Annotated in this window: 50 protein-coding genes and 1 tRNA gene (2 of these 51 cut by a window edge); 14 read left to right on the top strand and 37 right to left on the bottom strand. The window is 57.6% G+C overall.

Annotated features, from left to right (window positions below):
* The 3 genes in view from HDF15_RS15750 to HDF15_RS15740 are tightly spaced (each overlapping or abutting the next) and all read left to right on the top strand, a layout consistent with a single transcriptional unit that may run on beyond the window.
* Window positions 1-590, top strand: partial view of an ABC-three component system protein gene (locus HDF15_RS15750; protein ID WP_184257196.1) — the 3' portion only. The gene continues 610 nt to the left of window position 1, outside the view; the window shows 590 of its 1,200 coding nt (coding positions 611-1,200); its start codon lies off the left edge, out of view; the stop codon is at window positions 588-590.
* Window positions 590-1,090 carry a three component ABC system middle component gene (locus tag HDF15_RS15745; RefSeq protein WP_184257194.1) on the top strand — a complete coding sequence of 167 codons (501 nt, stop codon included), beginning with the start codon at window positions 590-592 and terminating at the stop codon, window positions 1,088-1,090. The genes HDF15_RS15750 and HDF15_RS15745 overlap by 1 nt, the downstream gene beginning before the upstream one ends.
* Entirely contained in the window at window positions 1,087-3,021 is a 1,935-nt protein-coding gene (locus tag HDF15_RS15740; protein WP_184257192.1) for a DUF3732 domain-containing protein, read from the top strand. Before HDF15_RS15745 ends, HDF15_RS15740 begins: the two co-directional genes overlap by 4 nt.
* 91 nt (window positions 3,022-3,112) lie before the next feature.
* Here HDF15_RS15740 and mobF read toward each other — a convergent pair whose 3' ends face one another.
* The 19 genes from mobF to HDF15_RS15645 all read right to left on the bottom strand — a co-directional run bounded on the left by mobF (window position 3,113) and on the right by HDF15_RS15645 (window position 21,326).
* Window positions 3,113-5,884 carry a MobF family relaxase gene (gene mobF / locus HDF15_RS15735; protein ID WP_184257190.1) on the bottom strand — a complete coding sequence of 924 codons (2,772 nt, stop codon included), beginning with the start codon at window positions 5,882-5,884 and terminating at the stop codon, window positions 3,113-3,115.
* Window positions 5,885-5,893: 9 nt separating this feature from the next.
* Entirely contained in the window at window positions 5,894-7,888 is a 1,995-nt protein-coding gene (locus tag HDF15_RS15730; RefSeq protein WP_184257188.1) for a type IV secretion system DNA-binding domain-containing protein, read from the bottom strand.
* A gap of 2 nt (window positions 7,889-7,890) precedes the next feature.
* Window positions 7,891-8,268 (bottom strand): hypothetical protein, encoded by a 378-nt coding sequence (locus HDF15_RS15725; protein WP_184257186.1) that lies wholly within the window; start codon window positions 8,266-8,268, stop codon window positions 7,891-7,893.
* Window positions 8,269-8,455: 187 nt separating this feature from the next.
* A complete protein-coding gene (locus tag HDF15_RS15720; RefSeq protein WP_184257185.1) occupies window positions 8,456-8,782 on the bottom strand; it encodes a hypothetical protein in 327 nt (108 codons plus the stop codon).
* A gap of 26 nt (window positions 8,783-8,808) precedes the next feature.
* Window positions 8,809-9,756: a DNA-primase RepB domain-containing protein gene (locus HDF15_RS15715; RefSeq protein WP_184257183.1), complete on the bottom strand. Its 948-nt coding sequence runs from the start codon at window positions 9,754-9,756 to the stop codon at window positions 8,809-8,811.
* Between the two features lie 101 nt (window positions 9,757-9,857).
* On the bottom strand, window positions 9,858-10,271 hold the full coding sequence (locus HDF15_RS15710; protein WP_184257181.1) for a single-stranded DNA-binding protein: 414 nt from the start codon (window positions 10,269-10,271) through the stop codon (window positions 9,858-9,860).
* 84 nt (window positions 10,272-10,355) lie between these two features.
* On the bottom strand, window positions 10,356-10,646 hold the full coding sequence (locus HDF15_RS15705; RefSeq protein ID WP_184257179.1) for a hypothetical protein: 291 nt from the start codon (window positions 10,644-10,646) through the stop codon (window positions 10,356-10,358).
* A gap of 102 nt (window positions 10,647-10,748) precedes the next feature.
* Window positions 10,749-11,033 carry a hypothetical protein gene (locus HDF15_RS15700; RefSeq protein WP_184257177.1) on the bottom strand — a complete coding sequence of 95 codons (285 nt, stop codon included), beginning with the start codon at window positions 11,031-11,033 and terminating at the stop codon, window positions 10,749-10,751.
* Between the two features lie 32 nt (window positions 11,034-11,065).
* Window positions 11,066-12,040 (bottom strand): CpaF family protein, encoded by a 975-nt coding sequence (locus tag HDF15_RS15695; protein WP_184257175.1) that lies wholly within the window; start codon window positions 12,038-12,040, stop codon window positions 11,066-11,068.
* Complete coding sequence (locus HDF15_RS15690) at window positions 12,037-12,846, bottom strand: VirB8/TrbF family protein (RefSeq protein ID WP_311733122.1); 810 nt, start codon at window positions 12,844-12,846, stop codon at window positions 12,037-12,039. The genes HDF15_RS15695 and HDF15_RS15690 overlap by 4 nt, the downstream gene beginning before the upstream one ends.
* Window positions 12,847-12,908: 62 nt before the next feature.
* Window positions 12,909-13,844, bottom strand: a complete 936-nt coding sequence (locus HDF15_RS15685) for a type IV secretion system protein (RefSeq protein ID WP_184257171.1) — start codon at window positions 13,842-13,844, stop codon at window positions 12,909-12,911.
* 34 nt (window positions 13,845-13,878) lie between these two features.
* Window positions 13,879-14,109 carry a hypothetical protein gene (locus HDF15_RS15680; protein WP_184257169.1) on the bottom strand — a complete coding sequence of 77 codons (231 nt, stop codon included), beginning with the start codon at window positions 14,107-14,109 and terminating at the stop codon, window positions 13,879-13,881.
* Window positions 14,110-14,121: 12 nt separating this feature from the next.
* Window positions 14,122-14,988, bottom strand: coding sequence for a hypothetical protein (locus HDF15_RS15675; protein ID WP_184257167.1), 867 nt, complete (start codon window positions 14,986-14,988; stop codon window positions 14,122-14,124).
* Window positions 14,989-15,003: 15 nt separating this feature from the next.
* On the bottom strand, window positions 15,004-16,293 hold the full coding sequence (locus HDF15_RS15670) for a TrbI/VirB10 family protein (RefSeq protein ID WP_184257165.1): 1,290 nt from the start codon (window positions 16,291-16,293) through the stop codon (window positions 15,004-15,006).
* 2 nt (window positions 16,294-16,295) lie between these two features.
* On the bottom strand, window positions 16,296-17,132 hold the full coding sequence (locus HDF15_RS15665) for a TrbG/VirB9 family P-type conjugative transfer protein (protein ID WP_184257163.1): 837 nt from the start codon (window positions 17,130-17,132) through the stop codon (window positions 16,296-16,298).
* A gap of 37 nt (window positions 17,133-17,169) precedes the next feature.
* Window positions 17,170-19,524, bottom strand: coding sequence for a VirB4 family type IV secretion system protein (locus tag HDF15_RS15660; RefSeq protein WP_184257161.1), 2,355 nt, complete (start codon window positions 19,522-19,524; stop codon window positions 17,170-17,172).
* On the bottom strand, window positions 19,508-19,774 hold the full coding sequence (locus tag HDF15_RS15655; RefSeq protein WP_184257159.1) for a VirB3 family type IV secretion system protein: 267 nt from the start codon (window positions 19,772-19,774) through the stop codon (window positions 19,508-19,510). The genes HDF15_RS15660 and HDF15_RS15655 overlap by 17 nt, the downstream gene beginning before the upstream one ends.
* Before the next feature lie 7 nt (window positions 19,775-19,781).
* Window positions 19,782-20,165: a hypothetical protein gene (locus HDF15_RS15650; RefSeq protein WP_184257157.1), complete on the bottom strand. Its 384-nt coding sequence runs from the start codon at window positions 20,163-20,165 to the stop codon at window positions 19,782-19,784.
* Window positions 20,166-20,243: 78 nt separating this feature from the next.
* Complete coding sequence (locus HDF15_RS15645) at window positions 20,244-21,326, bottom strand: LysR family transcriptional regulator (RefSeq protein ID WP_083836777.1); 1,083 nt, start codon at window positions 21,324-21,326, stop codon at window positions 20,244-20,246.
* A 428-nt stretch (window positions 21,327-21,754) separates the two neighbouring features.
* Here HDF15_RS15645 and HDF15_RS15640 point away from each other — a divergent pair, with 428 nt between their 5' ends.
* Both HDF15_RS15640 and xerC read left to right on the top strand, forming a co-directional pair.
* Window positions 21,755-21,967: a hypothetical protein gene (locus tag HDF15_RS15640; protein WP_184257155.1), complete on the top strand. Its 213-nt coding sequence runs from the start codon at window positions 21,755-21,757 to the stop codon at window positions 21,965-21,967.
* 26 nt (window positions 21,968-21,993) lie between these two features.
* Window positions 21,994-23,253 (top strand): tyrosine recombinase XerC, encoded by a 1,260-nt coding sequence (gene xerC, locus HDF15_RS15635; RefSeq protein ID WP_184257153.1) that lies wholly within the window; start codon window positions 21,994-21,996, stop codon window positions 23,251-23,253.
* Window positions 23,254-23,273: 20 nt separating this feature from the next.
* Here the strand turns inward: xerC and HDF15_RS15630 are convergent.
* From HDF15_RS15630 to alaS, 5 genes are all read right to left on the bottom strand, one after another.
* Window positions 23,274-23,349 (bottom strand) — tRNA-Thr (locus tag HDF15_RS15630).
* 154 nt (window positions 23,350-23,503) lie between these two features.
* Window positions 23,504-24,994 (bottom strand): glycoside hydrolase family 28 protein, encoded by a 1,491-nt coding sequence (locus HDF15_RS15625; protein WP_184257151.1) that lies wholly within the window; start codon window positions 24,992-24,994, stop codon window positions 23,504-23,506.
* Window positions 24,995-25,496: 502 nt separating this feature from the next.
* Complete coding sequence (locus tag HDF15_RS15620; RefSeq protein WP_184257149.1) at window positions 25,497-26,639, bottom strand: DUF6599 family protein; 1,143 nt, start codon at window positions 26,637-26,639, stop codon at window positions 25,497-25,499.
* Between the two features lie 147 nt (window positions 26,640-26,786).
* Entirely contained in the window at window positions 26,787-28,976 is a 2,190-nt protein-coding gene (locus tag HDF15_RS15615; protein ID WP_184257338.1) for an N-acetylmuramoyl-L-alanine amidase, read from the bottom strand.
* 373 nt (window positions 28,977-29,349) lie between these two features.
* A complete protein-coding gene (gene alaS, locus HDF15_RS15610) occupies window positions 29,350-32,037 on the bottom strand; it encodes an alanine--tRNA ligase (RefSeq protein WP_221314451.1) in 2,688 nt (895 codons plus the stop codon).
* 41 nt (window positions 32,038-32,078) lie between these two features.
* Between alaS and HDF15_RS15605 the strand changes: the two genes are divergently transcribed.
* Together HDF15_RS15605 and HDF15_RS15600 are read left to right on the top strand one after the other, a co-directional pair.
* Window positions 32,079-32,363: a type II toxin-antitoxin system Phd/YefM family antitoxin gene (locus HDF15_RS15605; protein WP_184257147.1), complete on the top strand. Its 285-nt coding sequence runs from the start codon at window positions 32,079-32,081 to the stop codon at window positions 32,361-32,363.
* A complete protein-coding gene (locus HDF15_RS15600; protein WP_184257145.1) occupies window positions 32,350-32,802 on the top strand; it encodes a PIN domain-containing protein in 453 nt (150 codons plus the stop codon). Before HDF15_RS15605 ends, HDF15_RS15600 begins: the two co-directional genes overlap by 14 nt.
* A 13-nt stretch (window positions 32,803-32,815) precedes the next feature.
* Here HDF15_RS15600 and HDF15_RS15595 read toward each other — a convergent pair whose 3' ends face one another.
* The 5 genes from HDF15_RS15595 to HDF15_RS15575 form a co-directional block, all read right to left on the bottom strand.
* The gene (locus tag HDF15_RS15595) at window positions 32,816-33,187 is read right to left on the bottom strand and encodes a hypothetical protein (RefSeq protein WP_184257143.1); all 372 of its coding nucleotides are present in this window, start codon (window positions 33,185-33,187) and stop codon (window positions 32,816-32,818) included.
* A complete protein-coding gene (locus HDF15_RS15590; protein ID WP_184257141.1) occupies window positions 33,151-33,396 on the bottom strand; it encodes a CDP-alcohol phosphatidyltransferase family protein in 246 nt (81 codons plus the stop codon). The genes HDF15_RS15595 and HDF15_RS15590 overlap by 37 nt, the downstream gene beginning before the upstream one ends.
* The gene (locus tag HDF15_RS15585) at window positions 33,393-34,313 is read right to left on the bottom strand and encodes a hypothetical protein (RefSeq protein ID WP_184257139.1); all 921 of its coding nucleotides are present in this window, start codon (window positions 34,311-34,313) and stop codon (window positions 33,393-33,395) included. Before HDF15_RS15585 ends, HDF15_RS15590 begins: the two co-directional genes overlap by 4 nt.
* A complete protein-coding gene (locus HDF15_RS15580) occupies window positions 34,306-34,845 on the bottom strand; it encodes a regulatory protein RecX (RefSeq protein WP_184257137.1) in 540 nt (179 codons plus the stop codon). Before HDF15_RS15580 ends, HDF15_RS15585 begins: the two co-directional genes overlap by 8 nt.
* Window positions 34,846-35,104: 259 nt before the next feature.
* Window positions 35,105-37,399 carry a S9 family peptidase gene (locus tag HDF15_RS15575; RefSeq protein ID WP_184257135.1) on the bottom strand — a complete coding sequence of 765 codons (2,295 nt, stop codon included), beginning with the start codon at window positions 37,397-37,399 and terminating at the stop codon, window positions 35,105-35,107.
* Between the two features lie 311 nt (window positions 37,400-37,710).
* Between HDF15_RS15575 and HDF15_RS15570 the strand changes: the two genes are divergently transcribed.
* The gene (locus tag HDF15_RS15570; RefSeq protein ID WP_184257134.1) at window positions 37,711-38,559 is read left to right on the top strand and encodes a hypothetical protein; all 849 of its coding nucleotides are present in this window, start codon (window positions 37,711-37,713) and stop codon (window positions 38,557-38,559) included.
* 271 nt (window positions 38,560-38,830) lie between these two features.
* Here the strand turns inward: HDF15_RS15570 and HDF15_RS15565 are convergent, their stop codons facing one another.
* Both HDF15_RS15565 and HDF15_RS15560 read right to left on the bottom strand, forming a co-directional pair.
* Window positions 38,831-39,493 (bottom strand): HNH endonuclease, encoded by a 663-nt coding sequence (locus HDF15_RS15565; protein WP_221314449.1) that lies wholly within the window; start codon window positions 39,491-39,493, stop codon window positions 38,831-38,833.
* 48 nt (window positions 39,494-39,541) lie between these two features.
* Window positions 39,542-40,498: a ComF family protein gene (locus HDF15_RS15560; RefSeq protein WP_184257132.1), complete on the bottom strand. Its 957-nt coding sequence runs from the start codon at window positions 40,496-40,498 to the stop codon at window positions 39,542-39,544.
* A gap of 361 nt (window positions 40,499-40,859) precedes the next feature.
* On the opposite strand from HDF15_RS15560, the gene HDF15_RS15555 reads away from it, so the two are divergent.
* From HDF15_RS15555 to HDF15_RS15530, 6 genes are all read left to right on the top strand, one after another.
* Complete coding sequence (locus HDF15_RS15555) at window positions 40,860-42,011, top strand: acyl-CoA dehydrogenase family protein (protein WP_184257130.1); 1,152 nt, start codon at window positions 40,860-40,862, stop codon at window positions 42,009-42,011.
* 100 nt (window positions 42,012-42,111) lie between these two features.
* Window positions 42,112-42,720: a hypothetical protein gene (locus tag HDF15_RS15550; RefSeq protein ID WP_184257128.1), complete on the top strand. Its 609-nt coding sequence runs from the start codon at window positions 42,112-42,114 to the stop codon at window positions 42,718-42,720.
* Window positions 42,721-42,791: 71 nt separating this feature from the next.
* Complete coding sequence (gene cyoE / locus HDF15_RS15545; RefSeq protein WP_311733121.1) at window positions 42,792-43,748, top strand: heme o synthase; 957 nt, start codon at window positions 42,792-42,794, stop codon at window positions 43,746-43,748.
* A 27-nt stretch (window positions 43,749-43,775) separates the two neighbouring features.
* Entirely contained in the window at window positions 43,776-44,330 is a 555-nt protein-coding gene (locus HDF15_RS15540; protein WP_184257124.1) for a DUF420 domain-containing protein, read from the top strand.
* A gap of 80 nt (window positions 44,331-44,410) precedes the next feature.
* Entirely contained in the window at window positions 44,411-44,638 is a 228-nt protein-coding gene (locus HDF15_RS15535) for a hypothetical protein (RefSeq protein WP_014266964.1), read from the top strand.
* A 106-nt stretch (window positions 44,639-44,744) separates the two neighbouring features.
* A complete protein-coding gene (locus HDF15_RS15530; RefSeq protein ID WP_184257122.1) occupies window positions 44,745-45,230 on the top strand; it encodes a single-stranded DNA-binding protein in 486 nt (161 codons plus the stop codon).
* 79 nt (window positions 45,231-45,309) lie between these two features.
* Here HDF15_RS15530 and HDF15_RS15525 read toward each other — a convergent pair whose 3' ends face one another.
* The 6 genes from HDF15_RS15525 to HDF15_RS15500 all read right to left on the bottom strand — a co-directional run.
* A complete protein-coding gene (locus HDF15_RS15525) occupies window positions 45,310-46,926 on the bottom strand; it encodes a GDSL-type esterase/lipase family protein (protein WP_184257120.1) in 1,617 nt (538 codons plus the stop codon).
* A 197-nt stretch (window positions 46,927-47,123) separates the two neighbouring features.
* Window positions 47,124-49,814: a TIGR03790 family protein gene (locus HDF15_RS15520; RefSeq protein ID WP_184257118.1), complete on the bottom strand. Its 2,691-nt coding sequence runs from the start codon at window positions 49,812-49,814 to the stop codon at window positions 47,124-47,126.
* A 490-nt stretch (window positions 49,815-50,304) separates the two neighbouring features.
* Entirely contained in the window at window positions 50,305-53,625 is a 3,321-nt protein-coding gene (locus HDF15_RS15515; RefSeq protein WP_184257116.1) for a carboxypeptidase-like regulatory domain-containing protein, read from the bottom strand.
* Between the two features lie 75 nt (window positions 53,626-53,700).
* Window positions 53,701-56,049: a glycoside hydrolase family 2 protein gene (locus HDF15_RS15510; RefSeq protein WP_184257114.1), complete on the bottom strand. Its 2,349-nt coding sequence runs from the start codon at window positions 56,047-56,049 to the stop codon at window positions 53,701-53,703.
* A gap of 26 nt (window positions 56,050-56,075) precedes the next feature.
* Window positions 56,076-57,227 (bottom strand): acyltransferase family protein, encoded by a 1,152-nt coding sequence (locus HDF15_RS15505; protein WP_184257112.1) that lies wholly within the window; start codon window positions 57,225-57,227, stop codon window positions 56,076-56,078.
* A 32-nt stretch (window positions 57,228-57,259) separates the two neighbouring features.
* A protein-coding gene (locus HDF15_RS15500; RefSeq protein ID WP_184257110.1) for an alpha-N-acetylglucosaminidase crosses the window boundary here: on the bottom strand, window positions 57,260-57,671 show its end. The gene runs 1,853 nt beyond the window's last position; the window shows 412 of its 2,265 coding nt (coding positions 1,854-2,265); its start codon lies beyond the right edge, outside the window; it ends in the stop codon at window positions 57,260-57,262.

The raw sequence follows: 57,671 nt of genomic DNA, 5'->3' as shown, positions 1-57,671 counted from the left end.
GTTTAGAGGGTTGGTGGTTTGGCACGGTTATTACCGCGATGGTGAAAAAGCAATCAATACCGGTGCTCGCGATCGATCAAAGAATTGACGAACTTAGGGAAGAATTTAAGCGAAAGGCTCTCCCCGTCGATTTCAAGTCGACTGTACCGTCTGCGGATGTGATTGCTGCTCTTGACGATCGTCCGTTCGTACAGCAGCTACGAAAAATCGAGATTGGCGGTCCGCGAATCGAATATGCTATTCGCGACTACTACCGTGCATCTGAGCAGCGCTCACGCTGGCTGCGTCAGGAATTATTGCCCAGTCAGGAGCTTGATCTATATGAACAAGAGCTCAAAGAGGCTTGGGAGCCTCGCTTCTCCAGCGTCGTAGACAGTCTCCCCAATCCGTGTTCTACAGAAGACAAAATAGCCGGTGGCCAGAAGATCTTCAAATGGGCAGAACAGGACGCTGACTTTCCTCTCCGAACAGTGAAGGAACGATTTTTGACGCACGGAAGCTTCCACATCCTTGCAAACCGGAACACTATCGGTTGGCATCCGGACTACGACAACGCTGCACAGGCAGCTGGTGACAAGGAGAAGAAATAGTGCGCGCGTGGAACGATCGGGTAGTTGAGGTCGCATACCTATTCAATCCGGCTTTCGGGGTGACGCTGATTGCTGAAGCGGTCCACCATTACAACGAGAAGACTAAGTCCGCTTTGCCATTCGCAGCGACGTTCTTGCTTCTGCCGATTGTGTTGCACGAGAACACTCGTAAATCTCTGCCGAAAACCACCCTCACAGCGCTCTTGCCTTGGGTGCAAGATCATCGGGAAAGTCTCGTTGGCTTTTCAGAGCGCGTACAGCAACTACGCGAAATGACGCGCGAATCAATCCTCTTTGGTCTTCAAAGCGAGATTCTTCAGATCTCGGATAACGGAAGTATTGCTGTCGGAAAGAAGCGAAAGTCTGTGACCGTCAAACGGACTCCTCTCTTTACCGATGAAGCGAATGAGTGTGTAGAACGCTCTGGATTCCTGGGCAGATGGTTCGCGACATCCGGAGCCCCAGCCAACATTTTCTCCGCATGGGGTATCGCACCATGAGTCTGCAGATCGTCAAGATTGTTCTCTACAACAAACAGGGCCTAACCCGAGAACTCGATTTCGTCATCGGTCGCCTGAACATCATCACAGGTGCTTCTAAGACGGGCAAATCTGCCATTGTCGATATAGTCGACTACTGCACCGGGCGGAGCGAATGCCTTGTAGCAGATGGCAAAATCCGAGAGTACGTAGCCTGGTACGCCGTTCTCTTCCAACTAGGGGAGGGGCAGATCCTCGTGGCGCGGCGAAATCCAGTGGTAGGAGAGCGAACCCACGCAGACGTCTACCTCGAACGTGGGACGTCCATTGGGATACCCAGCATGGACAGGCTCGTGAAAAACACAACCGTCAGCGCGCTAGAGAAGTTCTTGGGCGCTGCGATAGGGATATGCGAGAACGAGAACCGTCCAGAGGGCTTTACACGACCGCCGCTAGAAGCGAACTTCCGTCATGCCCTTTTGTTCTGCATTCAAGACCAGAACGATATTGACAGCAAACAACGGCTTTTTCATCGCCAGGGCGAAGACTTTATGGGCACTGCGATCAAAGACACGCTGCCGTATTTTCTTGGGGCATATGACGAAGATCATCTCCTGAAGCAGGCGCGGCTTGAGCAAGCGCGACGCGAGCTGCGGATTCTGGAGCGTCAACTCAGGGATGTGGAGGTGGTCGATATCAACAGCTTTCCACGTGCCCGTGCTTTGGTTGACGAGGCCAAAGGGATTGGGCTCATTGACGATAGGGTCACGGCGACCACCTACGAAGCCACTTTGGAACTCCTCAAGCGTGCCGCGACTGAGTCCGTCCTCCGCGACGAGATGGTAATTGCCGATGAGAACGAGATTCTCGCTGGCTTGCGCGCGGAGCGGCAGGGTCTTCGCAATGAGCTTGAGCAAGTCAACTCAGAAATTCGCTCAACTCGCAATTTCACGACTGAGTCAAACGGCTACGAGCGCGAGGCTAAGGAGCAACGGGCAAGGTTGAGTTCAGTCGGTCTCATCGACGGAGACGGAGCCCACACAGAATGTCCTGTGTGCAAGAGCCATCTCGCTGAACCGGTGCCGACAGCGAACCAAATCAGTGATGCCTTGCGTACCTTGAGCCTTCAACTTGAGACAGTAGAAGCTGAAAATCCACGCCTCCTTCAGCGTCTAGCATCGCTGGAGGGCGAGTCAAACCTCATTCAGGAGCGATTGCAAGAGAATCAACAACGCATCGCTGCGAGGGTTCGGGAGAACGAAATCCTCAGGACGCAGCAGGACGCATATGTTCTGCAAGCGAGAACCGTAGGAAAGATCTTGCAGTATGTGGAATCCATCAGCACTTCAGACACTAGCGTCCCTTTGCGAGGACAACTCGACCTTGCACGCAGCCGAGTGTCTGTCCTCGAAAGTGAGCTCGATCCCGAAGCCGCACGCGAGAGGTTGGACACTTTCCTGAATTTTGTGGGACGTTATATGACGGATTATTCTGGCCGTCTCGATCTTGAACATCGCGGAAGCCAGCTCAGGCTCGACATTCGTAACCTAACGGTTATCGCGGACACTCTTAGTGGCCCTGTACCTTTGTTCCGCATGGGCAGCGGAGAGAACTGGGTCGGTTACCACGTGCTCGCGCATCTAGCGCTTCACCGGTGGTTTCGGCAGAAAGGCAGGCCTGTCCCAGGCTTTCTTTTCTTGGATCAGCCATCGCAAGCACACTACCCTCCGGAGAAGGATGTTGAGGGATCGATCGAGGCCTTGGCAAACGAGGACCAAACAGCAGTCACCGAGCTCTTCAAGCTGATCTACGATGTGGCGCAGGAGATTGCTCCTGAACTGCAGGTGATCGTTATGGATCATGCAGACCTGAAGTCAGACTGGTTCTCGCAATCAGTAATCGCCAGGTGGCGGGGGAATGAAAAGCTTGTTCCAGAGGCTTGGTTCGTGTGAATGCGTCCGTTGCGAATCCAAGAAAACCTCCGCAGAGACATTCATGAGGTCAACCAGTTCGTTGTAAGTCCCAAGCAGGTTGCACTGCAAGTTACAGCGCGAGTCCGAGGCCAACACTCGCCACCAACTTTTGTTTTGTGTCGAGCGTGGGAGTTTGCGCAGGTTTGATGGCGTTTCCAACTTCAACTGCGGACGCTTTGCTGACATCCTTGCTGAGCGATTCGGCAAGTGTGGCAGCATTGTTCGTGTAGATTTGCGCGTCAAACGAAGCGCGAGAAACCGAGACATAGGCGAAGCGGCTGTTGATGAGCTCTGGGTGAACTTGTGTATCCATATTCACAAGAACACGCTCAGACGTAACCCCCTGGGAGCTGTGGGAGGTAACAGCATACCCGTGATCAAAATGTCTCATTTCGTGTGGGTCAAAGGTGATCATTTTCTTTCCGCCGTCCATGCTCACCGTAATTCTTCCGTCATCGCCAAACCGTTGGATGGTGCCGAGGTCGCGATTTGCGACGCCAAGCTCCCGGTTCGGTGCGGTCACTTGTATCCGGTCCCCAATGGCAAAATCACGGTCGATCTCACGGTATGCCGAGATGCCTCGCAGCCTCACCGGATCGTAGGTGGTGAGTTCGCCGTTGGGCTTTCGAACGATGACGAGATTGTCTTTGGGAGCGGTGGCTACAACCTGCGCGTAACTACCGGCCTCAATCCCGTTGTCTTTGCTTCCTCGGGTGTAGTGAAGGACATCTCCGGGTTCGTATCGTGCTGCCCAGGCCCGATCTGCACCGGTCATATCAGAACGGGGAGTGAGGACGCGAATCGAGCGGTCCTCTTTATCCAACAATCCGGCGTCCTGCAGCTCGCGGCGGACTTCTTGGTTCAAGGCGCGCCGCGACGCGTTGTCTGGCGAGACGATAATGGTGTTCTCTGGGCGAGCGGCATAGGACTTCGCAATGGCTGAGATACGTTGTTCCGTGTCAGCGATTTCCGTGACGCGCCCCTGCTGTTGCAACATGACAACACCCGCCTCGGTTTCGTTTTTCGAGAGATGTTCGACTGCCTTCAGAAGCTCGGGGTCTTGTTGACGAACGATGCGGTCTAGTAGAGCACTCCGCATTCCTGATTCCTGCAGTTGCTCGAACGGTTTTCCGGCGTCCACGCCTTGATGCTGCCGGATGTCGCCGATCAGAAGAACCTTGTCGTCTGTGCTGATTTTTCGTAGGAAATCGCGCATCTGCTCCGTTGAAGCGAGCGACGATTCATCGACCATATACAGATGCTTTTGCGAAGGGTCATTCGTGTTCCGAGACCGCGCAATGAAGCCCTGTAAAGTGTGGGCGCTTATGCCTGCTTCTCTAAGCTGGTGCGCCGCGCGGGAGGTAGGCGCAAAACCCTCCACAGAGTACCCATTCTGTTCTGCGCCCTGACGTATAACAGCCAGGGTGCTCGTCTTCCCGCTGCCCGCGCTGCCTTGCAAACCCTGTATCTGATCGCGGGAGGTGAGTATCTGTTCGATCGCTTTCCGCTGGGTGTCATTCAATCGCTGGTGAGCATCCGTGAGAGGAATCGCATCTTGAATCGACATGAGCTGGGGCCCTTGTCCTTGCCCCTTCTGAACAGAGCGGAGGATCTCTTTCTCAGCCTGAATGGTTCCTTCTGTTGTAAAGTGCCGGCCTGTCGAATGCTTACTCCCATTCACTTCGCGAAACTCGCCAGAGGCAATGCGCGTCTCGAAATTGGCGCGGACTTCCGGGTAGGTTATTTCACCCATGCCGCGACGCATGGCGTCTACGAAGATGGCTCGCTCATCTAGCACGGCCTCACGCTCGAAGCCTTTGTCACGGGCGAAGGTCAGCGCTGAGCTAGCCTGCTGGGTTCGTTCTTCAAGTGAACTTTGATGGGCTTTGCTTTTGCGTCTTGATTGCGCTTCCGCGACGACGCTTTCCGCTTGGTTCCCATACTCGGCGGCGATCTGGCGATGCGCCGCAACGACCTCAGCAGGCGACAGGATTTGCTTTCCATCGCGTGTGTTGTGTGCCGCAATCTGAGCGGCTTCCGGGCCTGAATAGCCGCTGCGTGCGACGGCCTCCACGATCTGCTGCCGACGCGGGCTGGAGGCATCAAGATACTCCTGTGAATAGCCTTTGATGTCGGGCGCACCGCTCCGCCCTGGCTCGATCTCATACCCCAGCGAACGGAGCTGATAGGTCAGGTGAGATTGGTAGACGGCAGTTGCGAACTGCTGGGTCTCGAACAGACTGCGCGGTTGCAGAGCGCGCATGGTTCCATCCTCGCGCTCTGTCATATTGAAGATCACCGAATGGGTGTGGAGCTGCGGCGCGGCATATCCGTCGACCGGGCGAGCGGTGTCATGCTCAAAAGTAGCAGCAACGAATCGCCCGGTGGTTTCGGGGGCATGGTTGCCGCCGATGCGGGCCTGCGTATAGTGCTCCAGCTCGTTAAGAGCGAAGGCAACGGCCCTACGATGTGCCTCGCGAACCTCGTCATCGCCGCCCACGAGAGCCGTCAGAGAAACAGATTTCGGCGCAGAGAAGGTAGCGTCCCAACCGGCACGATGCTCGACGGGTGTAACGGTCCGCCCGTCGTCCGTCTTGTATTCATGGGCGACACGATGCTGCACAAGCTGTTCGCCGGTCGCAGGATGCTGGCCTTCGGCCAAGCGGGAAAACTCCAAGGCACCCACGCCGTCAGAGAGGCCAAACTCCTCGGCTAGCTTGCCACGCCATTCTCCTTGGATGGTGTCTCCCTGCTTCCAATAATTCTGCTCTGCAGCGGTGAACTCTTTGGCGTGATAAGTCTGAGCCTGAGTCGAAGAAAGCGGTTTGGATATCGTCAGCATGGAGTCCTCTTATCCGCGCGTGATGAGGTTCTGAACATCGTCATCAGGAGTCAACGTAAACTCCGGCTCGATCTCATCGACCTCGGAGATTCCGTCAGAGGTTGAGGGCGAGGACGGCTCCGGCTCCTGCTTCAATTCGGCCGGAACAGGATCGACACGGCCTGTCCGTTTGGGCTGGTACGGCAACTTGTCGTCGGGGCGCTCGCGAGCCTCGAATCCATTCGCCACGACAGGCATGTCGAAGTACGGGAAGGAGAAGCGCGTGACATAGTTCTGGTACTTCATGAAGGCGTGCAGGTCGGCGAGGCCGGAGATTTCAGACTCCAAGACAAGTGGTTCCACCTGACGGTCAAGCTGGAAGTTCCGTCCTGCGCGGGTGCCATCGAAGTGGGTCTCGCGCAGCCGTTCCACTTCCACTTTGCCGATGAATTCGCTCACCCACTGGCCGGCCTTCGGCTCTTTCGTCGTGAGCCACACGCTGGTCGCTGGCTGGGACAGCATGACCTCCGCTATATGGCCGTACAGGTATTCGAGCTGCGCCTTTCCCTGGAATCCCAACACCACAGGATTCCGGCTTTTTCGGGCTTCCGTGATGGCTGTGTGGAGCTGCGGCAACTTCTGCAGGCTTGCCAGTTCGTCAATGACGAACCACACACGGCGCTGTGCCTCCTTGGGTTCGTTCAGAAGGCGCAATACCAGCCAATCAATCCAGAGACTTTGGAGCGGACGGAGGGCTTCGCGCTCCGCTGGAAGCGAAGTGAGGAATATCCAACCCTGACGTTTTTCCGCCCACTCGGTGGCCGTCCACGATCCGTTGCCTTCGCTTGATTTAGGCAACAGACGAAGACTGTCCGCAACCAGGCCGAGGGATGCGAGGACGCCTGCGCGTTGTTGGTGGGCGCGGGAATCGATCAGGTGGGCGTGCTCGGTTCCTTTGAGCCTGCGGTCGATCTCTTCGGGATTTGACATCCAATCGATCAGCTCCTCTGGCGTTGGCCCGTAAGCCATGAGGAAGGCGAAAATCTTCTGCGGCGATTCGATAAAAAATTCGCCTTTCTTATCCTGCGGGGGCTGAAATAATGAAGCCGCGAGAGCCTTGGCTTCAGACCTGCTACGCAGCTCATCGGCTGGACCCCAATAGGGGCAACGCTTGTCGAGAGGGTTCAGGATGACATCACCGCGTGAAGGGTTATAGAAGCGCTTCACGAACTCGCGGGCTGGGTCGTAGACGATAGCCGCATCGCCACGGCTCTGCACCTGGCGGAGTACCTGAAACATGAGCGCGGACTTGCCAGCGCCAGTGTCCCCGATGATCTGCATGTGCTGTGCCTCGGCGCGCATCGGAATACGGAGCATAGGCGCCATATCGTTCGTCTTGAAGCCGACCCCGTCTCCCTTCACAGTCTTGTTGAACTGCTGCGGCGTTAGCATCTCCGGCCCCTTAAGGCGGCGCCCATACTTCAACTGTTTCTGCCGCTGAACATCCTTGAAACATGCGATCGGCAAAAGGACCAGGAACAGAACCCCGCCGCCAAGAACGGGAGGCTGGAAGAATGCGAAGAGCGTCATCCCTTCGAAGACAACACCCTTCAGATAGAGGCTAAACCGAGCGTCCACATAGCTCCTCGCGGGTGCCCGAAACAGCTGCGAGTAGCCACGGTCGCGAGCGTCTTGAGACAGCGCAAGCGGGATGATCTGGCTGCCCACGTCTTCTGTTTTGCCGAGAACAACGTCATCGTTCATGACGAGGCGCGGAGTGCTTCGCGAGCCACCGACGAAGAGCAGCCGATAAGTGCTTTTGTGGCTCTCCATGACAGAGCCGAAAGCTGAGGACCGCTCGTAGGCGGATAGGCAATACCGTTGCAAGGGCGTCGCCAGATGGATGCGAACACGGACAGCGATGAAGGTAAGAAATGCGACGCCAAAGGCCACTGCATATGTATATATCGGCATGTGGCGCGGCCAGATGACAGTCTCTTTTCGACCCCAAACAGTCTTTGCCATGACTACCTCCGCCTTTCTGCGATGAGCTTGGCAGCGAGGTCGTACTTGGTCGCACCAATCTCATTCACCAATTTGTCGAACGCCTCGGCCGTCATGCGCTGTCCTGTCCCGAGTGAACGAAGGACGTTGACCAAGAGGAGGCGAACGCCGACGATCTCAGACAGGGCGATGAGTTCGGTGTCGTTGACTCCGCTGCGGAGGCAGCGGAGAGTCAGGTCACGAAGCCACTCCCCGGTCGTCTTGCCATCGGCAGACGAAGCCATCTCGACGGCTCGATATTCCGTCTCCGTGAGCTTGGTGCTGAGGGTCAGGTTGCGGCTCTCGCGACCTCTCAATGAACCTCGTTTCGCTGGCCGTTCTGTATCTGAAGTAGGCATCATTTGGTGCTCTCCGTTTCCGAAAACTCAGGGAGCTAATCGGCTCCCGACAGTTTGGTAAGTGCTTATGTGTCAGTGGGAACCCATTAGCTCCCGCAGGGAGCTAAACAGCTCCCTATCAGGGGTGGAGTGTCAACATTCTTCCGGTGCGAAGCACCGTTGTGGCCTTGCCACAGATTTGTATGGAGGATCATGCTCTCGATCCCGCCACAACTGCCGTAGGTTGGGTGCCATTGGCCGCTGCGGCTGCAGGCTTCATTGCAGGCGTCTCCGCTGCCTCAACTGCTGGCGCCTTGCGGACGCGAAGTGTGGAAGCTACCTGCTTCGCCTGCGGCGTTTTCAGGAACTCCTGGAAGTCGCGATCCTTAGCGAATACATAGGTAAGTGCTTGTTCGACGACATCGTCGGCACCTGCCCGAATGAATGCGGCGTACTGATCGACCAATGTCGCGGTCGTATCAGACAACCGAATAGAAGCGCTGATTTGTTTGGTCTGGATGACTTCAAGTAATGGCATAGTGATTCTCCTTTGAGGTGCTGAATTCAAGCGAACTTCTTGCGGGCGATTCCCTGCTGTGCTGTTTGGGCAATCTCCCTGGCGCGAGCGGAGCAAGGCGCCATCGGTAGTTCGAACCTGCGGCGGACTTCCAGCATGGTGATTACGTCGTCGATGGGCGCACCTTCGAGCAGCCAGAGGCGTGCCGAAGCCATGTCAACCGTGCGCTGGGCGTAGTAGACAGGATTGGGTTTATCGAAGCGGTGCGAAGCAAGCGTATGCGTTAGCTTCGACGCCTCCTCGCCGCGGGAAAGCTGTTCCAAAACCCACACCCAATCCTGTTCCGAACGGGTCTGCTTTCCGGGGTGCATTCTCCGCGTGATTCCGCGCAGCGGAAGCAGGGGATTGGCGGCTGCATCGTCGAACCGGAAGTAAGCGGGATCGTAAGTTGAATCACAGGGGTATTCGACTGTGACCCGATTCGCCGGCGAATACTTGCGATTGAGGAATCCTGGCAACCGGAGAACCCGGTTGCAGTCGGTGCAAGCGCAATCGCCACCAAAGGTGAGGGCGAGCCGCTTGAGTGTCGTTTCCTGGCGCTCGAAGTCGAAGCCTTCGACGCGCCACAGCACCTGGTACTTATTCGGAGATGTGGAAAGGACAGCAGTGGGAATAGGCACGGCGTCGGAGGCGCGGAGCGCAGCGACAGACGCCTCCCCATCGAAGTCGATATCTATATAAAGATGGCGAACGGATGCGATGTTCTGTTTGGTGCGACGCCGACTGCCAGCGCGCAATGGATTGGCTGCGACATAGACGTTCGCGCCGGTCGCGTTCTGATGAGCGAGCCAGCCGAGATAACGACTCGTGAGTGCCTGTTCGAGATGGACGATTCGTTGCGTGGGACGCTCGCCATTGTCGCGGCGTAGCAGAAGAGCAATCGTCTCACCCGGAGCGAAGCAACGGGTAAGAAAGTCTTTGGCTGTTTCATTCATATCTACACCTTGAGGACTGCCAATGGGATGGGACCAACGCGGCACTCATAAGGCTCGGAAGCCCGGAGTAGACCGGGCTCCCGAGAGTGAAGAGGAATTCCCTAGAAGGGAATATCCTCGGAGACTGTTTCATCGCGCTCCTGTTCTTCGGGCGCGGCCTTCTCTGCTCGGTCGAGCTTCAGGATCGAAGCCACCCGGATCTCCCAGATGCGCTGCTTCGTCTCAGCCTTCTTGCTCTTGCTGCCCGCCGCCTTCTTGGGCGTGTACTCCCGGCTCCGCAGCTCGCCCTCCACCTGGACGTGTGCGCGCTTGGTGAGCGTGCTGGCGAACTTCGAGAGTCCGCCGAAGACAACGCAACGGTGCCACTCGGTGCGCGAGACATACTCGCCGGTCTTCTTGTCCTTGTAGGAGGACTTGGTTGCCACCTGAAAGGTGGTGAAGCTGCGGTCGTTGGCGGTGTGAACTTCTGCGTCGTTGCCGAGGAAGCCGATGAGGGTTACTTTGTTCTGGTACATGATTGTGTCTCCGTTTTGAATTCCCGATCTTGATCGGGTCACCATTAAGCGAGGGGCCATGCTCCCAAGGCCGAAGCTCTGCATTTACGGAGGGTCACGAGAAATCTTTTCGATGTACTTTTCGAATAAGATTTGGCGGGAAACCGTAACCCGCAGGGCGGCGTAGCCGAAGCAGAAGAGCGAGCTGCCGCCGGGCGCATGAAAAGACCTGAAGCGGTGACCGAGCATGAGCCGGGAATGATGTGGGGAGACACCCACTAGAACATAGTTCTCATCTGCATCCTGGCTGTAGAAGATCCCCGCCATTGCTGCTTCATTCGTGCGGCCTAGAACTCCATCCGAAAAGCGGCGTCTGTAATCGCCGTTGCGTTTCATTGGGCTCGTGTTCGCGCGCTCCACCCCGCACTCAGATCGGAGGGGCAAAGCAGCCGGGTTGGAAGCAGGAATGGGCATAGCGAAGTCTCTGGAAGAGTTGGGTCAATCCGTCAGCTCAGGCCGCCAGCCGCGCACGATGGACTGGAACTGCTCGTTGTAACCGAGAGTGTCGGGATAGGAGTGCTCGCGGGCGACGTAACCGAAGATCATTGCCATGTCTTCTGCAATTGAAGTGTCGACGCCCCAAAGGCTGGTAAGGTCGAATCCTCCGCACTCACCCGCGTTCCACCACGCCAGCAAAAAGTCGGCCACCCTTCGGCTCTGTCCGGTATCGCCCTGAGCAATTGCGACCAAACGATTGAAGGCGGCTTCTTCACACGATTTCATGGTGGTTGCTCCCCTCTGAAGTTCCGCGAACATCAGACTGTGGCAGACGAAGCACGATAAATGTCCTCTGTTTCGAAGGACTGTTCGGAATGCGCGTAGCCGGTCACTGCAATTAGTTCCCTCACCCGGCGACGTCCCGTGTGATCGCGTTCGCAGTAGAGGACGAAGTCGATTGCCTCTGCTGTCTCCGAACGCACGAAGGCATGGTTGAGATTTGGTCTGGCACTCAGGGCCAAGTCCGACAGGCGATTGAGAGCATCCCACGCGGACTTCGCGTGGATGGTCGAAAGCGTTCCCCCATGACCTGTGTTCATCGCCTGGAGCAAGTCATAACCACACTCATCCCGGATCTCGCCCATGATGATCCGGTCAGGGCGATGCCGCAGAGCGGCTGCCAAGAGTTGGCTGGGTGTGATGGCAACCTGGCCGGGAATCGCTTCTACAGCTTCCCAGCGGACGGCGTTGGAATGTGCCACTTTCAACTCGGCAGGCTGCTCAATCACGATCAGGCGCTCTTGCTGGGGAATGTGGTCCAGAAGTGCCTTCATCAGTGTGGTCTTCCCAGAGCCCGTCCCGCCGCTGATGATCCCATTCTTCTTTTCGAGCATCATCTGGATAACGAAGTCCCGCACGCTGACGGGGAGACTGCCGGAGGCAATCAATTGATCCGACGTATACCAATGGTTAAATTTGCGGATCGTCATGGTGATGCCATTGATCGATGCCGGCGGTCCTACGACGGCAACACGGGAACCATCTGGTAGCCGAGTGTTGAGAACTGGATTCTGATCGGAGAGGTTCTGTCCGAGCTTCCGAGCGATCTGTAAGGTCGCCGCAAGCAGAGTGTCGGTCGTCAAGGCACAGGAGATTGGAATCTGTTCCAGCACACCATTGCGATCCGCAAAGACCCCGGTTGTTCCGTTGATCATGAGATCGGAGATCGTAGTGTCAAGAATGAGTCTCTGCACCTCCTCCGGAAAGAAACCGAGCACGAGATCCCAGCTCATCGGCTCACCTCTACCGTCCGGGCATTGGCGGCTGGGACGGTCACTCCCGAAACCGCTCCGGTCTGCGGAGAAGCTGTGGGATCGATCGGCTCAACCGACAACCTGTTTTCATGGAATTCAGTGATCGTGAGACCAAGCGGATTGACGGTCTCGAACTGAGGAAAGGTCTGAGCGGCGAGGCTGACTTGTGCCGGGTTGAGGTAGTACGTCACGGAGAGCACCCAATGCTCTTTGCGCGGCTGACGGGAGTTGCGCGGAGAGTAGATCCTCGTGATGCTCACAAGCGCCGTTCCACGCGCAATCACCGCGCCCTTGACCGTCTCTTGCGACATGGACGTGATCGTCACGCCATCGATCTCGACATCACTTTGCTCGATCTGGTTGGCAAGCACTTGCGACACCAAATGGACGGCATTGTCATCGGCCATGTATTGGTTCGAGAGTTGCGTGGACAAGAAGTAGTAGTTCATCGGGTACTTCTTGGAGATGGTTTCCCTATTGATCGTGTAGCGATAATTGGCCCAGTCCGTTAGGTAGGTGCGTACCTCGCCCTCGCGGGGACTGTAGTTCAAATCGCTATACTGAATCGCCTGGGCTCGGCTCATTTCGTCTATACGGACGTAGCGGTTCACGACGGGCCGCTGGGCCAGCGAGACGATCACTGCAAAACAGCCGAGAAGAAGCGCGCTCTCCGTTGCGATCACCAGGCGACTCAGTTTGCGTTCTGCATACAAACCGACATACTTCTCGTTGGCAATCTCGTCGGTGAGCAGGACCTGCTCAGGAGTAAGGCTGTCAATCTTCACATTACCTCCTTGGGGTGATTCTTCGGTGGGGGTCGCACCTACGAAAGTCTGGCGACATGCGATCATTTGGCCGGTCGCTTCCTGGTCATCTGTCTGAGGAGCAGGGTCTCTGCTATTTGCGCGATCTTCCCGCTGGCCCCCGAGCCACCGCCGAACAGCGTTTGAGTGATGGTTGGGACCATGACCATATTGAGAATGAACGCGATGAAGACGGCGATGACTCCATAGAGATTCGCAATCCACATCGGAAGCGAGTAATCGCCATTGAAGGTCTGCTGAAGGAACGTGATGAGGAATCCAGCCCAGACAAAGATAAAAGCGGACGCTACAGCGCGGATCATCGCGAAGCTGAGCAGGACATCTACGAAGTTGTAGAACTTGCCTCGAAACGTTTCGGTCATCAGGAGCGGTACGAAGATGGGGCCAAAGAGCGCCGCCACGCCATAGAAAATGAACGACGAGCAATTGATAAGAAACAGAATCCCGCCGGCAAGACCGATGAAGATGTAGACGACCAGGTACGTCAGTATCTCCAGGGGCGCAAGGTAGCTAGGTTGGGGCGTGCTATTGAGGGCCGTACTGAACGCCTGCTGCAATTGGGTCAGGGAGTTCTGATCGAGGGCGGCAACGATGACTTGTGCAAAGTAAGAAAAGAGATGATTGAACCCGAAGCTGGCACCCGGTAGCGGTGTTGTCCAGTAGTTGATGATGAGCAGGCAGACAATCAACTGAAACAGAAACTCCACCAGGTCGCCCACCCGCACCGGTTGCGCGCTCCAGCTAATGGTCATGGTCGAGATGTTCCAATGCGCAACCATGCGGACAAGTTTCATCATGCTTACGAACGCCAGCAGCGACATTCCGACAGACGAAAGTGCATCCCCGTTCTGGGTCGTCAAATTCGTGAGATTGTTGGTGAACTGGTAGAGCCAGTCGACACCGGGAGCGGCTGTGGTCTGCAAGAAAAAAGCAGAGGAGGCCAGACTGTGAAGGATCATTTGCGGTTACTCCTCTGTTCTGAAGGCGGGCTGATTACTGGTTCGCGGCCGGTGAAGCTTTCTGTGCGTTACGTTCGCGGATCTTCTGGATAGCGGCCTTGTCGCCCCGGTCGATCTGCTCGGCTTTTTCTCGTTCCGCTGCGAGCTTGCTAGCCGCTGCGGCTGTTTGCTGGTTCACGCGAAGCTCGTGAACGAGAACGATCCCAAGGCCACTTAGGGCAACGAGTATCCCGATCAAGACCTTCATCCTGAGTGTTTGTTGCATGACGGCTCCTTGTTATGGCAGGTAGGTTTCCCAGGTGTGGGAGCTGTTTGCAGGCGCGGATGAATAGGCCGCCCGTTGCTGTTGAACGAACGCCGCATTGTTGATCTCATCTGCAGCCGCTGTCCGCTGTGCCATGTTCTGCACAGCAGCTTGAGCTGCCTGGCAGGCATGAAGCGCGCCCTGTGCCTGAGTCTCATTCAGATGGTGAGCGTTTCCCATATTCACGAGATTGAGCTGTTCGAGTTCGGTGCTGGTAAAGGACGAAGTATCGAACTGGGACTGCGTGAGTGAGGTCTGGGGCTGCGTATTCGCTGTTCGCATTCCGTTGTACGCGCCCACAGAGTTGAGGCATTGGCTGGAGACTCCGTCCATCGCTTCCATCCGTGTGAGCGTTGCCAGCGCGTGACTCGATCCAAGGATCTGCCCACTGAGAAAAGAGGACGAGGTTGAATTCAACCCCAGATTCATCAGCTTCCACACCAAACTGCCGGTTCCCGGAGCTTGACCGTTCATCGCCGACTGGAGACCGGTCGTCTCGCCGTATTGATTGGCGAAGCTCGCCATGGTGAGTTGGGACTGAATCGTTCTCCAGATGGATTTACTGCTGAAGTTCTTCAGATTGCCGGAGATCGTGTTGTAGGTCGTCATCGCCTGTTGGTAGTCCTTGTCAGCGGTGGCGAGCAGCTTGATCGTATTTGCGAGTTGCTGCTGCCAGGTGGCGCTGTTCTGCACGTTCTGGGCGAGCTGTTGCAGGGCGTGACCTGACTGCACTGGGTCGACGAAGACACCGCCGAACTGCGCATGCCCCGGTAAGGCGGTGAGAAGGAAGAAGAAGGCCGCGAGTGCCCCATTCCGGTATTTGTTGAGAAGTAACTTCATGATTGCTCCTTTACGTCACATTGCGGGTTCGACGCGGTGTTCTGCGTAGGAGGGGATGAGGAGATCACGGCCGATGTAGACCCGTGCGCGGGAACCTTCCTTGAGCGTGATGATCGGAAGGCGGTTGAGAAAGTGGTTGAGGATTTGTTCGGCCTCCTCACTGGACTGTGAGGAGATGCCGTTCCGTATCTGGGCCGACGGATCGAGGACGTTGTTGTTTCCAATCTGGGCGAGCCCTCCCAGGCCGCCGATCGCAGCAGCTACGGCAAACGTTTGAAGATAGCGGTTGTCTACTTTGGTCGCGAGGCCGGTGGTGCCAAGCGGGTCGAGACCTGCGAATTTATCGAGATCAACCGAAAACCCGTCCGGGCAAATAGCGCGGTGGAAGGAGACCACCATCTTGCGGGCCTGGCTGGTATTGACAGCCTGAACGCTGCCGATCAGCCGCGTTCCCTGTGGCAGCAAGAGTTGCTGATGGTCATGGGAGTAGTAGTCGGTTGTGAGCATGAGCAAGATCGGCCCGGAGAGGCCGCCGTCGATGTGGTTCGTGACGACCCCTTCGAAAACGCTGCCTTCGAAGACTCGGTACAGTTTCCCGTCGTAGTTATCGAAGTCGTACTTGTTGATCGCAGCATCTTTCGCTTCTGCCTTATGATTGCCCGGCTCCTCCGAGTCAGCCTTTGCTGTTGGCTCGGACTTGACCACAGTGTCGACCTTCGCAACCGCGCCATCCGGGGTAACTGCCGTGACGGGAGCGGTGACCTGGGGGCCGCCTTCCGTCGTGGGTCGGGCGAAGTCGACTGCGACCGTGTCGCTGTTGAGTGCATCCTGATGCTGCTTCTCACGCGCTAGCTCGGCCTGCTTGGCTTCTGCCTGCCGTTCGGACATCTGCGACGTTGCCTTCGGTGCGTCCGGGTTGCTCGGCCCATAAATGGCAGTGCGTTGGGCAGATGTCATCGGCGGGGCGCTCGAAGCTTCGGCGCCAGGCACCTCGGCCGCTTGAATCTGAGCGAGCAAAGCGGCGGCCGTCGCGCGTTGCTGCTGCTCCTCCTGGTCCTTCTTCGCGACTTGCTCTTGCTGGGCTTCGAAGGCGGTCACTTGCTGGGGATTGGCGGCGGCTGGCTTTGATGCCATCGGGCTCTTGAGTGGGGTGGCCTTCTTCCCTGCATTCACGACGCTCGATATCACAAAGACCGACAAGATGATGAACAGCAGGATGAGTAGAGGCTGCTTCTTATTGAGCGGCGCGGACGCCTCCGGCTGCTCCGGAACGGTTGAGGGGGGAGTAACAGGAGTTTCGGCCATGGCTAGCTCCCTGCCTTGGTCTGGCGGAAGTCCACACGCTGTTTGCCGATGGAGAGATACCCTTGGGCTACCGTCTTCGGAATGGTGTAAAGACCATTTGCAAAGTCATAGTTGATTAGTGAGCCCTTACCATCCTTCAATTCGTAGAGCGCGGGAGTCTCCTGAAATTTGCCGCGCAGAAAGGTGAACTTGTCATCTCGCCATATCTGCTCGATACCAAGCGCAGCACCCTTTTTCTGGTCCCAGGTGTAGTCGAAATGTAAAGTGCCGGGATAACTGGCTTTTAAGGTCTCCGCTGCGGTGGTAACAGCCTTATGGTCGGCCTCAGCAGCCTTTCGAGCGTCATCAACTTCTTTCTTCAGTTGCGCTTCCTTCGCGTCCACTTCGGCTGCGGGAACAAAGACTGGAGGTTTCGCAATGTTGTCTGCGGCTTTCGCATCGCTCGATGTGACATACACCTTCGAATCGAAATAGAGATTGTCCTTCTCACTCGAAATCTCTTTCAGTTCGATCGTGTATTCATTGCCGTGGTCGGACACGATGTGAAGGTTGGTTGTACTGTCCGCAATTTTGGGTTTGATGGAGATGTAACGGCTGGCCACATGCCCCGCGTCGAATACCCAACTGACCGTGTCACCGCCGAATACAGTGGCAACCTTCTCCTCGGACGGCAGTTCGATCAGAGTCGACTGGAGAAGGCCGGCACGGACCACGGGCGGAGCTGACGCATCAGCGGTCACGACGGTACGTGGCGCACTCGGCTGAAGGTGAGCGACCTGAGCATGGCCCGCAGTGCCGATGGCGGCAGCGGTGACGAAGATAAAGATTCTTGAAATCATAAGTTGTCCTCTGGGCTGGTTTGTGCTGGTGAGCCTGCTATACCGTTTCGCCCTGCGCGAAACGCTCGATGCCTTCGTGGAGTCCATACATTTCGACCAGCTTCGAACGTCTGACCCTGTCCTTCGGCTTGGTCGAAAATTTTGCATAGCTGCGTGCGTCAAGATTCAGAGTGATGACCTTGGTGATCCCATCACGGCGCACATAGAGTGCTTCACGCGGACGCAGACTCTCGAACATATCCAGCTGCTGCTCGCTGAGCTTGAACAGTTCGCCATATACCCTGCGGTTAAAGGTGGCGTCCGGCAGGAATAGAAATGAGGTACACGAGTTCACAATGGTGTCTGCGTTTTCACCGAGGTCATCCGCAGATTGCCCGATCATGGTCATGCCGCCGAGATTCTTGCGAACCATCTTGATGGAAGCCAGCGCGCTCTCGAGCAGTTCCTTGTTCTTCATGTTCGCGAAGATCTCTTCGATCAATACATGCTTCGGAACGCCCAGATTCTTGGGGTCGTAAACGATCTCATCGATACGACGAAGAATCCAAAACATCAGCGGCTCAATGAGGTCGGCATACTGCTTGTTGTTGACTCCCTGAAAATCGAAGCACTGGAGGCGTGACATCTGCAGGCTGTCCTCGGTGTTGTCGAAGACGGCGTGGTAGACACCCTGATCCTTCCACTTAGCCAGGTAGCGATCGAGATGCTTGGGTAGGGTTAGATTGCCAAGTCTGCGCATCGCTCGAGGCAAGTTGTAAATCCCCTTGACCGACTTGAAGACATCGTCATCATCTTCGGGACCAAGCGTTGCCCCCGAATTTGTAAGCAGCAGTTTGATAAACGAATGAAGGAACGCGATGTTGGCCTCAGTAGGCTCAAGCGCGAACGGATTGATGCGAGGGCCGTCCTTGCCCACCCGGTCGATGCGGCCTCCGTAGAGTTCGACAACACTCTCGTAGCTGCCCCCGATGTCAAAGATGAACGTGAACCCGCCGTACTTCTGTTCCAAACTCAACATCTGATTGGCGTGTACGCTTTTGCCGGTGCCCGTAGGGCCAATGATGAGTTGCACCCGTACTCCGTTCACATACGCATCCTGAAAATACGGTGTCCGTGTTCGAGTCTCGAAGATATTGAGATACTCGGCATCGAGATCGTCCGCATGAGGGTGCCCCAGATGCGGAGCGAAGATGCTGGACAGGCGCGCATGATGGTCTTCCCGCAGCCACAACGGATACACGTTGAACTGCCGGTTGCCCGGAAACATCGCATAGAAAGCAGAGAGATTGCCATAGGTCTCCTCGATGATCGGCGCGCGTGCGTCAACAAACAGACGATGAACAACTGGCGTTGCCGCTCGCAGCTCTGCTGCGGTCCTCGCAGACAACAGCAACCGCAGTGCGTAGTCGCCCTGGCCCAGCTTGTCGAGCGAGGCGACGACCTCGGTGAGGTTGTCTACATTCCCAGCAACAGCTTTCGCACTCGCCGTGTCTTCGAGTGGTTCCGTGTCTCGCCCGCTCATGAGACGCTGGAAGGGTGAGAGCTTGAAGAACTCCAGGAACTTCTCCTGACTCGTGACCTCTTTTCGGGTTGCGTTGTCCGGCTGGGGTCGCCATACCGAACAGAGAACGCTGTCGCAATCGAGTTCCGTCAAGTTCGTAAACAGGCACGGGCGCGAGATCTCCGGCGTGTTCGTCAGCGGAAACATCTGAACATATCGACGCCCGATACGCAGGTATTCGCTATGCCATTCCACCGGGGCGTGGACGAGCTGCCGGTCAACGCCAGTATCGGAACGGAGACGGACATCCGAGGCCCACTCCTCGAGATTGAACAAATAGCTGAAGAATTGAAATACCCGATCTTTGTGGAGCAACTTCAGGCCGATGGAATCGTTCATGTGCGATTCGAGGATCGTCGCGGCCTTCTCAAGGTCGTATAGCTGCCGATCCGTAATATTCCGCTGTTCTTTTGGCTTACGTCCCAGCGGGTTGCTAACATCCGGCTCGATCGTAAGGCACCAATGCAAGTCAATACGCCGAAAACGGGCTGTCTCATTGAGAAACTCGATCCGGTCGCCCGCGAAGGTTTCGGTAACCGCGTCTAGGTATTTGTTCCTCCGGGGAAGATCGAAACCGGCGATAACGCGTGTGTACTGGTAAAGGCAGGCGCCTTGAGGAAGTCCACGCAAAGCGGCTTCGACGCCGCGCACTCGAACATCCAGATCCTCGTCCGTACGACTCTCCGGGTCGATACCGTCAAGTGAGAACAGGCACCCGTATCCGCCTCCCTTGAGCGCGAAGATGCTAGCGCCGACAAAGTGCGAGAGTGGCACAATACTGGTTGCCGCTCCTGCTTTGGCAAACCATGGTGCGTCATTTGCGTGGGTCATAGTAACTCCTCTGCTTCAGGCTCAACGACCAGAGTTGAAACATCTTGGGGTGCTTGCGGACGACAAGCCAAGCGCTGACCAGCAGTGCAGGAAAGCTAACTATCGCAAGCCATTTGAAACCAGCGAGGAAAACCGTCACCACAACAAACACAATGGACATCCACGCTGACAGTTCGAGACCTAATTTGGTCCTGGGTCGATTCAGTGCGCCATTGATCGGTAACGGCTCTCCCCGCTTCGTCGTGTGCATAGCGTCCTCACATCGACTGCCCGGTAAGTGAGCCAATCCAGCCTGCCCCCCATCCGAGGACGCCTGCACCGAACAGTGCACCGAATAAGCCTGGAATCGCTTCTTGAAAACGACCGCTCATCATCCGGATTCCGGCGAAGATCATGCCGCCGAAACAGATGACAGCGCCAGCATAGATGGCGAACGTTTTGAAGGTTCCCATAAGGGTCTGCGCCCCGGAGAAATCCATCGTTCCTTGCGCATGGGCGACGCCTGAGAGCGCAAGCACAAACAGAGCGGGCGTTACCGCGCGCGCTGCACAACGGAGGTTTTGTTTGGAAAAGAGTTGTGCCAATCGCTTGGCAAGATAGGCTGAATTGCTTGGGATAACGACGCGGTATCTACGGGACATCGGCTCCTCCATCGACTGGTCTCAGTCGGGAATATGCCGTGATGATTAGGCTCGCGTATCACTCGCGTCCAATACATATTATTTATCGGGCGATAGCTCTGAAGTATCACCTCGTTCTATCTCACGCTGATGCTTCAACTTCTGACCCAGGAGTGTCATCTGAATCGGACCATCTGTCGCACGTCGCGAAGGACGCTTTCCCTTTGCGACGTACGCTTGTACCGGTGTCGATTGATCGTTCGTTACCATCTTTACCATCTCTTTGCCATTCTGAGAGAGGTGCTTCATGAGTCGCTTTACCAGGATTGGAACAGTCTTCGGATGACGTACTTTGTGATAGATCAAGGCCGTATCCACAGTCCAATCCACTCCGGCAATGGGGCGGGTCGTCAACTCTTCATCAAGAGTTGTTCCCTCCCGAATCAGCGCCAAGCCATGTCCCCCTTTTACCAGTGTCTGAATTTCGGAAGGATGCGACGCGCACGAGTAATCCTCGAGCTGCACACCAGCGTCTCTAAGGAGCTCCTGCAGCCGTTCGTGGGCATCGGGGTGCCGTTGCGGGTGATACAGAACTGCAAGATTGCCCTGCAACTCAGTCGCCTGTAAAGAAGCTTTCGCGGCGAGCGGATCGTCTCGCCGCAGGCAGACGACGAGACGATCTCGCCGCAATTCTTCGATGTGTAGATCCGGATGACATAAGGGCAACGTCACAAAGGCGGCATCGACAGTTCCCGAAATAATTTCTTCCGCCAGGTGTGCCGTGTCTCCGTGCGTTGGCCGCACTGGACATATGGGGAGAATCTCTTTGTGGAGATCGCAGAAGGTGCGAAACAATCCCTGTTCAACCAGGGGAGTACATCCGAATCGAACGGAACGTATCTCACCACGCTCGATCGCTATGAGTGCATCGATCACTTCATCGCGTGTTTCGAGCAAGAGCCGGGCTAAGACCTTGAAGGCAACTCCAGTGTCCGTGGGCCGAATACGTCCGCCCTTCATCTTGCGAAAGAGACGAACCGAAGCGTTTTCCTGGAACTGTCGGGCCTGAACGCTGAGATTGGGTTGCGCGGTACGCAACTCCTCCGCAGCAGCTCGGAACCCCTGTTTCTCGAGGATCGTCAGCAAATATCTGAAATGGCGAAGCTCGGCCCATTCATACATAGCGCACTGCTCGACAAGAAGGAGCGCGCTCGGCCCGACTTCAAACGAGCAAATGACCGCATTCCCCACCTGTGGAAAGTCTGTCAATCTCGGTCCTGGTTATCAACAGAAAAGTCTATTTTGGCCATAATTACGCCTCGCGGCCAGATGCTTACTTTCGACTAAGCCATTTCGAGGTGATAGGCGAAACGTATCACCCGATAAATGGAAAGTATTGGACAGTCCTTTTCTATCGAGAGAAGCTAGGCATATTTCCCGGTATCGGAAGATGCCGCTAATTCGTGCCCGGAGATGGCGAATGGAATGTGCTGAGTTCAGAGCCGGGCAATTGTTTTATCACCCCGTGTCCGAATGGCACGGACGCAACGAGGAGGAGATTGATGTTTGCGTCACATGCAATCAGCTCTCAAGGCTCTAGCCTGCTGGAAATGGAAATATTAGACTCAAATGAGCTGGCGTTGCGGCTCAAGGTCAAAGAATCCTGGGTCATCGAACAGAGCAAGCGGTCGCGAACATCCGACCCAATTCCGGTCTTCCGGCTTGGGAAACATCGACGCTACCGTTGGGGCTCTCCCGAGATGAATGACTGGCTGGCCCGTCGCGTCGGCGGCACAACAACATCACGCAAGACCTGGTCCTAACGAATTCCCCCAAAAGGAGAGTTTTGATGGCCCAGCAAGGAAGTTTGTACCAAGACCACGGCAGCTGGTTCGTTCGCTATTGGGAGACCGTCGAGAACGAGGACGGTACCCCTTCGCGAAAGAATCCTGCTCATCGTTTAGCGAGCGTGAAGGATTTTCCGAAGAAGTCGGACGTTATTCCGCTCAAGAATCAATTCATGGATCGCCTGAACAGAATCGGGTTCGATCCCGGATCGGGAGTTACACTCGTGGATTTCGTGGTCAACACGTTTCTGCCGGCATGCGAGAGACGGCTCACTGGGGCCGGGCTCAAGTGCTATCGAGATACGTGGAATTGCCATCTGAAATCGCGAGCTGGAGGCTTACGGCTTCGGGATGTTCGTCCAATGCATATCCAAAACATCCTCAACTCAATTGAAGATGAACATGGGACGAAGCTCGCACACGGAACGTACAAGACGATGAAGGTGACGCTCAGCGCCATCTTCACGGAAGCTCGAAACCTGGGCGTGTACGACGGTGCGAACCCGACGACAGGGGTCAGGATCCCCAAGGGGAAGAAGCATGGCCGCAAGCGCCTTGCTTACAGCCTGGACGAGATCCTGAGGCATCTGGGGCTCTTTACGAGCGATCCCATCATCGTTCCCCAACCGCTACCGCGCAAACGCAAGACAACCCGTATCACTCGCAGGAGAACGGGGATCAAGGCGGAGGTTTATGTCGCCGGAATCAGCGCAAGTCAAATGCGCGCGATTATCGGGGTCACCGCCTTTGCTGCACTTCGCAAGGGAGAAATTAGGGGATTGTGGTGGGACGACGATCGCGGCGAGGTGCTAGCCATCTGCCGGAGCGTGTGGAACTCGACACTAAAGAGCACCAAAACAGAGGAGGATGTGGATGAACCTGGGTTGGTACCGGTCATTCGACCTCTTCGCCTGCTGCTCGATGCGATTCGACCGGAGATGGCGGCGGGATTCATGTTCCCCAACCGTTGCGGCGGAGCGCTCGATCTGGATAACATTGCCGACCGCATACTCAAACCAGTATTTGAAGCGAACGGCATGCAGTGGAAGGGTTGGCAGGCGTATCGTCGCGGGCTCGCAACCAACCTCAAGGAGCTGGGTGTGGAAGACACCACGATCCAATGCATCCTGAGGCACGAGGACGTGAGTACGACACAGCGCTTCTACATCAAAACTGTGCCACGAGTGGCGCAGGAGGCGATGCGTGTATTGGAAGAAAAAATAGCCTGTACAGCAGTTGTACAGCAGACAGCGGTTAACTGAAGGCTAAGTCTTTGAAATGATGGAGCCGACGAGCGGACTTGAACCGCTGACCTGCTGATTACGAATCAGCTGCTCTACCAACTGAGCTACGTCGGCCTGCTCCAGATGCAGGGTATGTCACAGACGCTCGTAATGCGCTTTGCGTCTGGCCTGCTCCTCAGTCATTCTATCGGCAAACTACGCAGACGCAAAATCGCTCTCGCTTTTCGTCGTCATCCTGAGTCTGCGGCTCAGGATGACGACGAAAAAACTACTGCATCGGAACAAACTTCCCAGCACACGGATCAGGCTGATCCCCAACCGGCTCCGTAGCCTTTCCCCCGTCCTCCGCCAGCTTCACCGTCTGGTTCGCGCTCTCCCGCAAGGGAATGTTCGTCCCAGGCGACCGAACCGTCAGGTCGTCATAAAACAGATGTACCTGGCTGGGCTTGATGCCCTTGATCGTGACGTTCTGCAGCATCACCTGCGTCCGATGCTCGTCGTTCAACCCCGCAATCAGCACATCCCCCGGCGTCTCCGAGTAGATGTCCTGAAGCGTAATCCCCTTGTAATCCGGAATCTTATCGCCGGTATACTTCGGGTCTTCAAACGGCTCGACGGTCTGGTTGGTGTAATAGGGCGAGATCGCAATTGGAATCGGCACGTCCTTCATGCAAACACCCTTGTAGATCAGATCGTGCGCCGGGCCGCCGCGTTTCACATTGCTTTTGATACGAATCCCGCTCGAGGTATGGTCTTCCACCAGGTCATGCACCACCAGATAGCTCTGCCCCAGCATCGTCTCCGAACCGATCGACATGCCATGCCCGCTATAGAAGTGATCGTGAATAACGCTCATATGCGAAACGCCCTGCTTGATCGCAATGTTGTCGTCCCCGTTGTCGATCCAGCTATACGCGACCGTAATGTTCTGCGACGTCCCCGGATCGATGCCGTCCGTGTTGCGTGCGTCCAGAGACTTGTCGGTAGGCGTCTGCAGATGCACCCCCCAGGCCGTGAACCCGTTCGTATTGTTCACCCCGACATGGAAGTTCGGCGAGTTGTTCAGATGCACGCGATACAACACCAGGCCGTCGGCATGATTCGCCTGGATGAGCCGTGGGTTGAAGTAGAGATCGTCCGTGGGCTGCGCCTTGCGTGCCATCTGCCACCACGAATAGTCCTTGCCGAGGATCTTTGCATAGCCCCGGCCATCGATCGTGCCATCCCCCATGATGCCGACATTTTTGGCGTCGTTGATCGTGATCAGAGGCCGGCATCCGCCGCGCCGCGCCGCCGCAGTCGCAGCCAGTTGCACAGGAAAGGCCGCGGGACGAGGCATGGAGGTCCCACACTTGATCGGATCGCCAGGCTTCGCATCCGGATTGGGCGTCTCGTAGACCTTCGGGTCGCGCGAACCGTAGAGAGTCACATCCTTGTCGATCAGCAGGGTTACGCCTTCGCGCATCTCCAGCGGACCCGTGAGGAAGTATCCTGAGGCTGCTGTCCCACGAAGCAGCTCGACCGCCATTCCCGGCTTGCAACCGTCGATGGCCTTCTGGATGCGCTCAGTATCCAGCTTCTCCTCATCCTGCTCTCGCAGAGCACCCTTCAGATGAGGCTCAAGCTTCACACAGGCTGACGGAATCTTCGGCTCGTCCACCTGCCGGGTATCCTGTGCCCTCGCTATCGCCCCCATTGTCAGCATCAGGCCGCAAGCCACGGTCCATGGACGCAGAACTGCTCTATCCCTCTGAAACATCAAAACCCTCCATAAAGATTGCCCACAAACACTAGCACAAACCTGTCTGACAAGTGAACAACCTGAATGGCAATTGAGCCAGCCCTGCAGCTACAAGCTCCTAAATCTTTAACGCAGAGGGCGCTGAGGTTTCGCAGAGGGCGCCACGGATACCGCTGCGTCCTCTGCGAAACCTCAGCGCCCTCTGCGTTAGAAAGCTTTTGTCTTTGCCTGTTTTCCCAGCAATTCCGTCCCAACTTTTCCACAAAGGCAAAGGGCCGCCCGGCAACAGGGCGACCCTTTTCTATGGGAGGCAGTTCCAACAGAGGCAAAGCTATCGGAACTCTCTGGTGCAAGAGTATGGTTGGCCTCGAACGCTGTCAAGAAAGTTTTGGGATAAATATCAATCCCAATTTTTTCAACAACTTAGCGGAAACATCACCCGGAAGCTCCGGTTTTTGCACGGTTTTCCTCGGGTACCCACCCATAGCCTCTGCAGCCGGTAGGAGCCAATTTTAATCTCTCAGGACTGTGGCGGCCCGAATTTTGGGGCCTTGTTTTGAGGATCGAGGTGCAGGCTCAGGAACTCCGGCTCGCTGGCCGCTGGCTTGCCTCGCATGACGCGGAAAGCGGCCCGTCCGCCGCCCAGAAACAGCCCCAGAAGGACCGCCGCCAGCATCATCAAGCCCGAGAGGACCGCGATGCCCTGGAGCAGGCTGAAGGTCTTCTGAACCTCCGTATGGAAGACCGGTTGCACGTCCTTATCGAAGCTCAGCTGCTGGTGCATGTGGATGTTCTCGATCATCCTCTGCGCTTCGTCAGGCGAGAAGGTACCCGACGCTAGCATGACCAGTTCCCCTTCGCGACGCACCTTGGCGTTCGCAAATTCTGGGCCCATCGAACCGATGGCTCCCTGGATCGCCTTGGCATAGCCACCCGCAATCGTTGGGGTCGGGTAGATCAGGATCGTCAGGGTCTCTTTGCCGCGCTTGTCGGCGAACTGCGCGGTCACGGCCTCGGCGCTCTTCTCCCAGCCCAGCGACTGCGCCGGAAGCACGCCACCCTCCGCCGCATAGCTCGAAGGACCTACCGCATAGCGCACAGTGCCCTCGACCAGGCCCTTCGATGGGATAAACGTCGGCAGCAGCGGCGCGACACCCTTGCCCCCGCTGACCTTCGGCAGCACCTGAACCAGCGGCTTGAGCGACGCGACATCCGCACTCGTAGCCGGGGAGATCAGCACCAACGACGAGCCTACGGTAAACAACACCGCTCCGTCGCCAACCGCATCCACTGAACCAAGCTCTTTGCCGATACGCATCTCCGGCCGCTGCACCAGCGTAAAAGCGCTGTAAGCACCCGTGCGGTCGTTGAACTGGATGGCTTCAATATGAACGCTGTGTCCGTTGCGCACATAATCCGCGACCTGCGAACGCTGCGGCGCACCCTCTTCGAGCGCCGCTTTATTCGCCGTCGCCAGCGAAACAGACGAGGTTCCGGAAGAAGGAGCGGCTGCTCCCACCTTCCACTCACCAAAACTTTGCGGCAGCAACGGCGTCGGAGGCTCGGTAATCGCAACAGCGGACTGCGCCAACGCGCCCGCCGCAAACCCCGCCAGCACTAAGCTCGCACACACACCACGCCGAAGAACGAAAGCCAGTCCCATACAGGGCCCAGACTACACCAACGGCAAAACGTAAGCACGCCGAAAGGCAATCGCCGCCCGGCTTTGTCGTTGCCTTTGTCGTTGCTTTTCTGGTTGTCATTCCCGAAGGGAATCTGCTTCCCGCCTGCGCAGACAATAACCTCTGCCCTACCGCTGCGCCCGTTCGGTCGATCTGGCCGCCCCCGCCTTGCCGCCATTAATACCCGACGCGTACCGCGCAACCCCGTTGTACAGGCTTTCAGCCACGCGCTGCCGATACTGCGGCTGCTGCAACTGCTCCGCATCCGTCGGATTGGTAACAAAGCTAATCTCCGCCAGGATCGACGGCATATTCGCGCCAATCAGCACCACGAACGGAGCCTTCTTTACCCCACGGTTCTTCAACCCGTCGTTGCCCTTCGCCAAACCGGCATACAGCCCCGCATCCACATCGGTGGCCAGTTCGCGCGACTCGTCAATCTTGTCCTTGAGCGCGATCTTCTTCACCAGGTCGCTCAATTCATGCACGCTCTGGTTCGAGACAGCGTTCTCACGGCCCGCCACACGCATCGCATCCGGATCGCTGGTGAAGTTCAGGTAATACACCTCGACGCCACGAGCGGAGGGGTCCTGCGAACTGTTCGCATGCACCGAGATAAACAGGTCAGCCTGCGCCTTGTTCGCAATCGCCGTCCGAGTCTCCAGCGGAATGAAGGTATCGTCCGCACGGGTATAGACGATCTCCGATCCAAGCCGGTCATGCAGCAGTTTGCCCAGCCGCAGCGCCACATCGAGCACAACATCCTTCTCCTCGATGCCGCCCACGCCAAGCGTTCCCGAATCATGTCCGCCATGGCCCGGATCAATGACGATCCGTCCGATCTTCAGCCCCAGGGCCCGCATCAGCGTCTCACCATCGGCCGTCGGCGGCGCTGCGGCGACCGGAGCTGCGTTCGCCCGTTCTTTATTCTTCAGGGTACGCTCGACGATCGGCTGCGACGTCGGCTTGCTCGTCGCCTCGATCTTGCCCGGCTGATCGCCGACATCCGTAAACTCTGTCCCCGTATCGATCGAGTGCGACGTCACCGTATTCGGAACCGGATTCGCAGTCGTCGGCCGTGTCGAGATCACAACCCGAGGCTGCGCTACGGTTACAGTCTTCGCACTCCCGGTAGTCCTTCTCGGAGGCAAACCAAAAGCAGCGCTGCCATCGGTCACCGGCGTCGGCGGCAGAGAGGAAACCTCGGTAGCGCCATTCGTATTACTCCGGTCCACCGAAACCTGAGGGGGAGCCGTTACTGCAGGAACCGGAGCTGGGTGCCTGTTAGCTGTCTCCTGAACTCCTGTTGGCTGTTCGTTGCTTCCCTGTTCCTTCACTACCCCCGCGCCCTGCTTGCCATGGATATCAATAATCAGCCGGTAGGGATTCGGCAGCAGAAACGCCGAGTACTCCGCAACCTCATGCACATCCAGCACGACCCGCGTAACGTCATTGGAAAACTGTGCCGCTCGAATACGGGTGAGGAAGCCGTCGTCATTCACCGCAAAGCTCTTGCCCGCAAGCTCCGAGGCGAGGTGCGAGTTATGCAGGTCAAAGAAGATGCGGTCAGGGTTCTCCACCCGCGCCGCCTGGTATTCGACCTCGTCGCCAAGATCGATGGCTACACGCGTATACGTCGGGGTCGACCAGTGACGAATCCCCGTGACCTGCGCCACATGCTTATTCGCGGATAGGTTGACCGGTCGAACCGCAGGTACGTCGGATGGAGGAGCGTCTCCCTCTGCCGATGGAACCGGACGCACAGTCTTCGCGACAGCAGGGGTCTCCGTCGAACGCGCTCTCTGCGATGGCAGGGATGCCTCATCATCGCTCGAACGAGCACTCTTCGTCTCGATGCTCCTGGCTATCTTCGGATACTGGCTCTCAAGCGCTTCTCTTACTTTGCGAGCCTCAACCGGGTCATTGGCACCGTCCGGCCCAAGCAGTTCCAACGCATGTACAAGCGCAGCCGAGGCTAACGATCCGCTCGGATAGGCCTTCGCCAGGAACTCATACTGTCCAGCCGCATCGTGAAGGCTCTTGCGATCGCTAAGCTCACGCCCCTGCTCGGCGAGCAACTCCGCTACCTGGTCGACGGCATGCGCGGCATGAGGATTCGCAGGGTCACCGTGGTAGATCGCGCGAAAGTCATCCATCACCTCGGCATACTCTGCCTTGGTATGCGTGCCTGCAGGTTCAGCCTCAAAGGTTCGACGCGCCGTAAGCGCCGCCTGCCAGGGATCGGTCTTCGTTCGCGCCGTAAGCGCTGCTGAACTCAGCCCTGTGCAGCAGACGCACGAGACCGCAACCGCACACATTACGCAACGTCCGCGCACAACCCACCTTTGGCAAAGAATGCCCATACCTATCTCAGTGTAGGTTTGCGGCAGTGCTCTTCAGGCTGTGAATCCTGCAAGGGTACTCAGGCGAATACCCTCGGCTGCGTGGTCTCTGCTTTTGCTGTTCTTGTTGTCATTCCGAGCGGAGCGAGCGAACCTGCTTCCTCCCGTTTTTTGTTTGCGCGGCCTGAAAAATTCAGGCCAACACTGAAAGGCGTACAGTTTGTGCTGACCTGTAACGTTTGTGGCGATACGAACAAAAAACGGGAGACAGCAGGTTCGCTCGCTACGCTCGGAATGACAACCAGAAAAACAACAGCAATAGCAAAAACAACAGCAAAAGCAAAAGCAACTACCCCAGCAACTCACCCACCACACCAGCCGCACTCGCCAACGCCCCATCCAGCGCAGCCACATCACTTCCGCCAGCCTCAGCAAGATCCGGACGCCCGCCACCCTTGCCGCCAACCTTCGCTGCAATCTGTCCGACGATCTTTCCAGCCTGCACCTTGCCAATAAGATCCTTGGTCACGCCAACGATCAACGAGACCCGGCCCTCGGTCGCCGCGCCCAGCACGACTACGCCGGAACCCAGCTTGCCGCGCAGCTCATCCACAAGGTTTCGCATCTGCGATTTGTCGAGAGCATCGACACGCTGCGCCAGCACCTTCACACCCTTGACCTCCACCGCCGAGGACGCCGCATCCGCCGTCGCCGCGCTGGCTGACTTCATCCGCATCTGCTCCAGTTCGCGCCGCAGCTTCTTCATCTCGTCGTCCTGCGCCGCCACTCGCGCACGCAAAGAGTCCGCATCTCCTGCACCGAACTGCGCCGCTACCTTTGCGACATCCGCATCGCGGCGAAACACCGCCAGCGAACCTGTTCCGGTTACAGCCTCGACACGCCGCACACCGCTCGCAACCGCACCTTCACCCACCAGCTTGACCAGGCCAATCTCACCCGTCGCACCGATGTGCGTTCCACCGCAGAGCTCGGTCGAAAAGTCACCAATCTTAACTACACGAACGCGCTCGCCGTACTTCTCGCCGAAGAGCGCCATCGCGCCCAGCTCATGTACCGCAACATCGATCGGCACATCCACCAGCGTCTGAACGAGGGTGTTCGCCAGCACCTGCCGGTTCACGATGTCCTCGACCTCCTGCAGCTCTTCGTCCGCCACACCGGTGAAGTGCGAGAAATCGAAGCGCAGCCGCGCGCGGTCGTTCAACGAACCCGCCTGCTTCACATGCGTTCCCAGCACCTGCCGCAACGCCGCATGTAAGAGGTGAGTGCCGGTATGGTTGCGCATCACTGCCGCGCGCACCTCGCCATTCACAACCGTATCCACCGTATCGCCAACAGCAATCGACTGCTTCACCGTCACTGCGTGTGCGAACACACCCTGCACCGGCTTCTTGCAGCCCGAAACCTCAGCGACGACGGTGTTGTGATCGGACGAGTACAGCCAGCCCACATCGCCCACCTGTCCACCGGAGTCCGCATAGAAGCTGGTCGCATCGAGCACCACCTCGCCCGTCTCTCCCGGCTTCAACTCATTGACGCCGACGCCGTCTTTCACCAGCGCGATCACCTTCGCGCCATCAACACGCAGCGAGGTATAGCCCTCAAACTCTGTCTTCGCCAGCTCGCGATACACCGGCGACGCCGACTTCTGCGATCCGCCCTTCCACGAGGCGCGAGCCCGCTGCTGCTCCTCTTCCTTCGCAGCTTCGAAACCAGCCATATCAAACTCAATGCCCGCATCCCGCGCCGCATCGACCATGAAATCCAGCGGCATGCCGAAGGTCTCGTAAAGATGAAACGCCTGCGATCCAGAACGCAGCGTCTCTTCGTTCATCTGCCGTAGCCCAAGCTCCAGCGTGCGTGCAAACTGCTGCTCTTCCGCGAGTACCACCTTCGCTACACGTTCCGCAGAATCCTTCAACTCCGGATAGGCCTCGCCCATCTCATCGCGTACTGCCAGCACCATCTCGTGCATGAACGGCTTCTCCTGCCCCAGCAGGCGTCCATGCCGAATCCCGCGCCGCAAAATCTTGCGCAGCACATAGCCGCGTCCCTCATTCGCGGGCAGCACCCCATCCGAGATCAGAAACGTCGACGCCCGCGCATGGTCCGCAATAATCCTGAGCGAAGCCGCACCCTTCTCATCGCTCACCGCCAACTGCTCGATACTCGCCTCTCCCAACTCGGAGCTCGAAGCAAAGTTCGTCAGCCGAACCGCAGCCGCCAGCAAAGGCGTAAACAGGTCGCTCTCGTAGTTCGACAGCTTCCCCTGCAGCACACAAGCGACGCGCTCCAATCCCATGCCCGTGTCGATCGAAGGCTTGGGCAGCGGCGTCAGGACGCCATCCGAACTGCGGTCGAACTGCATGAAGACGAGATTCCAGATCTCCATGTAGCGCTGATCGTCTTCGCCGAACAGCTTGTCCTCGCCTGTCTCCGAAGCCGCCAGACCGAGATCGTAGTAGATCTCCGAACACGGCCCGCAAGGACCGGTATCGCCCATCGCCCAGAAGTTGTCCTTCGCACCCATCTCAAAGATGCGCTCTTTGGGCACGCCCGCTTCCAGCCAGAACTGCTCGGCCTCATTGTCGCGAGGCACTGCAGCATCGCCCTCGAAGATCGTCACATACAGCTTCGATTTGTCGATCTCGAACCAGTCCTCCGAGGTCAGCAGCTCCCACGCGTACTTGATCGCATCGCGCTTGAAGTAGTCGCCAAAGGAGAAGTTGCCGAGCATCTCGAAGAAGGTATGGTGCCGCCGCGTGAAGCCGACGTTCTCAAGATCGTTATGCTTTCCGCCTGCCCGCACGCACTTCTGCGAAGAGGCCGCCCGGGAGTAATCGCGCGTCTCCGCGCCAAGGAAGACGTCCTTGAACTGGTTCATGCCCGCATTGGTAAACAGCAGGGTGGGGTCGTTGGCCGGAACCAACGAGGAAGAGTGCACCCGGCGGTGCCCCTTCTCTTCAAAAAACCGCAGAAACTCTTCACGAATCTGATTGCCTGACAAGTTACGCATAGAGCTAAAGTTTATCAGTGCCTCTATATCTCCAGAGTAGAATGGATAAAGAGGGCAATCTCGTGCGTAGCGTCTCGATTCAGGAACTCGAAGAACACACCGCCGAACTCGTCGCCGAGGTCGAAGCCGGCAACCGCCTTACGCTCATTCGCGGCGGCAAACGCGTAGCAGATATCGTGCCCTCCGTGGATTCTTCCGAACCCATCTGGAGAGACGAGGAAGAGCGACTGCAGGCCATCGATCGCGTCATGGAAAAGCTGCGTCGCGGATACGATTTAGGCGGCTTCAAAATTACCGATCGCGATGCTCTCTATGACCGCGACTAGTCACTTTACCGTCGACACTAACATTCTTATCTATTCTGTTGATCGTTCCGACCCGGCAAAACAATTCATCGCCGATAAAGTCATTCGCGCTCTCTATGCGAAGCGGGCAAAGCTTCCCCTGCAATGCCTCAGCGAGTTTTACCGGGCGACTACGCGCAAACGCATCCTCAGCCCGATTGAGGCTACAGAGTTCGTGCAGGATGCCTTAATATTTACCGACTCCGTCTCTGCGACTTCGGAAGATCTATCCGAGGCGATGCGGCTTCATCAAACAGGTGAATTCCAATTTTTCGATGCCCTCTTGATCACCACCGCTGTCCGTGCCAGTTGCACTACGCTCTTCAGCGAAGATCTTCAAAATGGCCGCACTCTCGGTTCCCTCGCCATCCATAATCCGTTCATCATGAACGAGACCGAACTCAACGCGTTGATCGGTTAGCCTTGGCGAAAAACTAATTCCTGGCCAACATCTCATGGCGCAGCCACCATGCCGCCGCAAGCGTCTTCACATCGTTCTGCCAGTTCGGCAGCATCAGGCTCATCGTCAGCCCCTCAAGATTGGTCACGATGCCGAAAGCTACTGCAAACGTAATCGCCCCAACCGGCCCACCTCGCGCCAGTACGCTCACAATCGAGACCGCCAACACCAGGCCCCAGGCCTTCGCGAGGTAGGAGTGGTAGCTCGCGCCCTTGCCGAACTTCCAGAAATCAAGGGCATAGCGCAACCCCTCAAGCGCAAAGAGCGCTGCCAGCCACCAGGCGTTCGCCCGCAGCACCTGCGGCACCCTCACCCACAAAGCCGCCACCACTCCGAGATAGAACACCGTGTCCGCGCACGAATCCGCCAACCGCAACGAGGCTGTATCGCAACCCATCGCCGCGCCAGCATGCCATCGGCAATGTCGTCGACCAGCGCAAATACTACGATTGCAGCCAGCCACCCGCCTGCCCAGCCGAGCCGCGCGCCCACCACGATCACCGGACATAGTACGACCCGCGCCCACACCATCGCCCACGGAATCAGACGCTTCATCCATTTACTCCTGGCCGCCAGGTAATCCCTTCAAGCCGCAGCACCTCGTCCTGTGTCGCATGCAGCGTTGCGAACTCGCCCGCGTGCCGCACCATCTCCAACGTGCTTACCAGCGCATCGAATGCGTCTTCCGAACCCTGCGCCTTCGCAAACACACCGCGCGAAAACCCCGCATACAGCGGATCGTCCTTGCGCCTTGCCGCAAGATACGCCTTGCGTGCTTCAGGATTGCTCTTTGCGACGGCGCCCGTCAGCAGCCGCGTATAAATCTCCACCAATAGGGGCTTTGAAGACTTGCTGCCAAGCTGCGCCTCGTCAAACGGCCACACGCGAAAGCCCGCCTCATGCAGCCGCAGCAGAAACGGCATCGCCCGCAACGAACCTGTGCCCACGCTGCCGGAGCCCCCAATCTGAAATGGCGATTTCGGGGTGATGCCAAGCATCTTGCCCGCACGCTGCGGATCGCCGCCCTCCAGCGCCTGCGCAATCTTGTTGTCCCAGTCGGTCAGGCGCATCATGCGCCGCAAGCCTTCACCGCAGAACTCTGCGGGACGTTTATGTGGTTTACCCCAGAAGCGCCGGTCTTCGCACTCCCGAGCCAGCCAGCGCTCCCCATGCCCTGCCGCAACGTGCCGCCAGAAGTCGAAGGCATTCGTGCAGCCGTGCTCGGCAAGAAACCAGCCCGGATAGCTGAAGCAGCAGTCGATCCCGATCACCATTCGAGGCGTCTCGCTTGCCAGTTCGATCAGCCAGTCGCCCACCTCATCGCGCGTGCGTCCAGCTTCGAGCTTCACGCTGGACTTGCCGTCAGCACCCATCGTCCAGACGCCCGCCCAGATATGCCGCCTCTGCCCCGAGGTATCGATACGACCCGACCAATCGATCCCGATCACACGCTGGACTGGAACCTTATTCACCGCTGTCTTCCATTACATCTACTTCTTCGACCTCCGCACCCCAACCGCGCAGCACCTTCCACACCGTCCCCACGCTGAACCCCGCTCCCACCAGGCGACGCATTGCGCGTGCAACTTCCTTGTCGCCCTCAGGCTTCTTCATGCGTTTGCGCTCGACGTATTGCTTCGCCAGTGCAACTTCGTCGACCTCGTCATAGGCAGCAGTGAGTGTCTTGTTGGTCAGTTCGGTAGCAATGCCTTTTTGCATCAGCCCCTGCTGCACACGCCGCTTGCCGAACTTTTCGTTCTCCTGGCGCATGCGAGTGTAGTCGGCAGCAAAGCGCTCATCGCTGAGATATCCCAGCTCCTTCAACTTCGCGATGACCGCGTCCATCGCCTCGACGCCTGCCTCGCCGGGCTCAGCCCGGTCTTTCACGCGGTTGCGCAGATCGCGCTCGCTCTTCATCTTCGAGGCGAGCGACTTCACGGCGTACTCCAGCAACTCCGCCTGATCCAGCGGAGGTCTCGCCGATTTTGATTTGCCAAATGCCACTTCTACCACCTTTGTTCTTGCTTTTGCTTTTCTTGTTGTCATTCCGAGCGGAGCGAGCGAACCTGCTTCCTCCCGTTCTTCGTTCGCCCCGCCGAATCTGTCCTGGAAGATCTGATTTGCACGCGATATTTGTAGCGGTGCGAACAAAAAACGGGAGACAGCAGGTTCACTCGCTCCGCTCGGAATGACAAAGCCAGAAAAGCAAAAACAACGACAACTACATCACTACATCACTTCATCACTTCATCACTACATCACTTCAACGCCTACCCGTCACCGCCGCTGGGTTCTTCTCCGGCCCTGCGGCAGCATACTTATTCATCCCCAACCAACGGTCGCACCAATCGTTCACCGTCTCATTCCAAAGCTCCGAGTTCTGTGGCTTCAACACCCAGTGGCCTTCATCCGGGAAATACAGCATCCGCGACGGCACACCCAGCCGCTGCAGCGCCGTAAACATCTGGAAGCCCTCGCTCACATCGAGCCGATAGTCGCGTTGGTTGTGGATGATGAGCGTCGGCGTGTGCGCGGCCTTGATGTGCAGCATCGGCGACCACTTGCGGAACGGGTCCTGGTCGTTGGTCTTATCGAAGTAATCCCACGGCTGCGCGGCCTTGGTCTGCTCGACCATGCCGTCAGGAGCTGTTGGACGGAACTCCCACTCGTTGAACCACATCTCTTCGGTTGTGCCGTAGGCACTCTGCGGGTTGTACATGCCGTCGTGCGTCACGATGCACTTGAAGCGGTCGGTATGCGTGAGCACCCAGTTCGCCATGAAACCGCCATAGCTCGCGCCCAGCGCGCACTCGCGTGTCTTGTCGATGAACGGATACTTCTGCTCCGCGTAATCGAGCCCCTTCATCAGGTCGACAAACGCCTTGCCGCCCCAATCGCCCGAGACCTCATCGACGAACTTCTGCCCATAGCCCGTCGAGCCGCGACGATTGATCATCACGACGACATAACCGTTCGCGGCGAAGAGCTCGGCGTTCCAGCGATAGCTCCAGGCATCGCCCCAGGCTGTCTGAGGGCCACCGTGCATCAGGAACTTTACGGGGTACTTCTTCGCTGGGTCGAAGTTAGGCGGACGGATGAGGAAGCCTTCGACCTCCGTATCTGCTGCACCTGTGAACCCGAAGGGTTCCAGCTTCGAGAGATCAAGTTGAGACACAAGCGAATCATTTAAATGGGTGAGTCGCGATATATTCGTATCGCTGATCGAGATGTCATAACCTCTCTCACTTGTCGTTGTGTGCTTAAGCACCACAACTTCCGTCGGGTGGTTTACAAACATCTGCGTCGCAAGAATCGTTCCGTTGCTTAGGAAGACTAGACTCCCTAACTCACCATCTGCGGCACTCCAACCCGTAGGCGCACCAGACTGAGGAAATGCAGGAATAACCTGCACAATCTCTCGTCCACGATCGGGGCTTGCAAAGGCAATGTGCTTCGAGTCAGGAGCCCATGTAAATTCGTCTACCCAGTTATCTCTTACAACCTTATCTTGTTGATCCCGATATATTGGGACCGGCTCGGTGATTGCTCCACTTGACCGGTTCATCACCACTAATCGGAATAAATCGCTCTCAAACCCATTCCGCGCCTGCGAACGCCACGCCAGCCACTTGCCGTCAGGCGAGTACAGCGGGCCATCATCGCTGCCGGGGCTGGTACTCACCTTCTTCGCCGTCGCCGGAGCTGCACCGACCTTCAGCACATAGACATCGTTGTTGGTCGAAGCCGCCGGCACCTTCTCAAGGTTCACGACATACGCTATCTCCTTGCCATCGGGAGAGATCGCATAGCCCAGTGGGCCGCCGAGAGAGAACGTCGGAGCCTCGTGGTCGCCGACCACACTCGCGGGCGTCAGGTCTTCCGGAGCGCCACCCGTCGTGCTCGCATAGAAGATGTGCGAGTGCTTCGCGCCCTGGTACGAGTTCCAATGCCGATAGAGCAGGTGGTCGAAGATCAGCGCCTTCACCTGGTTCTTCGCTGCCGCAGCATCCTTCTCCGCATTGCACTGAGCCTCTTCGGTAAACCGCTGCGATCCTGCAGCCTGGCTCTCGCACTCCGGATAGACGTTCGACGCAAACAGGAAGTGCTGGCTATCGGGAACCCAGATGGCTCCCCCGGCCTCGGTCTCGAGGTTCGTCACCTGCCGTCCGGCGGACAGCGTACCTGCCGCATCGTCCCAACCCGCAACCCAGATCTGTGCGCTGCCACCCTGTGAGCTCGAATACATCACATTCTTGCCGTCGGGCGAGAAGCGGCCATTCGTCTCGCCATCGCCACTGGTGAGCTGCACCTCTTTGCCACCCGTAATCGGCACCACCCATAGATGGTTGGTCCTGGTGTTCTTCTCGAGCGACACATCCGTCACCGAGAACAGTACCCACTTGCCGCTGGGCGAGATCTGCGGATCGCTCACGCGTTTCATCGCCTGCAGATCGGCAAAGGTCATCGGCCGTTTGGCCGCTGCATTTGAAGTTTGCGCGCTCGCAGCGCCAGTCATCCCCGCCAGGAGGCCTAATGCCAAAATCGTACGAAGTCTCATCGCGCCAGTCTAACTCCGAAAGGCTGAGTGTGTTTTCTATTCAACAAACGATGCCGTCTGAAACGCCTTTGCTCTTGCTTTTCTGGCTTGTCATTCCGAGCGCAGCGAGCGAATCTGCTTCCCCCCGTTCTTCGTTGGCCTTGCCCAGAAGCCTATGTCCCCGCACTGAAAACGTGAACAGTACCGCGTAACGTTTGTGGAGTCACGAGCAAAAAGCGGGAGACAGCAGATTCGCTCGCTGCGCTCGGAATGACAACAAGAAAAGCAAAACTTCCTACCTGCCCACCTCGTCTATCCTGTTGAAGAGAACTATGCGCCTCTCCAAGCCCATCCTCCTCGTCGCCGCACTTGCCGTCACCACTGTCCCGGCCTTCGCCCAATCGGGCTTTGGCCCGCTTGATCCGGCACAGCCCTCCGGCATCACCGTGGCGCAGATCATCGAGAAGATGGGCGCGCGCGAAAGTGAGTTTGCCGCGGCGCGCGACCAGTACACCTTTCGCCAGGACGTCAAATTCAACACCCTCTCCGACGACACCAACCGCCCCGACGGCGAGTACCACCAGGTCACCGACATCACCTTCGACAAGGACGGCAAGCGCCAGGATCACGTCGTCTTCGCGCCGCAGAACAGCATCGAGCGCGTCATCATGACCGAGAACGATTTTCGCGACATCGAGAAGCGCCTGCCCTTCGTCCTGACCGCACCGGAGCTACCCCAGTACGACATCAACTACCTCGGCAGACAAAAGGTAGATGAGCTCGACACCTATGTTCTCGATGTCAAACCAAAGGTTCTGGAGAAGGGGCACCGCTACTTTCAGGGCAAGGTCTGGGTCGATCAACAGGACCTTGAGATCGTCATGGTAAATGGCATGAACGTGCCGCAGGACATGCGCAAGGGCCACGAAGACCTCTCGCCCCCCTTTACCACTTACTACCAGCAGATCGACGATAAGTACTGGTTCCCGACCTACACCAAGGCCGAGGGTAACCTGCACTTCGCCGCGCAGCAGGGAGCGCTGTCACAGGACGTCCACGTGCGCACAATCATTCATTACACCGACTACAAGCGCTTCCACGTCAACGTGACGATTAAGTACAACGGCGAAGATCTCCCCACCGAGACAGATTCGAAGCCGAAGGACGCGCCGAAGCAGTAGGTTGTAGCCGATGAATCGCGCTATCGGTTTTTTGCCGTTGTTTCTGAGATAGGTCCGGGTTTTAGCCCGGATATTCAAGACAGGCTATAAAGGGGCTTCAGCCCCTGGGATATGCCCTCCTCTCGGCAGGTAAAGATACCGAGGGATAGGGGAGAGCTTGTCCCAGGGGCTGAAGCCCCATTGGTGTTTGTTCATTCATGCCCAGGCTAAAGCCTGGGCCTATCTCAGAGGCAACGACACTGCGTAGCCCTGTGGCGTAGCAGCAACAGCGCTACGCCGCCTGGTCCGACTCGAAGTACAAATACTTCCGCCAGTTCGCATCCGCACTGCCGATCATCCGCATGATGTGCCGGCTGGTATGCAGCGAGAACGGACGCGGCTCGCGCAGCAGGCGCATGTCGGTCAGCTCGTGCAGCATCTGGCTGCCCTTGCGGCGATTGCAATCGCGGCAGCAGGCAACGAGGTTCTCCCACGTCGACAGGCCTCCGCGACACCGCGGTATCACGTGGTCCAGCGTGAGTTCCGCTGCCGTCAACACCTCCTGGCAGTACTGGCAGGTGTTGCGGTCGCGCAGCAGGATGTTCTTGCGGCTCAACGCGCGTGTCTGGTGAGGAATGCGACGGTACTCCAGCAGCCGGATAACGCTGGGCATCTGCATGTTCACGCGATGCGAGTGCAGTACGCTGCCCTGCTCTTCCTCCGTGCGCGCCACCCCCTTGAGCACCAGCACCAATGCCCGGCGCGCGCCGCAGATGTTGATCGGTTCATAGCTCGCATTCAGCACGAGCACCGGCGTCTGCATCGCCGGCTGCCTGAATACGCCCATGCGTATGTCGATCGCCTCGGCACGGGCCGTGCCCGGCACCGGGTGAGTGGTGTGGTGTCTGCCGCCTGTCCGCTTCGTCCGCGTCTTCCGTATATCCCCAGCCTGCATTCCTGCCCTCCAGGTTTATGTGTCGCTCAATGCCACAACCGCTAACTGCTAGTTCACTGCTGCCTTCATATCCCAGCGGGCAACGCTGCCCGCCCCATTGTTTACAAAGCCATTTACACTGCCGCGAACACTCTCTGCCTGCGCTCTCGCAACCGTCGCAACCCAGACCTTCGCCGCTCCCGCTCGCATCAACACTCGTGCGCATTCACGCGCTGTCGCTCCAGTGGTGAGGATGTCGTCGACAAGCAAGACCTCACGCCCGCGAATCTCTTCCGCACGCTCCACGCGAAACGCCCCACGTAGACTCTTTCTGCGAGCGCCGGGATCGAGCACGAACAAAGGCCGCGTATCGCGAACACGCTGCAGAACCCCGGGTGACATCCGCAACTGCCACTCCGGACGCAGCCGCCGCAGTTTGGCAAGACCCGCTTCAGCCAGTACCTGGGCCTGGTTGAAGCCTCGGCTCCGCTGCCGGTGGGCAAACAGCGGCACCGGCACGACAATGAGTTCGCTCGCGGCTTCGCCTTCGAGCTTCAGGATCGCCGCAGCCATGCTGTCGCCCAGAATATGATCGGCGACGCGGCGCATTCCGTTGAACTTGAGCAGGTGCAGCATCTCGCGCACCTCATCGTCATAGACGGCAAAGGCCACGGCCTTCGCAAACTCCGGCGGGGCCAGCCTGCACATCGTGCATTCCGTCACACCCATTCCGGCGGCAAACCGTGCTGATTCCATACCAAGGGCGTCGCCGCAGCGACTGCACAGCACGTCAGTTTGCGCTTCCACACGCGCAACGCATGCTTCACAAACCTGCGCCTTGGAGAGCGCAACCATCGGGGCGCCACAAACGCGGCAATCCGACGGGAAGATCACATTCACGAGGTCCGCGACAGCCCCACCCATCGCGGTTCGGCTACTTCGGAGAACGCGCGTCACCGCACGCCATCCAGCCGCGCCCGCATACTGGCCAGGCGGCCCTCCACTTTCGAGTTGGACATCCTTCACGCTTTCGCTGCTGAAGACGAACCTCACCCGCGGCACGGCGAGAAGAAGCGCCAGCTGTGCCGATTGCCTGCAGTATAGTCCTGAGGCGCGCCTGGCCGCAATCCTGAAGGGGTGAACCAGGGTGGGTGACCGTGCTTTTTGGCTTTTGCATTTCTTGTTTGTCATTCCGAGCGCAGCGAGTGAACCTGCTTCCTCCCGTTTTTTTGCCGTACTGCACATAACGTTCGGGGTAATACAAGCGAAGAGCGGGAGACAGCAGGTTCACTCGCTGCGCTCGGAATGACAAACAAGAAAGGCAAGAACAACAGCAAAAGCAGCAAGCCCGTTGATACGCTACACTCACCAGTTCCACCTAAAATTCATGAACGCACTCACCCAGCTCTCCCCCGACGAAACCCTCTTCCGCGACACAGTCCGCGACTTCGCGCGCGCCGAGATCACTCCGCTCGTCCGCTCCATGGACGAAGAGCAGAAGTTTGAGCCGAAGCTGCTGCGCAAGCTCTTCGAGCTCGGCCTCATGGGCATTCAAGTCCCGGAACAATACGGCGGCGCGGCGGGCACGCTCTTCGAAGCCGTACTGGCGGTGGAAGAGATCTCCGCTGTCGATCCCGCCGTCGGCGTACTGGTCGACGTGCAGAACACCCTCGTCATCAGCGCCCTGATGCGCTGGGCCAACGAAGCGCAGAAAAAATCCTGGCTGCCCAGGCTCGCCGAGAGCCTTACCGGGGCCTATGCGCTCTCCGAGGCCGTCAGCGGCTCGGACGCCTTCGCCCTGCAGTGCCGCGCCGCAAAGCAGGAGGATGGCGACTACCTCCTGAACGGCTCGAAACTGTGGATCACCAATGCCGTCGAAGCCGGGCTGTTCCTGGTCTTCGCCACGCTCGACGCCGCCGCAGGCTACAAGGGCATCACCTGCTTCCTCGTCGAGAAGGGCACGCCCGGCTTCACCCTCGGCCGCAAAGAAGACAAGCTCGGCATCCGTGCCAGCAGCACCTGCGAGCTGCTCTTCAACAACTGCCGCGTGCCCGCCGCCAACGTCCTCGGCGAACCCGGCAAAGGCTACAAGATCGCCATCGAGACGCTGAACGAAGGCCGCATCGGAATCGGGGCACAGCTTGTCGGTCTAGCCTCAGGAGCCTGGCGTCACGCTGCCCGCTACGCCCGCGAGCGCAAACAGTTCGGCAAGCCGCTGGCTGAGTTCCAGGCCATGCAGTTCCAGCTCGCCCGTATGGCAATGGACGTCGAAGCCGCCCGGCTCATGGTCTACAACGCCGCCCGGCTGAAAGACTCCGGCGTGGAATACCTGAAAGAAGCCGCCATGGCGAAGCTCTTCGCCTCGGAGGTTGCCGAGCGTACGGCATCGCTGGCCGTCGAGGTCTTCGGCGGAGCCGGCTTCGTAAAGGAGTACCCCGTCGAAAAGCTCTACCGCGATGCCAAGATCGGCAAAATCTATGAGGGCACAAGCTTTATGCAGTTGGCCACCATCGCGAAACTCACGATTCCCTCAGCCTGAGACATCGAATGGGCCGTTGCCGAATATTTGAGGATTGAGAGACATAGAGATGCCGGTGTAGATTACCTGTGCAGGCACGCAGTACCTATCGAGGTCTCGTATGCGCGGTTCGCTCATCGTTTCAGTTCTATTTCTCGCAGCCTCCTCGCTCTCCGCACAGGATACGAAGACCGCAACCGCCGCGTTGCAGGCGAGAGTCATGGCCCTCGCGATGAAGCCCTATGGAGGTTGCCCGATCGCCTTTTCCGGAGATCTGACCTCGCCCTCGACGACCGAACTCCTGGCCAAGGGCGCACCCGCTCAATATCCGCTCAACGGCACGACAGACCCGATCCTCCGCATTCTCACACAAGACAAGAGGCAGCACCTTCAGCTTTCGTTCAGTCAGCTTTCGATCGATGGGGCGAACGCTACGTCGAAGCTTCTGAAGGTGCATGTCACGGTCTACGGCTCGCCCAAGGGTCCGCATATGATGCTCATCAACTCCGGCACGGACGGCTTCGTAGCGGAAGATTTCGATCTGACGACCCAGGCAAAGATAGCGGCAACGTCCTTTCACTCGGACGTCTATCCCCAGACCATGGGTGTTGCCCAGTGGGCTGAGATCAGCCAGATCGACTATGCGGATGGCTCCGTATGGCATGCGTCCTCGACGTCAACCTGCAAAGTGTCTCTCACAGGATTCAAGCGCATCGATTCCGCCCGCTAAGACCCCATTTTGGCTGAAGGATGAGTATCGCCCGCCCGCCAACGGGTGATGGGCTATCCTTAAAGCTCCACGTGTCCACTACTGCCACATCCACGGCTCTCCACTCGCACGCGCGCAGTTCCTCGCTGCTCGCCGACTACGCGACCCTCTTTAAGCTGCGCGTCTCCACGATGGTCATCATCACCGCGGCGGCCGGTTTCTACCTCGGGTCCTTGCGCTCAGGCATCAGCCCGTTCCATATGGGCCTTCTGGAAGCGCTCCTCGGCATCGCCATCGTCACCGCCGGCTCCAGCGCGCTGAACCAGGCCCTGGAGCGCACGACTGATCGCCTCATGCCCCGTACGGCCTCACGGCCCATGGCGCAGAACCGCATCTCGCTCGCACACGGGCTGATCATCGGCTTCCTCTGCGTCTTCGGCGGCTCGCTCTATTTGGCGTACGCGACCAACCCGCTCACCGGAACCCTGACGCTGCTCACCGCCGTCGGCTACGTGGCGATCTACACTCCGCTCAAGCGCATCACCACGCTCAACACCTTCATCGGAGCCTTCCCCGGAGCGCTCCCCCCGCTCATCGGCTGGACCGCCGCGCGCGGACTCATCGAGTGGCCCGCCGTCGCGCTCTTCGCCATCCTCTTCGTCTGGCAGTTTCCGCACTTCATGGCCATCGGCTGGATGTACCGCGCCGACTACGCGCAGGCCGGCATTCGCGTCACCGCAACCCAGGAGCCCCTGCGCGACGCCGCCCGCTCCTCCGCCATCCAGTCGCTCTTCTACGCCGTGCTCATGATCCCGGTAAGCCTCTGGACGACATGGCTGCACGTCACCGGCCTGCCCTATGCGATCGTCGCCGGCGTTCTCGGTCTCTGGTATCTCTACGCCACCCTTCGATTCGTGCGCATCACGCGCAATCCCAGTGATCCCGAGAACCGGGCTCTCGCTCGCCAACTGCTCAAGGTATCGGTCATCTACCTGCCGCTGCTGCTGCTCGCAATGATGCTCAACGCCCAGGGACGTCTCCTGTTCTAACCTCTGCCTGCGAACGAAAGAAATAGAATGCCAGCCACCACCGACAACCCGAACTACCGCACGCCGCCCTCCATCATTGCCGCCATCATCGGCATCAGTGCCGTGGCCTCGCTCTTTCTTGCCTGGCTGGTCTATTACCACCAGCCGGTGGACGTCGCCGGAACGCACCTCAGGTTTCTGCCCGCGCTGAACGCAGCGCTCAATTCGCTCTGCACGATCTTTCTGCTGGCCGGCTACCGCTTCATCATGCAGCGCAAGATTACCGCGCACCGCAACAGTATGTTCGGGGCCTTCCTGGTCTCGAGCCTGTTCCTGGTCAGCTATATCGTCAACCATGCCCTGCACGGCGATATGCGCTTCCTCGCCCAGGGACATGCGTTGCGCGTCACCTACTTCGCGCTGCTCATCTCCCACATCTTCCTCAGCGTCGTGGCGCTGCCGATGATCCTGATCACGTTCTTCCTCTCGCTTACGGGCCGCTTCCCTGCGCATCGCAGGCTGGCGCGCTGGACGTACCCCATCTGGCTTTACGTGTCGGTCACCGGCGTCGTGGTGTATGCGATGCTTGCCGCTTATCGCTAAACAGTTAACAGGACCCAGGGTTCAGGGTCCAGAATGCAGAACCCACTGAGCCCTGCCCCCTAAGCCCTGTATCCTCCCCTATGCACCCAGACACCCGCAAACTTCTCCGTACCGGCGCTGCTATCTTCCTTACGGGAGCCCTCGCGGCTGTACTCATGCTGACGGTCTTCGGCGGCGTCACCCAGCAGGGCCCGCACACCACCAGCGGCTGGCTCGCTCTGATGCTCGCCATGGGCTGCCTGCCCACCGGCGTGCTGACCCTGCTGCTGGGGTTCGCGAAGCTGATCGGCGATCTTCGCCGCCGTTGATCCATAGAAGCACCCTCTCAACCAGAGAAAGGGGCAATAGGATCGGGATTTCCCCGTAAATCCTCTGCACCGTCTCTGCTATCCTCGATTCCGAACGGAGCAAATCATGGCTAAAGGCGTTAACAAAGTTTTTCTTCTTGGAAATGTGGGCAAAGACCCCGAGATTCGCACTACCGCAGGCGGCATGACCGTTGCAAGCTTCTCGCTTGCGACCGCCGAGCGCGCCAAGGATCAACAGGGCAACTGGGCCGACAAGACGGAGTGGCATAACCTCGTCTGCTTCCAGCGCACCGCGGAGGTCGTCCGCGACTACGTCAAAAAGGGCACCCAGATCTTTGTCGAAGGCAAGATACAGACCCGCTCGTGGGACGACAAGGAATCCGGTCAAAAGAAGTACAGAACCGAGATCCTCGTCAACGAACTCTCCCTGCTCGGCGGTCGCGGTGCGGAAGGCGGCAGTGGAGGTGGCAGCTACGAGCGCTCCTCTTCTTCCGGCTCCAGCAGCTATGCGGGTTCGCGTGCGGCTGCCCCCAGCGCGCCGGCGAACGACTACGCAGACCAGGGCATCACCGACGAAGATATCCCGTTCTAACTAACCCGATGCTTACGTCGTACAACGCAAGAGAGGCCGCTCACTGTTGAACAGCGAGCGGCCTCTCTATTGGCGAGTCTTAGTGGCAGCAGGTATTTGTGTCGAAGACGGGAGATGTAGTAGCGGTGGTTCCGTTGTAAAGGACAAGGTTGCCGTCATTTTGCATGTCGAGAACCTGGCCTAACAGCCCTGCAGTGTTCGACTGAAAGAGGACCTTGCCATTGTTGTCGTAGAGGACGAAGTTGCCATCGGCCAGTAGGGTCGCTTCAGACGGAATATGCCCTACGGTTCCTGACGACCAGAGCGGGGTATTGCCGAAGTAGAGAACCAGATTGCCGTCGTCCTGCAGGTAGAGCATGAAACGTCCATCGCAGGAGACGAGCGGGTGATCGGGGATCAGGCCTTCGCCCGTCAGCAGCGCCGTGCAGGACGTCGTAGGAGCTTTGATGGGAGGTATTCCTGTAGGAACGAAGAGGCCGAGGTTCACTGCGTTTGCAATGGCCTGGTGTCCCGCATCGTTCGGGTGGAGGTGGTCGCCGCTGTCGAAGGACGCGCGATATTGCAGAGGCATGTTGGGATCATGGGTTGCCGTATCCTGATCGACGATGCCGTCGCAGCCGCTGGCCGGGCTGAGGAAGAAGGCGTTGATCTGCTCGCGAATCGTCTCAGCGCCAGTGGACCATTGGGCTGCCGGTCGTCCCCCGTTCGGCGTAAGTGTCGAGCAGTAGAACTTGATGCCGGCGGCATGCCCCTGGCTCATGATCTGCTGAACACCGGCCACCAGGGAGTTGAAGCTGGGTTCCTGGTCGGAGGGCAGATTGCTGAGATCGTTGATGATGTCGTCGGAGACGATGACCCACTTCACATTGGGCTGCGAGAGCACATCCCGGGAGAATCTGGTGATCATGGCCTGCCCCGCACCATCGCGCAGAAGATCGTTGCCGCTGATCCCCTCGTTGATCACGCCTATGGGAAGGCCCGCAGTGTTCAAGCGTGCCGAGAGGTCATTGGTCCAGCGGTGATTGGTGTTGAAGGTGGAGTTGAGACCATCCGTGATCGACGCTCCGATGGCAACTACAGCACCGGGCGATGCAGCATTTTGAACATCGACATTGGTTAGATAGAAGTAGCTGCTAAAAGCACTGGTAGTGTTGATGGTCGAGCTGCCACTCACGTCTCCAGCCGCCAGGAACATCCCGTTCTGGTTTCCGTTCTGATGAAACGTCACGTTTGCACTATCTACGGCCGTGGGAAAGTACATGCTGACCATCAGGTCTTCCTGCGCGGTAGTTACAAATGCGATCGAATCGCTGGCGATCGTCTGCCCTGCGGGAACTGTGACAGAGGTGAAGCCACCGAAGGTAACGACATGGTCGGTACCGGGAATCGTCGACGAAGTGGGACCTCCGTTGGAGTCGACGACGGCCTGCGCGAGGTGGACATCTCGCACGGTGAGGGGTTGCTGACCGAAGGTGTTGGAGATTTGAACGCGAGCGGCCGATCCTCCGATGCTTGTGTGAAGGATCTGCCGCAACGTCTGCTGAGCAAGCCCATTGAAGCTTGCATCGATCGTTGACTGTTGAGGAGCTACAGCCCAGGTTCCAGTCCACGGCACAGAGCTTTGGGCATGGGTGGCAGAGATCATTCCCAGAGACAAGAAAAGGATGGCGCCTGCGGAGTACTTTTTAATATTCATGAAATATTCCTTTTGGATAGGTCCGAACTCTAGAAGCTGACAAAGTCCTGTTTTGTACGGGCCGCTGAGGTAACGCGCTATCGCGCTACGGTTTCCAGCAAGCTCTAACGTCCGGGCCTATCTAGAAAACCGGAGACACCAGCTAAAGCCAGCATCTCCGGTTTGTTAGACACAACCTGGAACCAAAAGATCGAACCCTAGTTAACACCGAAGGATTCGAGGTTGAATAAATAGTTGCCACCATCCCCTGTAAAGACAAGATAGAGAGTATGAGTTCCACTTGTGGGAGTCAGGTTGCACGTAACTGGCGACCATGTCTGCCAGTCTCCATTGACAGGAACCGCGCAAGTTGCAGCCAATGTGCCCGAAGGACTATCGAGGTGAACCTCGATGTTGCCTCCAGAACCTGCGCTGGCGACCCTGGCCGTAAAGTGAGTCGCGCCGGTCAGAGTAACGTTGTTATAAGCCGCATAGCCGCCGGCTAAGATGAAGCCCATATCCTCTCCGCCCTCGCTGCTACTTTCCAGCTGCTCGCCTCCAGAGATCTTGCTATAGCTGGAAGCCTGGATCGTGGGGGTAAAAGCAAACCACTCCACATTGAACAGCGCACCGTCCCCGCCGGTATAAACGAGATAGACCGTGTGAGTTCCAGTGGTGTTGCTTATAGGGCACGATACGGTCGTCCAGCTCTGCCAGTCGCCTGTAACCGGAACGGTGCAGGTTCCTGCCAACGTTCCAGTGGGGTTGTCGAGGCGAACTTGAATGTCGCCTCCCAGCCCTGCGCTGGCTACCCGGGCTCTGAAGGTCGTCAGATTGGAAAGGTTGACATTGCTGTAGAACGTATAGGAGCCGTTGAGAATATTTCCAACATCAAGATTGCCTTCACTGCTGCTCTCGGTGCTCACACCACCAGCCGAACCGGTGTAGCTGGACGCCTGAGTCGGTGTAACGGTCGGAGTGACACCGAGGTAGGGAGCAGTCAGCGGGTCACCGACCACGATGCCCTCCCAACCAAGATAGGGAGTGCCAGCGTAAAAGCTCTCCGCCAGAGTGTAGCCCGACTGATAGTGATCGATCTGGAACGTGATTCCCTCGATGCCATCCAGGCATGGTTCATTCGTGTAGCCCTCTGCTCCGGTCAATCCATTGGCGATCAGATCCGTCATGTGAGATTGTCCGTCGAAAATGCTGCCCAGGTCCTGTCCGCCGTCGCTGCTGGCTTCCAGGCTTGCATCGCCAGACAGAACGTTGTAACTGGCGACTTCGATCAGGTTGGTTCCACCGACAAAGTTGAACCACTCCAGGTTATAGAGATCTCCTCCGCCACCCGTGAAGACCAGGTAGACGTTATGGATTCCGCTTGCGCCTTTCAATTTGCACGTCTGTGTAGTCCAGGTTTGCCAGCCGCCTGTGGATGGAACGGTGCAGGTTCCGATCAACGTTCCAGTAGGGCTGTCGAGATGAATCTGAAGGGAGCCTCCAGCTCCCGCGCTGGCAACCCGCGCCGTGAAAGAAGTCATGCCGTTCAGGTTGATGCTGTTATAGACCGCATTGGCCCCGTTCGTGATGAAGCCCAGATCCTGCGGGCCTTCGCTGCTCACTTCGAGTTGCTCGCCACCTGACAAACCGTTATAGCTGGCGGCTTCAATCACGCTGGCAGCCCCCTGGAACTGAATCCATTCAATGTTATAGAGATTGCCACCAAACCCATTGGGAACAAATGTCAGATAGACGTTATGAACTCCACTGACGCTGGCTGAGAGGCCGCAGGTCATGGTCGTCCAGGTCTGCCAACCGCCAGTTTGGGGGACGTTACAGCTACCTATAATCTGCCCGCTGGGACTATCGATGCGGATCTGGAATACATGAAGCTTGTCATCCGTGTTGGCGTTGGCGACCCTTGCTTTAAGGGACGTCATTCCGGTCAGATTGATACTGTTGAAGCCCACATACTGCCCGATAAAGCTCTCCATACTCGTTGAGACATAGGTATTGGAGATCGCTCCCGGCGCGAAAGAGAGCGATTCGTAGGCTTCGCTGTTGTAGTTCCCGTCATTGCTACCCCAGGAATAGTAACCGAGCAGATTACTCTGGTTGCCGACGAAGGTACTGGTAACGGTTGCGTTTGTGGTGAGCCCGCTTGCCTGAAGGTCACCGGCTGCATGCATCAGGTCAGCATTGCCGTGATCGAACGACTCCTCCATGAGGACATCCGTGCTGGGAGTCGCTGGAGGGAACTGGGTCTTATCAGCAATACCATCGCCGGCATCCGCGTCGATCAAGATAGAGCCGGTCAAGGGAGTTTGTGTGGCAGCGATCGAACGATCCACCAACGCCATGGCGTCTGATTGGATGTAGCCATCCAGACGTGTGACCAGATAGCCGCCAAAGGCCTCATGCGTAAAGGGAACCGTCGAGTTGTAATACTTGTTGATCCAGGCGACGCCTTGAGCTCCTGATCCTGTGATCGAAGCTTGTACATTGCCGTTCGCAGTGGAGTAACCCAGCGCCGCCAGATAGCTATCGAGCGAGGGCTGATAATCCTGAGGAGTTTGGCCCGCGGGTTCAGAACCAGTGGGGGCATTGTCGATGCGAATCGGAATACCCTTCGTTAGAACAATAAAGTTAATCCCCGGATGAGCTGATAGATACGTGCTGATGGGGTTCTGAATCTGGGACTTGTAGTTACTGAGGGAAATCGTCTCATTGGCTGAATTCAAAGCCGAGTCCTGGCAACTGACCGCAAGGACGTTGGTAACTCCGCGCTGCGCTGCGTAGTACATTCCAATGGCGGTAGAAGTCGGGCTGGCCGAGTTATAGACCAAGAGCACTTCGCTCGGAGTTCTTTGTATTGGAGCAGCCTTCGCCTGGGCGACGAGGGCAAGCACGATGCTCGCATACAAGAATAAAAAGGTTATGCTTCTTAGTCCCGGATAGAGATGAGCCCTGAACCTATTCTCACGTGGCGAAAAGATGTTGAAGCCGAATTTTGGCTTAGACTCAGATTTCTTATGCCGAATGACGTTACGCATTTCCCCTCACTTCACTGAAAGCATTTGGCCTGGCACCTGGATCAAGCAGGCGAAGGCAAGCTAGATTGCGACGGCAGATAATCAGATTGACGGGGCCCTAACGTATTAAACACTTTGGCTGAAGTTTTATTCCGATCTTTTTGTGAGTGCCGGCGGTAACCTCTTGAGACCAGCCATGATTATCCCAGCGCAAAGTGAGGCCTGACCGCGTTGTTCATCGAATCTTCACTTCACCTCTTCCGAAGAGGAGAGGCCGACCTCCTGGGTCGTACAGCTCGAGTTACGACACAAACAAAACGGCCGGACAGAGTTTCTCTGCCGGCCATTTTGGATTTACTGTTGCGGGTTAGAAGGTGAGTTTCAAAGCAGCCTGACCAACTCGCGCGGGGATAGCCCCGGTAGAGGTGATCGCACCGAAGTTGGAGTCGTCAGGATTAGAATCCGGCTGACCGTAGCTGGGATGGTTGAGAGCGTTGAAGGCCTCGAAACGGAACTGCAACCCGTAACGCTCCCGGAACTGCCAGTTCTTCTGAACGCCCAGATCCGCCGTGTAGATGGGCACGCCTTGGATGAGGTATTTGGGTGAATCTCCAGCAGTTCCAACCTTGTTGTTGGTGAAGGCTCCGGCGTTGAAGTAGTGATTGAGCCAGTTGGCCTTGCCGCCCTGGCGCACCTGGAGAGGCTGACCAGTCAGATCGGCGCGATCCTGGTAGACGAGGAAACCGGAGTTATTGTTGCCATTACCGCCGTTGATGGTAAACGGCGGACCCGATTGCAGAGTCACCAGACCCGTCAACGACCATCCGCCGATAACGTTCCGCACGATGGGGTTCAGGCTTTGGAACTTCGGAGCCTGGTACGTGAAGTTGGTGACTGAGACGATTGGATAGTTGAGACTCGACGGACCGTGATCGTGGCCTACATTGTGCGGATCGCTGACGCTGGACTCGAAGGAGGGATCTCCCGATCCGCCCACATCGAAGGCATGCGCCCACGTGAGATTGGACTGTATCTGGATGCCGTGCGAAAGACGCTTCTCGATGCCGACCTGAAGCGAGTTATAGCTTGAGGTTCCTCCGATTTCCACCTGGATGATCGAACCGAAGTTCGTAAGAGCGCGTGAATCGTTGTTATAGGTAGTCACACCATTGGTCACGACTGGATCGCTAAGTACGCCGGGGTTCAATTCAATCGGCGTGGAGAGGTGATATGTCTCGCTGCCTACATAAGCGATATGCAGCGCGAGCGTATCGGTGAACTGTTGCTCCACGGAGAGATTCCAGCTCTGCGCTATACCGAGGCGGAAGTTCTTCGGAAAGACTGCACCTAGCTGCATGGGCAGCGTGAACGTAGAAGAAGAGGGCGGGCTCACACCAGGAGAAGCAAACGGTGGGAACGGGCTCTGCCCACCTGTGGCGGCGAAGCCGCTCCACGGATGATCGAAGGAGATAGGAGTAGTGGCGGTGGCGTTGAGCGCAAACGAGGGATTGAAGGGCGCCGTATCGTAGACGTGGTTGTAGCTTGCATCCTCCAGTGGCGTGGTGAACATACCAAAGCCGGCACGCACCGAGGTCTTCGGAGAGGCCTGATAGGCAATACCAATGCGCGGCTCGAAGTACTTCCAGGACGTAGGCATGATCGCGTTGTTGATGCCCGCATCCCCCGGGAAGACTACTCCCGCAGGAGCATTGGGATACCGGGTGCTCTGCTGGCCGGGGACATAGGCTGCGCCGCGTCCGCCGTCGATGCTGAGCGGAGTGTAGGGATCCCAGCGGAGTCCGGCATTGATCGTCAGGTTAGGGCGAAGCTTGTACTGGTCCTGCGCGTAATAACCAGTCATCCAACCACGCACGCTGCCGCTCTCTCCAGCATTCTGCGAGAAGGTTTGAACATCGCCAAGGAGGAAGTCCGAGAGTGTGAAGCCGGTAAAGGCGTTGGTGAAGCCAACATTCGGATTCGCACCGGAACCGGAGTTCTCATGCGTGTAGCGGTGCATGACATCGGCCCCGAAGTACATGGTGTGCTTGCCGTGGGTCAGGGTGACGGTATCGGAGAAGCCCCAGTTCCGGCGCTTCGTATTATTAACCGCGCCGCTGAAGACGGTAAATCCAAGGGCGCCACCGTAGAGTGAATTACCGTCGACAGCCGAAATACCGCCGATATAGCAGGACCCCGGAGGATCGGAGACATCGACGTAATTTGAAAGGCACTCCTCCTGGCCGTTCTTATTGAAGAGCGGTGTACCGGAGCCGTAGTCGAAGGACTGATAGAAGACAGTAATGCTGTTCAGCAGATTCTGATTGATCGTCCAGGAGTGATTGAAGGCGTCGTTGACATAGATACCATGCAGCCCCTGAACACCCGCCAGCAGGTTGCCGGGGATACCGAGTCCGGGCTGGTTGAAGTTATAGATGAAGTTGCGGAGAAAAACACGCTGACGGTCATTGAGCGTGTAGTCGATACGTCCCGTGCCCTCATCGTAGTTGGAGCGCGCCTTCGGACCGACGTAGTTAGTGAGGCCGGTTGCGGGATCGCCGCCGAGAGGCAGGGAGGCCGCAAGCGCAAGCGCGCCGGGGCTGAACAACTTGGGATCGATCTGGTTGCGCTTGCCATTGATCGTCGCGAAAGGTGCTTTGAGATCCACTGCAACCGCGCTGAAATCGCCATTGAGCATGGCTGCTGTCGGGGTATAGGTGCTGTTCTCGGTAGTCTTGGTGCTGGTGCGCGTTCCCTGGTAGTTGGCGAAGAAGAAGAGCCTGTCTTTGATGATGGGGCCGCCGAGATAGCCGCCGAACTGATTGCGCTTCAACGGATCGACCTGATGGCTGAAGTAGTCCGACGCGTTGAGCACAGCATTGCGGAGGAACTCAAAGGCGCCGCCGTGGAAGCTGTTGGAACCACCTTTGCTCTGAATACTGACGACCGCTCCTGGTGAGAAACCATAGCGGGCATCGAAGTTGTTCGAGATGACACGAAACTCCTGGGTGGCATCGGCATTTGGAAACGGTGCCGCAAGAAGTGCGAAGTAGTCCATGTTCGTAACGCCGTCGAGCAGATAGTAGGTACTTCCCTGCCGTCCGCCGCCAGCAGAACCGCTGGACTGCGTGGGGAAAGAGTTAGTGGTTGGCAAGGTGGAAGCTTGCGATTGCAGCTCGTTGGTAACGCCGGTCGTCAGGAAGACGAGACTCGAAGGATCGCGACCGTTCAGCGGGAGCTCCTTGATGGAATCCTCGTTGACGACCGCGCTGATCTCGGCGGTAGTGGCATTGATCAGCGTGGGATTAGAACTTACGGTGACGGTCTCGTTTGCTCCTCCAGGCTTGAGAACGATGTTGACCGTCGCACTCTGGCCGATGGTCAGGACGATGTTGGTCTGCAGTGTGTCGGCGAAGCCGGTCGCGGTCGAGAAGATCTTATAAGGGCCGGCGGGCAACGAAGGCACGGTGTACTCACCCTGCGCGTTCGAGGTCGTCTTCGTCGCGGCATTGGTCCCGGTATTCGTGATCGTGATCTGAGCCTGCGGGATGGCTGCGCCGCTTGAATCGGTGACAACGCCGGTAAGCCGAGCGCCTGTGACCTGTGCCTCGAGCCTGACGCCCAGACAGAGCAGGGCAAGGGTCAGTGACACAAGGGCTAGTGAAAAGATAATGCGTGAGAGTTGTTTCATAGAGTGCTCCTTTCGCCCGCAGATACGAGCCGATCTATTTCGAGAAAATGAGTTAAAGAAGTTGGAGAAACTCAGCTAAAGAACACGGTGGTTGTCTGCTTCAGCGATGATCCTGAACGTCAATATCTTCACTCCGAAGTGAGGGTGGGTTGCCTTGAACGTCGCGATGCCAGGCTCTCCGGTTGACCGGATCCACACCGCGCTTCTGCCTCCGCTGAGCACGGCAATCGGCTCACCGAGAAGCACTGCCGGCCCATCGAGCGAGAGAGTAATGGGATCGAAACAGAGCGGACGAGGCGCGCCATACTCATCCGTGACGCGCAACACCACACGCGTCGCATCCGCACCGTCCGCGATCAGTTCCGAATCGTCGGCAAGAATCTCGAAGGCCTGGTCGATTCCCTTTCCCGAGAAGCTTCTGGAGATGACCTGTGCGCCTTTGACATAGCCGTCGAGGCGCAGGTCGCCCCAGTCGTCGTTGCCATCCGGAAGCGTGAGATAGAACGGCGGATAGGCGAGGTGCGGAAACTCCTCATGCTCCGGCCGCAGGTCGATGATGTGGTGCCAGACTTTGTCGCGGCCGATGAAGGCGCGGATCTCATCGCAGTTCGAGGAGATGATTCCCTTCTTAAAGCCTGACGGCTCGTCGCTCATCGCGAAGTGGAAACCAGGCTCGAGAACGGGCTCCTCCGTTGGAGGGCACTGCGACCGGAAAAATCCGGCTGCCGGTTTAGGCTCGCGGAAGATGTCCATCACGCCGTGGTAACAGATGTGATCGCCGGAGCCGAAGTCCGCATGAGTCTGGTAGTCGAATCCACACCAGCCCAGACCACCGGAGTATCCGGCCTGGCTGTTCAGTTGGTTGAAGATGCGCGCGTAACGGAGGATATGCTCCTGGTTGACTGCATTGCTATCCCATGGACGAACAGGAAACTCCGCGCCGACAAACTCGGTGTTGAGATACAGAGGATGATTGGGTGCCTTAAGCGGGAACTGAAAGTCGTTCATCGAGAAGACGTCTTCCAACAGCTCCGACTCCTGGAAGTAGCGCACACCGGTGGTCTGGCGAGAAGGGTCCAACTCACGCGCCAGCGCGTTCACCTTCACGTACAGATCGTGAAAGTCGCGCGACTCATTGATGCGAATGCTCCAGAGAACAATCGACGGATGGTTCCAGTCGCGGCGAATCATGCGGCGCGTGTTATCGAGATAGCGTTCACGCCAGAGTTCGCTATCGCCTACATGCTGCCAGCCGGGAGTCTCGTCGAGGACGAGCAGGCCCAGCTCATCGCAGGCATCGAGAAAATAATGCGAGGGAGGATAGTGCGAGCAGCGCACGATGTTGCACTTGAGCTGTTCTTTGAGAATGGCCGCATCACGGCGCTGCACTCGCTTCGGCATCGCTGCGCCTGCGAAGGGAAAGGTCTGATGGCGATTGAGCCCGCGCAGCTTGACGATCTCTCCGTTGAGAGAGAAGCCGGCAGGAGTAAAGCGAGCCTCGCGCAAGCCGAACCGCGTCTCCTGCTCATCCACGATCTGCCCAATGGCAAGCAGGCGCACGCGCACCGAGTAGAGCTTCGGATCATGCAGTTGCCAGAGTTTTAGCCCCTCAACCCCACTTATCGAAAGCGTTGCATGGCCTGCGGAGAGTTCGGAGGGAGAGAGACGCTGCCTGCGCTTCGTGATCGTACCGGCGTCGTTGAAGATCTCGACTTCGAGAGTGTCCGGCTTTACCTTCAGCGCGGTCTTAGCAGAATCTAAAAAGACCTCTATCTCTACTCGCGGCTTCGGGGTGATCACCTCAAAGGAGGTAACGCGAAGATTCTCAATCGAGGTTCCCCCCGTCGTCCGCAGGGAGACCCCGCGATAGATGCCGCCGAAGGTGAGATAGTCCACCTCATAGCCAAAGGGCGGAACCTCCGGCAACTCACGCGAGTCCACCTCGACACTGAGGACGTTCTCGCCCTCCTGATCGAGGTGTTGCGTAAGCTCGAAAGAAAAGGGCGTGAAGCCTCCGAAGTACTCGCCCAGCAGAGTGCCATTCAGATACACCTTCGACGCCACCATAACGCCTTCGAAGTCAGCAAAGACCCGCCTGTCCGGCTCCCCTGCTGGAAGAGTGAAGTGCCGGCGATAGAGCGAGACAAACTGATAGCTGTTCTGATCGGTGCCGTGCCACGGAACGAAGACGTTGCTGTGCGGAAGAGCGACGTGCTCAAAGCCCGAGTCGTCGAAACCGCGCAGATGACCGTTAGCCGGAACACTGCGGCTCCAAAGCCATCCCTCCACGAGGGGATAGATCCGGCGCGTCGGATGCGCTGGGTGCTCCGGCTTCGCAACGAGCGCGAACCCCTGACGCGCGACTGCGCCGCCCAGGATGCAGCCACCACTCGTTTTGAGAAAGCTTCTTCGACTCAGTGTCATGTCTCTTACGTCTTCCCTGCGATTTACTAGAGCTTGATAAAGATGCGTTTGCGGTAGAGCAGCCATGCGGGGACGTAGCACACGGCGACAAAGAGAAGCGAGTAGATGAGAGATCCGATCGCTGGCGTACCCAGGTGAATGAAGTAGTGCGAGTACACATACACCTGGAAGCTTTGCGTCTGGTTGACCTTGAAGACAGCGACCGCCGACGACAGCAACTCGGAGATGACATACGCCGTAATGGCATTCGTGCCGAATACCAGCAGCGGATAGGTCCACCGGCCGCGCAACTGGCGAACTTCGATGAGGTAGTAAGCGACGGCGAGAAGCAGAATGCTAAGGCCCCCGGCATAGAGCACGTAAGAGCTGGTCCAGAGCTTCTTGTTGATCGGGAAACTCTCCGACCAGAGCAGGCCCGCAACTGCAAGAGCGATACCCGCTCCGAACAGACCCATAAGCTTCTGTCCCGCGGGACGCGCCTGCTTGATCCAGGCTCCAGCCAGAAGGCCGAGGATCGTAGAAGCAAAGGCCGGGATGTCACTGAGCAGACCTTCGGGATCGCGTGTCTTCTCAAAGAGTCGATGCGGAAAGATATGGCGATCGAGCCATGCCACCAGGTTAATGTCGTGATCGAGCAGCGGAAAATCTCTGCCGGGTATTCCGTGCCCCGGTACCGGGACAAAGCGCAGCAACACCCAATAACCAATCACCGCTGCAAAGAACAGAACAACACGCGGTGCGATGCGATCGGTCACAAGTTGCAGCAACGCGGCTAGCAGATAGCAAACCGCAATGCGCTGCAGAACCCCGTAGATGCGAAGAGTATCGAGATGGAAGTAGGGGAACCCGTTTACAACCAGCCCGAAGAAGATGAGCAACGCGAACCGACGTCCGATGCTCGTGAGCATAACGATATTGCTCGTGGCCTTGGCACGGTGTGCGCTGAAGGAGAGCACCATCGAGATGCCCATGATGAAGAGGAAGGTGGGAAAGACAAGGTCGGTCGGAGTGAAGCCGTTCCATAGCGAGTGATTCAGCGCGCGATAGGCAAGGTCATTGTTGCCGTTGTTGTTCACGAGAATCATGAACGCGACCGTGAGGCCGCGCAGGACATCGATCGACAACAACCGCGTGTTCGGCCTGGTATTCAGGAACGGTGTTCCGGTCGCGCTAGACATACGTCATTCCCTCCTTTCAGAAAATTCATTCCCTACAAACTCTTCACTTCAGACAGCAGCGCATGCGATTCGGCGATAAGGTCGGCGACCGGCAGCGGCTTACTGGGACGATAGGGAGCAGACAGCCAGGTCTGCTGCCAAAGGTCGAGCGAGAAGGACCGCCCGGTGTGGCGGCTTGCGAACCAGGCCTCCCAGCGGGCCGCGTAGTAATCGCGGATAAGGCCGGACCAGACGCGCGAGGCATAATCCGAGAGCTCCGGCCAACCCCAGGTCGTGATCAGAAGCCGGGCGTTCTCGTCATAGAAGGTCGCCTCATCATCGGTCTTCGCATAAGCGCGCGTCGCCTGCATCCAGGTCTCGAGGCGGCGATCGGGCCGGAGATTCATCAACCCATCGATGCGGCGCATCCACTCCACCGCACGGGCAGCATGCGCAACAGCAGCT

Origin of the sequence: Granulicella mallensis (assembly GCF_014203225.1) — a bacterium.
Classification (GTDB): domain Bacteria; phylum Acidobacteriota; class Terriglobia; order Terriglobales; family Acidobacteriaceae; genus Granulicella; species Granulicella mallensis_A.
The sequence above is the reverse complement of the archived record's forward strand: the minus strand, read 5'-3'. Positions and strand labels throughout refer to the sequence as shown.

Excerpts from the sequence above, each read along its gene's own strand:
- HDF15_RS15550 (WP_184257128.1), top strand. The coding sequence starts at position 42,112 with ATGCGCGGTTCGCTCATCGTTTCAGTTCTATTTCTCGCAGCCTCCTCG.
- HDF15_RS15700 (WP_184257177.1), bottom strand. The coding sequence starts at position 11,033 with ATGAAATCGTGTGAAGAAGCCGCCTTCAATCGTTTGGTCGCAATTGCT.
- HDF15_RS15730 (WP_184257188.1), bottom strand. The coding sequence starts at position 7,888 with ATGGCAAAGACTGTTTGGGGTCGAAAAGAGACTGTCATCTGGCCGCGC.
- HDF15_RS15685 (WP_184257171.1), bottom strand. The coding sequence starts at position 13,844 with ATGATCCTTCACAGTCTGGCCTCCTCTGCTTTTTTCTTGCAGACCACA.
- HDF15_RS15740 (WP_184257192.1), top strand. The coding sequence starts at position 1,087 with ATGAGTCTGCAGATCGTCAAGATTGTTCTCTACAACAAACAGGGCCTA.
- HDF15_RS15715 (WP_184257183.1), bottom strand. The coding sequence starts at position 9,756 with ATGAATGAAACAGCCAAAGACTTTCTTACCCGTTGCTTCGCTCCGGGT.
- HDF15_RS15670 (WP_184257165.1), bottom strand. The coding sequence starts at position 16,293 with ATGGCCGAAACTCCTGTTACTCCCCCCTCAACCGTTCCGGAGCAGCCG.
- alaS (WP_221314451.1), bottom strand. The coding sequence starts at position 32,037 with ATGCGTAACTTGTCAGGCAATCAGATTCGTGAAGAGTTTCTGCGGTTT.
- HDF15_RS15645 (WP_083836777.1), bottom strand. The coding sequence starts at position 21,326 with ATGTATGAATGGGCCGAGCTTCGCCATTTCAGATATTTGCTGACGATC.
- HDF15_RS15570 (WP_184257134.1), top strand. The coding sequence starts at position 37,711 with ATGCGCCTCTCCAAGCCCATCCTCCTCGTCGCCGCACTTGCCGTCACC.
- HDF15_RS15615 (WP_184257338.1), bottom strand. The coding sequence starts at position 28,976 with ATGTGTGCGGTTGCGGTCTCGTGCGTCTGCTGCACAGGGCTGAGTTCA.
- HDF15_RS15605 (WP_184257147.1), top strand. The coding sequence starts at position 32,079 with ATGGATAAAGAGGGCAATCTCGTGCGTAGCGTCTCGATTCAGGAACTC.
- HDF15_RS15510 (WP_184257114.1), bottom strand. The coding sequence starts at position 56,049 with ATGACACTGAGTCGAAGAAGCTTTCTCAAAACGAGTGGTGGCTGCATC.
- HDF15_RS15665 (WP_184257163.1), bottom strand. The coding sequence starts at position 17,132 with ATGATTTCAAGAATCTTTATCTTCGTCACCGCTGCCGCCATCGGCACT.
- HDF15_RS15530 (WP_184257122.1), top strand. The coding sequence starts at position 44,745 with ATGGCTAAAGGCGTTAACAAAGTTTTTCTTCTTGGAAATGTGGGCAAA.
- HDF15_RS15600 (WP_184257145.1), top strand. The coding sequence starts at position 32,350 with ATGACCGCGACTAGTCACTTTACCGTCGACACTAACATTCTTATCTAT.
- HDF15_RS15680 (WP_184257169.1), bottom strand. The coding sequence starts at position 14,109 with ATGCAACAAACACTCAGGATGAAGGTCTTGATCGGGATACTCGTTGCC.
- HDF15_RS15640 (WP_184257155.1), top strand. The coding sequence starts at position 21,755 with ATGGAAATATTAGACTCAAATGAGCTGGCGTTGCGGCTCAAGGTCAAA.
- HDF15_RS15625 (WP_184257151.1), bottom strand. The coding sequence starts at position 24,994 with ATGTTTCAGAGGGATAGAGCAGTTCTGCGTCCATGGACCGTGGCTTGC.
- HDF15_RS15650 (WP_184257157.1), bottom strand. The coding sequence starts at position 20,165 with ATGTCCCGTAGATACCGCGTCGTTATCCCAAGCAATTCAGCCTATCTT.
- HDF15_RS15695 (WP_184257175.1), bottom strand. The coding sequence starts at position 12,040 with ATGAGCTGGGATCTCGTGCTCGGTTTCTTTCCGGAGGAGGTGCAGAGA.
- HDF15_RS15505 (WP_184257112.1), bottom strand. The coding sequence starts at position 57,227 with ATGTCTAGCGCGACCGGAACACCGTTCCTGAATACCAGGCCGAACACG.
- HDF15_RS15725 (WP_184257186.1), bottom strand. The coding sequence starts at position 8,268 with ATGATGCCTACTTCAGATACAGAACGGCCAGCGAAACGAGGTTCATTG.
- HDF15_RS15515 (WP_184257116.1), bottom strand. The coding sequence starts at position 53,625 with ATGAAACAACTCTCACGCATTATCTTTTCACTAGCCCTTGTGTCACTG.
- mobF (WP_184257190.1), bottom strand. The coding sequence starts at position 5,884 with ATGCTGACGATATCCAAACCGCTTTCTTCGACTCAGGCTCAGACTTAT.
- HDF15_RS15655 (WP_184257159.1), bottom strand. The coding sequence starts at position 19,774 with ATGCACACGACGAAGCGGGGAGAGCCGTTACCGATCAATGGCGCACTG.
- HDF15_RS15575 (WP_184257135.1), bottom strand. The coding sequence starts at position 37,399 with ATGAGACTTCGTACGATTTTGGCATTAGGCCTCCTGGCGGGGATGACT.
- HDF15_RS15565 (WP_221314449.1), bottom strand. The coding sequence starts at position 39,493 with ATGCAGGCTGGGGATATACGGAAGACGCGGACGAAGCGGACAGGCGGC.
- HDF15_RS15720 (WP_184257185.1), bottom strand. The coding sequence starts at position 8,782 with ATGCCATTACTTGAAGTCATCCAGACCAAACAAATCAGCGCTTCTATT.
- HDF15_RS15710 (WP_184257181.1), bottom strand. The coding sequence starts at position 10,271 with ATGTACCAGAACAAAGTAACCCTCATCGGCTTCCTCGGCAACGACGCA.
- HDF15_RS15705 (WP_184257179.1), bottom strand. The coding sequence starts at position 10,646 with ATGAAACGCAACGGCGATTACAGACGCCGCTTTTCGGATGGAGTTCTA.
- HDF15_RS15525 (WP_184257120.1), bottom strand. The coding sequence starts at position 46,926 with ATGAATATTAAAAAGTACTCCGCAGGCGCCATCCTTTTCTTGTCTCTG.
- HDF15_RS15660 (WP_184257161.1), bottom strand. The coding sequence starts at position 19,524 with ATGACCCACGCAAATGACGCACCATGGTTTGCCAAAGCAGGAGCGGCA.
- HDF15_RS15590 (WP_184257141.1), bottom strand. The coding sequence starts at position 33,396 with ATGAAGCGTCTGATTCCGTGGGCGATGGTGTGGGCGCGGGTCGTACTA.
- HDF15_RS15555 (WP_184257130.1), top strand. The coding sequence starts at position 40,860 with ATGAACGCACTCACCCAGCTCTCCCCCGACGAAACCCTCTTCCGCGAC.
- HDF15_RS15540 (WP_184257124.1), top strand. The coding sequence starts at position 43,776 with ATGCCAGCCACCACCGACAACCCGAACTACCGCACGCCGCCCTCCATC.
- HDF15_RS15675 (WP_184257167.1), bottom strand. The coding sequence starts at position 14,988 with ATGAAGTTACTTCTCAACAAATACCGGAATGGGGCACTCGCGGCCTTC.
- HDF15_RS15535 (WP_014266964.1), top strand. The coding sequence starts at position 44,411 with ATGCACCCAGACACCCGCAAACTTCTCCGTACCGGCGCTGCTATCTTC.
- xerC (WP_184257153.1), top strand. The coding sequence starts at position 21,994 with ATGGCCCAGCAAGGAAGTTTGTACCAAGACCACGGCAGCTGGTTCGTT.
- HDF15_RS15620 (WP_184257149.1), bottom strand. The coding sequence starts at position 26,639 with ATGGGACTGGCTTTCGTTCTTCGGCGTGGTGTGTGTGCGAGCTTAGTG.